General features: G+C 37.8%; 47 protein-coding genes, 1 other RNA gene and 4 pseudogenes (1 of these 52 running past the window's edge). 8 read left to right on the top strand and 44 right to left on the bottom strand.

All coding sequences use genetic code 11. From position 1 onward, the window contains the following. The 12 genes and pseudogenes from N9I19_RS08450 to nirB (N9I19_RS08395) all read right to left on the bottom strand — a co-directional run. Positions 1–186 carry the 5' portion of a TAXI family TRAP transporter solute-binding subunit gene (locus tag N9I19_RS08450; protein WP_317777505.1) on the bottom strand. 819 nt of this gene lie to the left of the window's left edge, so the window shows 186 of its 1,005 coding nt (coding positions 1–186); the start codon lies at positions 184–186; the stop codon falls past the left edge of the window. A 162-nt stretch (positions 187–348) separates the two neighbouring features. Beyond that, positions 349–1,725 carry a sigma-54-dependent transcriptional regulator gene (locus tag N9I19_RS08445; protein WP_317777504.1) on the bottom strand — a complete coding sequence of 459 codons (1,377 nt, stop codon included), beginning with the start codon at positions 1,723–1,725 and terminating at the stop codon, positions 349–351. Positions 1,726–1,749: 24 nt separating this feature from the next. After that, positions 1,750–3,759 (bottom strand): transporter substrate-binding domain-containing protein, encoded by a 2,010-nt coding sequence (locus N9I19_RS08440; RefSeq protein ID WP_317777503.1) that lies wholly within the window; start codon positions 3,757–3,759, stop codon positions 1,750–1,752. Between the two features lie 954 nt (positions 3,760–4,713). Next, positions 4,714–5,307, bottom strand: coding sequence for a YdeI/OmpD-associated family protein (locus N9I19_RS08435; RefSeq protein WP_317777502.1), 594 nt, complete (start codon positions 5,305–5,307; stop codon positions 4,714–4,716). Between the two features lie 81 nt (positions 5,308–5,388). Continuing rightward, positions 5,389–5,781, bottom strand: a complete 393-nt coding sequence (locus tag N9I19_RS08430) for an SRPBCC family protein (RefSeq protein ID WP_284472065.1) — start codon at positions 5,779–5,781, stop codon at positions 5,389–5,391. Between the two features lie 93 nt (positions 5,782–5,874). Then, positions 5,875–6,192, bottom strand: a pseudogene (locus N9I19_RS08425) (ArsR/SmtB family transcription factor); the annotation flags it as partial. A 781-nt stretch (positions 6,193–6,973) separates the two neighbouring features. After that, positions 6,974–7,435 (bottom strand): hypothetical protein, encoded by a 462-nt coding sequence (locus N9I19_RS08420; protein ID WP_317777501.1) that lies wholly within the window; start codon positions 7,433–7,435, stop codon positions 6,974–6,976. A gap of 305 nt (positions 7,436–7,740) precedes the next feature. Next, the gene (locus N9I19_RS08415; RefSeq protein WP_317777500.1) at positions 7,741–8,061 is read right to left on the bottom strand and encodes a hypothetical protein; all 321 of its coding nucleotides are present in this window, start codon (positions 8,059–8,061) and stop codon (positions 7,741–7,743) included. A 475-nt stretch (positions 8,062–8,536) separates the two neighbouring features. Next, positions 8,537–8,962, bottom strand: coding sequence for an OsmC family protein (locus N9I19_RS08410; protein WP_317777499.1), 426 nt, complete (start codon positions 8,960–8,962; stop codon positions 8,537–8,539). A gap of 246 nt (positions 8,963–9,208) precedes the next feature. Further along, a complete protein-coding gene (locus N9I19_RS08405; protein WP_317777497.1) occupies positions 9,209–10,825 on the bottom strand; it encodes a family 14 glycosylhydrolase in 1,617 nt (538 codons plus the stop codon). 214 nt (positions 10,826–11,039) lie between these two features. After that, entirely contained in the window at positions 11,040–11,357 is a 318-nt protein-coding gene (nirD, locus tag N9I19_RS08400; protein WP_098372390.1) for a nitrite reductase small subunit NirD, read from the bottom strand. A 17-nt stretch (positions 11,358–11,374) separates the two neighbouring features. Continuing rightward, positions 11,375–13,789, bottom strand: a complete 2,415-nt coding sequence (gene nirB / locus N9I19_RS08395) for a nitrite reductase large subunit NirB (RefSeq protein ID WP_317777496.1) — start codon at positions 13,787–13,789, stop codon at positions 11,375–11,377. A 195-nt stretch (positions 13,790–13,984) separates the two neighbouring features. Between nirB (N9I19_RS08395) and N9I19_RS08390 the strand changes: the two genes are divergently transcribed. After that, on the top strand, positions 13,985–14,320 hold the full coding sequence (locus N9I19_RS08390) for a MerR family transcriptional regulator (RefSeq protein ID WP_309476950.1): 336 nt from the start codon (positions 13,985–13,987) through the stop codon (positions 14,318–14,320). Positions 14,321–14,501: 181 nt separating this feature from the next. Here N9I19_RS08390 and cobA read toward each other — a convergent pair whose 3' ends face one another. From cobA to N9I19_RS08370, 4 genes are all read right to left on the bottom strand, one after another. Then, complete coding sequence (cobA, locus tag N9I19_RS08385; RefSeq protein ID WP_317777495.1) at positions 14,502–15,272, bottom strand: uroporphyrinogen-III C-methyltransferase; 771 nt, start codon at positions 15,270–15,272, stop codon at positions 14,502–14,504. Between the two features lie 119 nt (positions 15,273–15,391). Continuing rightward, positions 15,392–17,542, bottom strand: a complete 2,151-nt coding sequence (nasC, locus tag N9I19_RS08380) for an assimilatory nitrate reductase catalytic subunit NasC (protein ID WP_317777493.1) — start codon at positions 17,540–17,542, stop codon at positions 15,392–15,394. A 100-nt stretch (positions 17,543–17,642) separates the two neighbouring features. Next, on the bottom strand, positions 17,643–19,964 hold the full coding sequence (gene nirB, locus N9I19_RS08375; RefSeq protein ID WP_317777492.1) for a nitrite reductase large subunit NirB: 2,322 nt from the start codon (positions 19,962–19,964) through the stop codon (positions 17,643–17,645). 55 nt (positions 19,965–20,019) lie between these two features. Beyond that, positions 20,020–21,225 (bottom strand): nitrate/nitrite transporter, encoded by a 1,206-nt coding sequence (locus N9I19_RS08370; RefSeq protein WP_317777491.1) that lies wholly within the window; start codon positions 21,223–21,225, stop codon positions 20,020–20,022. Between the two features lie 717 nt (positions 21,226–21,942). On the opposite strand from N9I19_RS08370, the gene N9I19_RS08365 reads away from it, so the two are divergent. Continuing rightward, a complete protein-coding gene (locus tag N9I19_RS08365) occupies positions 21,943–22,485 on the top strand; it encodes a ribonuclease H-like YkuK family protein (RefSeq protein ID WP_089362260.1) in 543 nt (180 codons plus the stop codon). Positions 22,486–22,699: 214 nt separating this feature from the next. Here the strand turns inward: N9I19_RS08365 and ssrS are convergent. The 5 genes from ssrS to N9I19_RS08340 form a co-directional block, all read right to left on the bottom strand. Then, positions 22,700–22,886, bottom strand: a non-coding RNA gene (ssrS, locus tag N9I19_RS08360) — 6S RNA. A gap of 224 nt (positions 22,887–23,110) precedes the next feature. Then, a complete protein-coding gene (locus N9I19_RS08355) occupies positions 23,111–24,397 on the bottom strand; it encodes a UDP-N-acetylmuramoyl-L-alanyl-D-glutamate--2,6-diaminopimelate ligase (RefSeq protein WP_317777490.1) in 1,287 nt (428 codons plus the stop codon). 386 nt (positions 24,398–24,783) lie between these two features. After that, entirely contained in the window at positions 24,784–26,037 is a 1,254-nt protein-coding gene (locus N9I19_RS08350; protein ID WP_317777489.1) for an MFS transporter, read from the bottom strand. 454 nt (positions 26,038–26,491) lie between these two features. Then, positions 26,492–27,373, bottom strand: a complete 882-nt coding sequence (locus tag N9I19_RS08345) for a mechanosensitive ion channel family protein (RefSeq protein ID WP_317777488.1) — start codon at positions 27,371–27,373, stop codon at positions 26,492–26,494. Between the two features lie 21 nt (positions 27,374–27,394). After that, complete coding sequence (locus N9I19_RS08340) at positions 27,395–27,787, bottom strand: sporulation protein (RefSeq protein WP_317777487.1); 393 nt, start codon at positions 27,785–27,787, stop codon at positions 27,395–27,397. Positions 27,788–28,450: 663 nt separating this feature from the next. On the opposite strand from N9I19_RS08340, the gene N9I19_RS08335 reads away from it, so the two are divergent. Continuing rightward, positions 28,451–28,984 (top strand): IseA DL-endopeptidase inhibitor family protein, encoded by a 534-nt coding sequence (locus tag N9I19_RS08335; RefSeq protein ID WP_317777486.1) that lies wholly within the window; start codon positions 28,451–28,453, stop codon positions 28,982–28,984. 178 nt (positions 28,985–29,162) lie between these two features. Here the strand turns inward: N9I19_RS08335 and N9I19_RS08330 are convergent, their stop codons facing one another. The 4 genes from N9I19_RS08330 to N9I19_RS08315 all read right to left on the bottom strand — a co-directional run bounded on the left by N9I19_RS08330 (position 29,163) and on the right by N9I19_RS08315 (position 32,144). Next, a complete protein-coding gene (locus tag N9I19_RS08330) occupies positions 29,163–30,152 on the bottom strand; it encodes a hypothetical protein (RefSeq protein ID WP_317777485.1) in 990 nt (329 codons plus the stop codon). Then, positions 30,139–30,486: a PadR family transcriptional regulator gene (locus N9I19_RS08325; protein ID WP_061463248.1), complete on the bottom strand. Its 348-nt coding sequence runs from the start codon at positions 30,484–30,486 to the stop codon at positions 30,139–30,141. Before N9I19_RS08325 ends, N9I19_RS08330 begins: the two co-directional genes overlap by 14 nt. A gap of 254 nt (positions 30,487–30,740) precedes the next feature. Continuing rightward, a complete protein-coding gene (locus N9I19_RS08320; protein ID WP_411730418.1) occupies positions 30,741–30,992 on the bottom strand; it encodes a GntT/GntP/DsdX family permease in 252 nt (83 codons plus the stop codon). 6 nt (positions 30,993–30,998) lie between these two features. After that, entirely contained in the window at positions 30,999–32,144 is a 1,146-nt protein-coding gene (locus N9I19_RS08315) for a glycerate kinase (RefSeq protein WP_317777484.1), read from the bottom strand. A 132-nt stretch (positions 32,145–32,276) separates the two neighbouring features. On the opposite strand from N9I19_RS08315, the pseudogene N9I19_RS08310 reads away from it, so the two are divergent. Further along, positions 32,277–32,415, top strand: a pseudogene (locus tag N9I19_RS08310) (IS1595 family transposase); the annotation flags it as partial. Between the two features lie 979 nt (positions 32,416–33,394). On the opposite strand, the gene N9I19_RS08300 reads toward N9I19_RS08310, so the two are convergent. Next, complete coding sequence (locus N9I19_RS08300) at positions 33,395–33,988, bottom strand: branched-chain amino acid aminotransferase (protein WP_317777483.1); 594 nt, start codon at positions 33,986–33,988, stop codon at positions 33,395–33,397. Between the two features lie 171 nt (positions 33,989–34,159). Here N9I19_RS08300 and N9I19_RS08295 point away from each other — a divergent pair, with 171 nt between their 5' ends. Continuing rightward, positions 34,160–35,278 carry an NAD(P)/FAD-dependent oxidoreductase gene (locus N9I19_RS08295; RefSeq protein ID WP_317777482.1) on the top strand — a complete coding sequence of 373 codons (1,119 nt, stop codon included), beginning with the start codon at positions 34,160–34,162 and terminating at the stop codon, positions 35,276–35,278. A 276-nt stretch (positions 35,279–35,554) separates the two neighbouring features. Here N9I19_RS08295 and N9I19_RS08290 read toward each other — a convergent pair whose 3' ends face one another. Together N9I19_RS08290 and N9I19_RS08285 are read right to left on the bottom strand one after the other, a co-directional pair. After that, entirely contained in the window at positions 35,555–36,298 is a 744-nt protein-coding gene (locus N9I19_RS08290; protein ID WP_317777481.1) for a uracil-DNA glycosylase family protein, read from the bottom strand. A gap of 245 nt (positions 36,299–36,543) precedes the next feature. Continuing rightward, complete coding sequence (locus N9I19_RS08285; protein WP_317777480.1) at positions 36,544–36,816, bottom strand: hypothetical protein; 273 nt, start codon at positions 36,814–36,816, stop codon at positions 36,544–36,546. Positions 36,817–37,121: 305 nt separating this feature from the next. On the opposite strand from N9I19_RS08285, the gene N9I19_RS08280 reads away from it, so the two are divergent. Next, entirely contained in the window at positions 37,122–37,943 is an 822-nt protein-coding gene (locus tag N9I19_RS08280) for a hypothetical protein (protein ID WP_317777479.1), read from the top strand. 224 nt (positions 37,944–38,167) lie between these two features. Here N9I19_RS08280 and glaH read toward each other — a convergent pair whose 3' ends face one another. From glaH to fmdA, 6 genes are all read right to left on the bottom strand, one after another. Then, positions 38,168–39,106, bottom strand: a complete 939-nt coding sequence (glaH, locus tag N9I19_RS08275; RefSeq protein WP_089362271.1) for a glutarate dioxygenase GlaH — start codon at positions 39,104–39,106, stop codon at positions 38,168–38,170. A gap of 327 nt (positions 39,107–39,433) precedes the next feature. Then, the gene (locus N9I19_RS08270) at positions 39,434–39,775 is read right to left on the bottom strand and encodes a DUF3870 domain-containing protein (protein ID WP_061463257.1); all 342 of its coding nucleotides are present in this window, start codon (positions 39,773–39,775) and stop codon (positions 39,434–39,436) included. A gap of 29 nt (positions 39,776–39,804) precedes the next feature. Continuing rightward, positions 39,805–41,022: an L-2-hydroxyglutarate oxidase gene (gene lhgO / locus N9I19_RS08265; protein WP_317777478.1), complete on the bottom strand. Its 1,218-nt coding sequence runs from the start codon at positions 41,020–41,022 to the stop codon at positions 39,805–39,807. A gap of 14 nt (positions 41,023–41,036) precedes the next feature. Continuing rightward, a complete protein-coding gene (locus tag N9I19_RS08260; protein WP_317777477.1) occupies positions 41,037–41,711 on the bottom strand; it encodes a GntR family transcriptional regulator in 675 nt (224 codons plus the stop codon). Between the two features lie 545 nt (positions 41,712–42,256). Further along, positions 42,257–42,529, bottom strand: coding sequence for a zinc ribbon domain-containing protein (locus tag N9I19_RS08255; protein ID WP_061463260.1), 273 nt, complete (start codon positions 42,527–42,529; stop codon positions 42,257–42,259). Between the two features lie 28 nt (positions 42,530–42,557). Then, entirely contained in the window at positions 42,558–43,736 is a 1,179-nt protein-coding gene (gene fmdA / locus N9I19_RS08250; protein WP_317777476.1) for a formamidase, read from the bottom strand. A 1,084-nt stretch (positions 43,737–44,820) separates the two neighbouring features. Between fmdA and N9I19_RS08245 the strand changes: the two genes are divergently transcribed. Beyond that, positions 44,821–45,573 (top strand): alpha/beta fold hydrolase, encoded by a 753-nt coding sequence (locus N9I19_RS08245; protein WP_317777475.1) that lies wholly within the window; start codon positions 44,821–44,823, stop codon positions 45,571–45,573. A gap of 7 nt (positions 45,574–45,580) precedes the next feature. Beyond that, positions 45,581–46,165, top strand: coding sequence for a TetR/AcrR family transcriptional regulator (locus N9I19_RS08240; protein WP_317777474.1), 585 nt, complete (start codon positions 45,581–45,583; stop codon positions 46,163–46,165). Between the two features lie 634 nt (positions 46,166–46,799). Here the strand turns inward: N9I19_RS08240 and N9I19_RS08235 are convergent. The 10 genes and pseudogenes from N9I19_RS08235 to N9I19_RS08190 form a co-directional block, all read right to left on the bottom strand. Beyond that, a complete protein-coding gene (locus N9I19_RS08235) occupies positions 46,800–47,372 on the bottom strand; it encodes a site-specific integrase (RefSeq protein ID WP_250211804.1) in 573 nt (190 codons plus the stop codon). Between the two features lie 489 nt (positions 47,373–47,861). Next, positions 47,862–48,833 (bottom strand): UV DNA damage repair endonuclease UvsE, encoded by a 972-nt coding sequence (gene uvsE / locus N9I19_RS08230; RefSeq protein ID WP_317777473.1) that lies wholly within the window; start codon positions 48,831–48,833, stop codon positions 47,862–47,864. Between the two features lie 183 nt (positions 48,834–49,016). Further along, positions 49,017–49,658 carry a trans-sulfuration enzyme family protein gene (locus N9I19_RS08225; protein WP_317777472.1) on the bottom strand — a complete coding sequence of 214 codons (642 nt, stop codon included), beginning with the start codon at positions 49,656–49,658 and terminating at the stop codon, positions 49,017–49,019. After that, positions 49,588–50,193 (bottom strand): PLP-dependent transferase, encoded by a 606-nt coding sequence (locus N9I19_RS08220; RefSeq protein ID WP_317777471.1) that lies wholly within the window; start codon positions 50,191–50,193, stop codon positions 49,588–49,590. Before N9I19_RS08220 ends, N9I19_RS08225 begins: the two co-directional genes overlap by 71 nt. 1,048 nt (positions 50,194–51,241) lie before the next feature. Then, positions 51,242–51,745 (bottom strand): PCYCGC motif-containing (lipo)protein, encoded by a 504-nt coding sequence (locus tag N9I19_RS08215; protein ID WP_317777470.1) that lies wholly within the window; start codon positions 51,743–51,745, stop codon positions 51,242–51,244. A 154-nt stretch (positions 51,746–51,899) separates the two neighbouring features. Further along, a complete protein-coding gene (locus N9I19_RS08210; protein WP_289320364.1) occupies positions 51,900–52,058 on the bottom strand; it encodes a hypothetical protein in 159 nt (52 codons plus the stop codon). A 124-nt stretch (positions 52,059–52,182) separates the two neighbouring features. Beyond that, positions 52,183–52,392 (bottom strand): hypothetical protein, encoded by a 210-nt coding sequence (locus N9I19_RS08205; protein WP_317777469.1) that lies wholly within the window; start codon positions 52,390–52,392, stop codon positions 52,183–52,185. Beyond that, positions 52,379–52,607, bottom strand: a pseudogene (locus tag N9I19_RS08200) (hypothetical protein); the annotation flags it as partial. The pseudogene N9I19_RS08200 and the gene N9I19_RS08205, both read right to left, overlap by 14 nt. 299 nt (positions 52,608–52,906) lie before the next feature. Further along, positions 52,907–54,898 (bottom strand): annotated as a pseudogene (gene pulA, locus N9I19_RS08195) (type I pullulanase); the annotation flags it as partial. A gap of 311 nt (positions 54,899–55,209) precedes the next feature. After that, positions 55,210–57,339, bottom strand: a complete 2,130-nt coding sequence (locus N9I19_RS08190; RefSeq protein WP_317777468.1) for an ATP-dependent Clp protease ATP-binding subunit — start codon at positions 57,337–57,339, stop codon at positions 55,210–55,212. Positions 57,340–57,671 lie beyond the last annotated feature (332 nt).

Raw genomic sequence — 57,671 nt, 5'->3', positions numbered from 1 at the left:
AACCCCTGACATATCTCCGGTTGCAATGATTAGGAGCCTATTTTTTAAATCCTGTCCTTCAGAAACTAATTGCCTCTGGATCAAGGTAGCAGGTTTTGAAATTTCCTGCTGCTCATTCATAAAAGAACATCCTGCCATGAAACAAAATAACACAGCGACTTTTATAAAGAGTGCTCCATTTTTCATAGTGGCCCTCCTTTCTTAATGAAAATAGATGCAAGTACTATGCCAAGCCGATTAATTGCTCTAAAACGCAAAGTTTGCCGATTTAGAGCATGATTCACCATCATAAACCGGCATTTTTTGCCGGGTACCCAGAAAAAAATGCCGGTTTAGACTATTAGCCTTTTATTCTTCTTTTGAAATGAGCTTGATTTTATCACGAAGGCTTCTTTCAGAAATCTTTAGGATTTGGGCTGTTTTTTGCCGATGGTTTTTACAATATTGAAGAGTGGCCGTTATGACTTTTTCCTCTATTTCTTTCATGGATATGCCAATCGGGATTCTGAAACTGTTAAAATCATCGTCAATGCCATTCGGCTGGAGAATGAACTTCTGTTCTTGAACATATTGTGGCAAGTCGGTATCTTCCATTCTTTTCGAGTTTGATAGGGCAACAGCATATTCTATAATATTACCAAGCTCACGGACATTCCCTGGGTAATGATAATCCAGCAAAATCCGACGTGCGGTTGCCGAGAAAGCCTTGTCTTCCCGGTTCATATCGGTAGAGTGCTTTTTTATAAAATAATCCATAAGGATGGGTAAATCTTCTTTTCTATCCCTTAACGGCGGCATCGAAATGGGAATGACATTTAACCTGAAATATAAATCCTCCCTAAATTTACCTTCCATTACCATTTGCTCCAGGTTTTTATTGGCTGCACTTATAATACGGACATCCAGGGATATTTTTGTATTGGAACCTAGAGGCGTCACCTCTCGTTCCTGCAACACCCGTAATAATTTGACTTGAAGAGGAAGGGGCATTTCACTAATCTCATCCAGAAAAAGGATGCCTTCATTAGCAGCAACGAATTTCCCTTCCTTCCTCTGAGTTGCACCGGAAAAAGCGCCTTTTTCATAACCGAACAATTCAGATTCCAGCAGCATCTCAGGAATTGCAGCACAATTGACAATCTGCATGGGTTTGTTTTTCCTTCTTCCCAGAGTATGGATGTTTCGGGCTACAAGCTCTTTTCCAGTTCCACTTTCACCTGTGATAAGAACACTTGAATCAATATCTTTCACTCTTTCGATCATTGAAAAAATACGCTGCATCGCTTTGCTATTACCAAGGAAGTTCCCAAATCCCTTTTGCATCTCTAATTCTTCGTGTAATGTCTCCAATTTATTAGACATCTGTTTGAATTCGGCTGCCCTCATCAAGAGCAAAGAAAGTTCTTCTATATTAATGGGCTTTTCAATATAGTAGTAGGCCCCTTTTTTTATGGCATCGATGGAAGTTTCAATAGATGAATAGGCAGTCATCATGATGACTGTTACGTTAGGTGCTATTTGTTTGATTTTCTGCAGGACATCAAGTCCACTTTTATTTCCTATCCTCAAATCAAGTAACACAATATCAAAAGGCTGATCGTCGATCTTCCGAAGACCCTCATCCGGGTCCGTAGTTGTCACTACTTGATAAGAATCTTCCAATGCAAAGCTAAGAGCGGTGCAAATAGCAGGTTCATCGTCAATCACCAATACATGCATTTTCATATTACTCCTCCTTATTCCAGGCTTTTATTCGATATATAAAGGTAGTAAAATGGTGAATTTCGTTCCTGAATTAGGATAACTTTTCACATGGATATCTCCGTTATTTTCTTTAATTAACCTATACGATAACGTAAGTCCCAAACCGACGCCCTTTTCTTTATTTGTGAAAAAAGGCTCGAAAATATGGTTCAGTTCCTCCTGTTTCATCCCCTTTCCTGTATCGGATATGGCAATCCGCCCTGTTTTTTCGTTTTCCTTATCAATGGTGACTTTAATGGTCTTTTCCTTTGTTTCTTCAACGGCATGAATCGAATTCAACACCAAGTTAAGAAGTACCTGTTGAATTTGTTGTAAATCTATATAAAAAATAAGGTCCTCCTCAATCGTTTGCTCGAAATTTATTTGGTTTTTTTCCATTGTCACCTTATGAAAAGCAAGTAATGATATAAGGTCATTAGCGTGGCAATTTGTAATATTTGGCGGTCGCGGACGAGCATATTCAATTAAATCGGTAACAATCGCATTCAGCCGGTTTACTTCAGTAGGCAAGTGTTCCATTAGAACTTGTCGGAATTGAGGATTATCATATTTACTCGGTAGTAAATCAATGAATGCTTTAATCGATGTTAAAGGATTCCTGATTTCATGTGCGACACCTGCAACTAGTTGGCCAAGAGCGTGCAGTTTTTCTTGTGTGACCAATTTTTTCTCCAATGTTTTCTTTTCCGTCTCATCATTCATGGAAAGTAAGTATCCAGTTTGTATTTCTTCAGAATTGAACATCTTATGCATCGAATATGAAATGACCTTCTGTTCATTTTCTTCGTTTATTACCAAGATCCGAAAAGAACCCGAACGATTTTTCTTATTTTGTTCTTGATGGGAAGCTTCGAAATTTTCCATTAATTGCGAATGATTCGAAAAATTCAGAATCATTTCCTTGGAAATGTTTAGAATGTCCGATGCCTTTGCATTGCAGCTGGTAATCATGAAATCGAGATCGAATGTTATGATGCCAGTATTGATATTGTTTAAGATTTGTTCTTTGAACGCTTTGCCATTAGCGATGTTTTGCCGTTGTTTCTCTAAATCCTTATTTAATAAATGTAATTTCAACGTCTGGTTATGAACGGATATTTTCAGCTTTTGATTCCATATGTAAATAACTAGAAGGATAAGGGCTACTACAGTTAAGATTATGATTAGCCAAAATATGAATTGCTCCAACCTGGCAATTTTTTGATTGGACTGTGGCATGATCCATTTATCAATTATCCCGTTGATATTTCGGTTCGCTTTAAGTTCTGTGAGTGTATTGTCCATCATGAAAAGAAGCGTTTGATTCCCTTTTTTTACTGCAATCGTATAATCCGCGGGTTCAATGACTTCATCGAGAATGATGTAATTCTTTTCCTGGCGGAACTTTTTCAAATAGAAGTCTGCAGTCCATTTGTTTCCAATGAACACATCTGCACGATTGTTCAATAATGTTAAAATACCCGAGTATTGATTTGAAACGGTCGTTAAGTTTGTATTCCTCATATTGAGAAATGTACTGATTACAGGTGTGTTATAGTCAAGGACAACATGTGAATCACGTAAATCCGTTAACGTATGAATATCCTGTTTCCTTTTACTAGGGATAATAATTGATTGGGACATGGTAAAATAAGATTGAGTGAAATCAAGTTGATTATCTTTTTCAGTATTATAGGTACTTCCAACAATTGCATCAATTGTTCCGTTCATTAAGGCTTTTTCCGCTTCTTGCATCCCCATCGGAATATATTCGAAATCAACCCCATTATATTTTGCTATTTCCTCCATTAAATCAATATTGATCCCTGTCAGCTCACCAGCTTCATTTTCAAATGAAAATGGAGGAAGGGCACTTTCTTCAGCAATTTTAAAAGTTCTTTGTTCAGCAAAAACAGCGGGAGACCATAATGTTTGAACAAAGAATACAAAACAAAATATACATAGTTTAAACAGCCGCTTTTTAATTAAGAACCCTCCTTTTATGTCGATATTCATGCAGTCACTAATCCTCGGCTAAAAAACATCCTGATAATAATACTTCTCCAATTAGGACTTGAACCCTTTAAAATGTAAAAGATTCTTAGTATAATCTGACACAATCCAACAATTACCTACAAAATGGTGTGTTTCTGAATTTTATCCTGTCCTAACCTAGCTAAGGTGTTTAGCAAAATTAAAGTAGAAGAAGAGCCAGTTTGCTAAAAAGATCCAGATAATTTCAAAAAATCCGCTCCCTTTCCGCCGACTGTCTGCCAAGCCTCATCAAAGCAAGCGTCTGTGGGGTCTCTTCTAGCCAGTTATTCGGCAGGAGTGTCGCAAATTTCTTCATTCTAATGAGGGTTTCATCTTAAAAACATCAAGGATAACCAAGTTTTCTTTAAAATCATGGTTTGTAATTAGACCCTTCGGAGCATCCAGACATTGACAAAATTATGTTAAAGTATTTTCAATTTAAAGACTTATTAACATTTGCCGTAATGCTCCAAGATGATAAGCCAAGTGGGCAATGATCACATTTACATTTGTCAGCCATTCTCCTAAATAGAAATTTCAGAATTAAAAGCCCAATTTCTCAGTATTAAAATTGAGAAATTGGGCTTTTTTGTTACTCCATATAAGCGCCCTATAATGGAATAACACATTATTTTTATTAGGTGGTTTTGTTGAAGGTCATTTCTTAAACCTTATTCAAGATAAGCACCCGTTAGTTCAAGAAAAGCGTACTTTTCAGCAAAAGCCAAAGGACACACTTTTGTGCGCAGTATTTTTCTTTTGTTAGGTGGAATGTGTAAAACTGTTACACGGTAGTTTGCTTTCACTCTACGGATCACTTTTTGTTTTTTCCCTTATTTGATTGAGTGGTTACCTGCGAACCAAAAAGGAGTTCGAATTAACGCAAAGTAAGTTAATATCTTAGGACTTGATTAATTTATTTTCTCATCGAATATACTAATCCTTTAATCCCTTTCCATCGAGAATTTGCTGCATATATTTTTCAACCCTTGATACTCGAGTTTTGGATTGTTTGGGTTGTGAAAAATAAAGAATGTATGCTCTTTGCCGTCCCAGGGTCAATGCTTCAAAAGCAGTTTTCAAGGCAGGGATTTCATCGAATTTATTTTGAAGTTCTTCAGGAATTATGAATTCTGTATTACTTTTAAAATTCACTTCCAAACCGGCTTTTTCAACTTCAATGGCTTCATGAATATAGGCTTTCAAGATGGTTTCCATTGCAACTATTTCTTGAACATTGGTGAACCGAATCTGGCGCGCCCCCTGTACATTCTCCGTTTGTTGGATTAGAATTCCATGGGTATCCTTTAACAAGGCACCTTTGTGAAACAAAAGCGCACAATATTCTTTAAATCCATGTATTAAAACTATGTTTTTTTTCTCAAACGTGTAACAAGGATGCATCCATTTAAATTCTTCGGTCAGCTCACAGTCAAGAACGATATTCCTCAACATCTCATATTCTTCCTGCCACTTTTTAGCTTTACTTAAAATTTCATCAACCTTAGGATTCATTCTACTATTTGTCATCACGGAACACTTCTCTTTCCGAGCAGTTTGCTTTTTCCTATACGTTAGCTAAATACTAAAAACAGGTTCAGAGGTTCGGTCTTACATTGCCTCTAACAATTTTTTTAGTTGTTCGCCCATTTTCGCCCAACCATATTTCGCACCATTGAACGCTTGATCTTCTTTTTCGAATCCTGTTTGTTCAAGATTTAAATAGGTTGTTCCATCCTCGTGCTTTAATGTCCATGTGACTGTAGTGTTTATTCCACCACCTACCCAAGTGTAAGATAACTTATAAGGCTCCTCCACTTCAAGAACTTCGGAATCGATAATTAAATTCCACTGTTCATTCCGAAACTGAAATTTATGTCCGACGACAGGTTTTAAATCATTAGCCATTACCCATTTAGCAAGCGTATTTGCATCCGTTAAGGCGAGCCATACCTTCTCGATTGGGCTCTTAAAATTAAAATCTTGTGATACTGTTAAACTCATTTTTTGTTCCTCCTCCAATATTTGGTTTAAAAGTAATATTCTTTCACTCCAGAATTTTTTGTAAAACGATACCCAATCCTCAATTTCTCTCAATGGGGCAGCATTCAGCCGATAACGCGTTTCCCTGCCGACCTTTCTGCTGATCACGAGACCAGCCTCTTTAAGGATTGCCAAATGCTTTGAAACCGCAGTACGACCCATTTCAAAATGAACGGTTAACTCATTGAGTGGCAATTCTTCCACGTCCGCCAACAAACGTAGCAATTTGCGTCTTGTTGGATCAGCGATGCCTACATAAATATCACGCTCTTGATTTTTCTCGTTCAAAATCACCCCCCCTTTAATTGGACACCATTTGGTGTCTTCATTATATGACACCAAATGGTGTCCTGTCAATTTTATTATTGCCATCACGGTATTCGTTTTATTCTCCTATCATCAAGTCTATAGGTTCCTTCTTTATTATTTGTTCAATAGATTAAGCTTCAAACTTATTAAATCCTTTTACAACTAAATTTCCCTGTTAGTTAAATTAACTTTTTGACACAAATGACCAATATTGTTGGTTGCTTTTTTCGAAAATTGGATATGCCCGTGTTTCAGCAAATTCAGAACGGCAGCTAAAAAACTTCGTGATCTTGGAATTGAAGAACGATATATCTTCATTGATAAGCCAAAGTGGAAAAGATTTTAACCAGCCTCTATATCAAGAGATGCTCTTGATCATTCACGATTTGATAGTAGGAAATCTAGAGGTATGGGTAATGCTGGAAAATTAATAGAGGCCCAATTATAAAAATTCTGCTTTCATATGTGGCTGAGCAAGAACGTAGAAAAAATAAGCAAACGATAGGCTGAAGGAATTGAAGTGGAAAAGAATAACGGCGTGAGATTTTGGACGACGTAAGTTGAAATTAATAATGACTTCATTCAAGTATATGATAATGGAATCAACGATTAGATTTTACAAACCCTAAAAAAGTTCCAGTTTGTTTTCAGGAATCCGCTCCCTTTCCTCCGACTGGCTGCCAAGCCTCATCAAAGCAAGCGACTGTGGGTTACGAAAGGTACGAGACTCGTGCGGGAAAAACGAGAACCCCGCCCACAGGCGCAAAGAGCGCCGCGGGCGGACCGTCCGCGGCAAGCGAATGCCTGAAGAGGAAATCATTTTACAAACCCTCAATATCTTAAATTATTTTTTTATTTCAAGGCTTTTTAACATTTGCCTTAACGCTCCAAGATGATAAGCCGAGTGGGCAATGGTCGCGTTTACATTTGTCAGCCATTTTACTAAATCGATTGTTTCGATTTCAGCGAAAAGAGTTACATATTCTTTTTGTAATCCCTCCCTGATTTCCGCCCATTTCACCTCATCAACATGAGTAATGGTCCAACTTGCGTCCCAATCTTTTTCAAAGTCTGTGCCACTGATCATTGTTCGGATCACCCATAAATAATACCGTATGTGGTCAGAATGAGCAGCAATGGTTGATCCGTTTATGGACCGTGAAGCGTCTTCTGCTGTTAAACCATCGAGTGTCCCGAAAACCCCTGTATTCGGTTTTGAATCAGTATAATAGCTTCCTTCATTTCCAGGTCCCTCAAACGTTTCTTTCAAAAGCGTTTTTATCGAACTTGCCAACGTCTCGCTCATTTCAATTCCTCCCAAATGTTTTAATCGACTTCATTACTTTATAATACACTAAGAAAAATCAATAATCGTTTATTTTTTGTTAAATTAATCCAAAAAAATCGGGAGTTTAAAGAATTACTCGATCACCTGGCATAAGGTAAGGGTTTTCTTAACTTTCGAGTACAGTTAACAACCTTATATGGTATTGACGCTGCTCTTAACGTGAAAAAAATAAAAACACCTTAAAAAGACCATTCCTTAAATAAACAGGAACGGCCTTAATTATTTATTTGAAAATATGATTCAGTCTGAAATGTTAAAAGTTTTTAATAGCTTTTCAAACGCTCCTCCAGAGACACAATTCTAAACTTTAACTCTTGATTCGTGTCTAAGCCTCCTATTACAATTTGATTATCTTCCGTAATGGTGACATATCTGAAGGTTTCATCACCCTGGATCTTTATTTTTGTCTCCAATGTCGTTTCCATTTTTGCAAAAACTTGATCTGTGTATTTTAGCGGAAGTAGATCATCTAATCCCTCATCGGGGCTACCAAGCCACTTAAACATGAAATCCTTCAATGAATATTGTTCAATCATCGATAAATGATCTTTAAAAATTAATTTGTCAATTGTTATCTCTTTCAACTTAACCACTCCTCAATTGTATATAAAGTTTATATGGATAAACTCCTAACATCAAGGGCATTCCAATGACAAACGATTACATTTTGATTACTTGCTGACTAAATAAACCCATCCATACCAATAAACGGTACAAGACAATGGCAGGTGAGCTTTTTTGAAATACAAATTAGGAATGAATTTGTTCACTTGTGTAGATATTTAATGGCCTGGAGAAATACGCCTTTCATAAATATTCAGAGGAAATACTTCCTGCGGTTTTCAAGCGGGGCACAAATTTTAGATGACTTTATGCAACATTTTATTTATATTTTTTGACCTCTTTACGAAAATCTGGAACCAAGATTCATTCTGTTAATCAGGATGTTCATTCCAGCCTCAAAAACAGCCCCCATTTCTTTAAGGAAATGAAGGCTGTTTTTCTTAAATGATAAATGTAAAAACAACTTTCTTGTAAATGATAGCCCTTAAATTAACATTATAATTCTTGGTTTCCTTTAGCGCCATTTATCGAATAGCTCATTTTTATGTTGGCATTTAATGAGTGATATACTGAACAGTACGTATTTTTCGATAGTTGAATCGCACGGACCACTTTATCTTCAGGCAGATCACCCTCCAATAAATAGTGGATATGAAAATCGGTAAACCGCTTAGGGTGGTTTTCTGATCGTTCCCCTTCTATCTCTATTTGAAAGGCCTTTGTTTCAAATCGCATTTTTTTTAAAATCATTACAATATCAATACCTGTGCACCCGGCAAGAGAATGCAAAAGTAACTCTGTGGGTCTTGCTCCACTATTTTTTCCTCCTACGTCTTCGGCAGCATCCATCTTTATTTCATGTCCCGACGGAGTTGTGCCAGAAAAGGCCATTTCCCCTGTCCATGCAATCCTTGACTTCATTTAATTCAATTCCTCCCTTTCTTGATGTTTTTTTCTAAATAGGCCACATGTCTATTTAATGTAAGTACAGGTCATTTAAGTCTTAAAATAATATTTCCCCAATATCGCGGTCAGTACGTATATTAAAAGTACTTGGCTTCAGGATTGTATTTTGACCTTAATTTGTGATGAACTTTCAATAATATTATTTCCAAAAGACTTGCTCAGTTAATCATACTGATTTAACCTATAGCCCTATATATCCATCTACCATGAAGTTTTATAGTTTCCTTTTCCATTTAATGGTGTTTTATAATTATTATTTTCCCCTTTTTGCCAAATAATATTGCCATTTTCATCTTTCATGACGAACTTGAATTCATAGAGTCGATCTGCTGCTAAACGGAATGTTCCACTCCAGCTCCCTTCTGTGTTTTGCGTGAGTTTATATTCGTAATCTTCAACATTCCATCTGCCGATTTCCCCTCTACCCCCTATTAAGTAAACTCCCTGTGTGACAGGTACATTTTCAACTGTGAATGTAACTGGAATCGACTTGCCTTCCAATTTATCCTTCATCATCCTGAGCTCATTTGTGGGATTTCCTTCATCGTCGAATAAATAGGACATCCTCAGCAAGGTAAATCCCTCAAAACCATGGTTAAAAACCATTTCTGCTATATTGTCAAATCCCCATTCATTATTGATCAGCGGGAGTGCGTTTTCTCCGTTTAAAGAAATTCCTTTTTCATTAGCTAAAGAGGCAATATGTGTCACCAACGTTTTAGGAGCGCTATATGATGGTGCAGTATGTGCGTCTTGGTCTCCCATTTCCAAACAGGTGAACGTGAGGGCCATATTCGATTTCTTAAATTGATTCAATAATTGGGAGTAGTTATAGTACCCGGCACTATACTCTGCTGAATGCGGTAGTACTGGATCATTCATTTTCCAATGGACTCCTGAGATTTTAGCTCCAATTGGCACGCCAAAGACTTTATCAAAATGTTTATGGGCAAATTTAGAGATTTTTGCAAGATGTTTTTCGAGTGCTCCTTGATACCATTGCATAAAGTCGTATCCAAATTGTGTATCGATTGCTCCGCCCTTGGTGAAAAATTCATCCCCGTTTCCAGGTGGCTGAATCTCATTCCAGTTTTTATATGTTTCACCCCAGGCAGCATTTAATTTTTTTATCGTTGAATATTTTTCTCTCAAGGTAAGTCTGAAATCCCGTTTCGCTCCTTCTGTATAAACTTGAAGCTGTCCCCTTTCAGGATAATCCCAGCCATCAGCATTTTGATAGGAGGGATATCTTAGTTCCCCAGCTGGTCCTGCACTTAGATATATTTTAGCTATTAGGTCCTTCTTATCAGCAAAGTTCTCTGCAAAGGATTTATACAATTCGTTGTACTGTTCTGCTGTACCTTCCCACCAAGGAGCAAGTACTTCCTTATTCCAGAAACCACTTTCACTCTTGAATGCCATGTTATCTAGAGTGTCCTTATTCCAGAGCCAACTCGGGATGGGATAGTTACAATCATCCCCCACATTACCGCCGCATTGATGTGTAGACAGAATGGGCACCCATTTTAAACCGGATGCTTCCACTGTTTCCGCATATTTTTTATAATAGGACCAATCAAACTGATTATCTTTTTTACTCTCGACTAACCCCCACCAGATATCTGTCGTTATTGCATATACTCCATTTTCCTTCAACTGAGTTAACTGTGCTTCAAATGCCTCCCAATCTGTTATTTCACCCAATGGGGCCATTACATAAAGCTTGTAATCTGGTTTTACTTCTGCTAATCCAGGTGAAGTACTTAAAGGAACAAAATACAGCATAAAGGTAAAAACGCCAACAGATAATTTGTTCATAAAAACGCCAACCTTTCCCCTATTTATTCATAAAAATCCCTGGTTGAGATCGCTTACATCCATCGTTAAATAAAGTCACTCCTTTACTAGAAATTATATTTGTTTTGGTAATATTTATCAATTTAATTCGTCGGGGGAATATGTTCATAGCTCCTCAAAGAAAAAATGGATAGTCCCATAAGAGACTATCCAGAGCAGCGGGTTATCTACATTTTTATAAAACGATATAAACATTACCATCTTCTATTTCTACATTGAATGTCTTTACGCAACCATTATCAGGTTTTTGGACTTCTCCATTCTTGACACTGATTTTCCAGTCATGCATCGGGCAAAAGACGTGATCACCACTCACAATGCCTTCCACCAGAACACCACCTTTATGTGGGCAACGATTTTCAATAGCTCGGAATTCACCATTTGCTAAATGAAAAAGAGCAATTTCATGAGAGCCTATGGTTACTGTTTTCCCTAGGTTTTTTGGCATCTCATTTACTGTTGAAACCTTTATTTTTTGAAGAGTCTTCCCCATGTAAGCTTCCCCCATATTCATTTATTTGATATAGCTGGAATTTTCACTTTTTGAAATAAACCGGTTTGGATCGCATTGCTCTCAATGATTTCTTTCCACGGTTCTTGCAATACCGAAATGGCCTCATCTAAACGTTGATTAAGCTCAATCCTTTTTTGCTTATCACCAATAATCGTCTTAATGGTATCGAACCCTACACGCTCAACCCAGACAGACGTTCTTTCTAAATAATTGGCAGTCTCCCGATAATGTTGGAGGTATGCACCTGCGATTTCAATTACCTCATCACTTGTTTTCACTTTGCACAATAATTCAGCAGCTCTTAAATGGGTTCCGCCGTTGCCGCCAATATAAATTTCCCATGCACCGTCCACGCCGACAACACCAAAGTCTTTGATACCGGATTCAGCACAATTACGAGGACATGCCGACACGGCCATCTTAACCTTATGCGGTGTGCCTACACGTTCAAATTTCTTCTCCAGGGCAATGCCAAGCCCAATTGAATCTTGGGTGCCAAAGCGGCAAAAGTTTTCCCCTACGCATGTTTTCACAGTTCGAAGGGTTTTTCCATAAGCATATCCGGAAGGCATATCCAGGTCGGCCCATACACTTGGAAGGTCTTCTTTTTCAACGCCGAACATATCAATTCTTTGCCCGCCTGTAACCTTAAGTAACTTAACATTATACTTATCGGCAACATTTGCTATTTTCCGTAATTGATCGGGATTAGTGACGCCCCCATACATTCTTGGCACAACAGAAAATGTACCATCCTTTTGAATATTTGCATGTAGTCTTTCATTGACATAGCGGGATTCTTTTTCGTCCTCATATTCAACAGGATGAATCATGCCTAAGTAATAGTTCAGTGCCGGTTTACACTTCGAGCATCCATCACTTGTATTCCAGCCGAGAACATTCATGACTTCTCGAGTATGGGTTAGGTTTTTTTCGCGTATTTCAGCAACAACTTCATCTCTGGATAAAGTGGTGCACGTGCATATGGATTCCTTCTGGTTTGACTCACTGAAATCAGCGCCCAATGTCAGCTCGAGAATATCACCGACTAACGGCTTACATCCCCCGCAGGATCTCGAAGCATTTGTGCAGCCTTTTACTTCCTCAATACTTGTTAACCCTTGAGTTTCAATAGCCGTCACAATATCACCCTTCGTTACACCATTACAACCACAGACGATTTCTTCATGTGACATCGAAGTGGCAAGACTGCTGGGAGCTCCACTCGTTCCAACTTTTAGATATTCGGAAACGTCGGCATTTTTATTGATCATGCTCAATAGGTTATTGCTTTCCTTTGTATCCCCGAATAATACCGCACCAGAAATTTTCCCATTTCGAATCATTACTTTTTTGTAAGTACCATTCCATTCATTAAATTCTTTGATTGATTTAGCTTGGTCATCCTCGAAAATTTCCCCAGCCGAAAATACATCAACACCAGATACTTTTAACTTAGTAGACAGCACTGAACCCTCGTAAGCTTTGCCTTCCAGCCCGCAAATCTTTTTGGCTAATACTTTGCCTTGTTCATAAAGGGGAGCGACCAAACCATACACCACCTCACGGTGTTCCGCACATTCACCGACCGAATAAATATTCGGGATTCCTGTCTTCATATAATCGTCCACGATAATTCCACGATTGACAGGGAGGCCGCAATCATTGGCCAATTGAACATTGGGCTTAATCCCAACTGCCATGACCACTAAATCGGCGCTGATCTCCTCCCCATCACTAAAGCGTAATCCTTTAACATCAAACTCACCTAAAACCTCCTGTGTTTGTTTCCCAAGATAAAATTTCATTCCCTGGCTTTCAAGTTCCCTTTGCAGCATTTTTCCTGCTGTTGGGTCCAACTGCCTATCCATCAAATATTCCGAAAGGTGAATAACATCTACCTGCATACCTAGATTTAAAAGCCCCCTGGCCGCTTCAAGACCCAGTAATCCTCCGCCAATGACTGCTGCCTTTTTATAGCTTTTTGAATATTCAATCATTTTTTCGCAATCTTCAATATTTCGAAAGGCTGTCACTCCTTTTTTATCAGCACCTTTTATCGGTAGAATGAAAGGGATTGACCCGGTAGCTAAAATTAATTGATCATATTCGACTGCTCGATTTGTGTCTGAGTATATGATTTGCTTTGCGGAGTCGATGTTCGTGACCGTTTCACCTGAAAAAAGTGTAATATTATTCTCTTTGTACCAGTTCCAATCATTTATTGTAATATCATCAATCGTCGTAGCCCCTTGCAATACATTCGATAATTGGATTCGATCATAATTCGGATGTGGCTCACTTCCGAAGACAGTCATCTCAAACCTTTCTGGTTGAATTTTCAAAATTTCTTCTATACATCTTACTCCAGCCATACCATTCCCAATGAGTGCCAATTTTTGCTTAGCCATGTTTTGTCCTCCAATAAGATTTTTTTGAAAGGAATATGTGTTTGATTATAGGTGAGGTCACTATTTATAACAACAAGTGTGTTATATAATCTTACATGATTTTTGAAAATCAATAATTAATGTTAGTTTTTATTACAAATATTCAGAAAATTAGGATATAATATCCTTATTGATCTAGCTTAAACCCAAAATGAGGTGATTTTCATCGTCCAGCAAAAAGAATCTTATATTGACAGAAAAGTAATTTCCATCGGAGTGGTCAGAGAATTAACCGGACTATCAGATAGACAAATTCGGTATTATGAAGAAAGAAAACTCGTTTTCCCCGAAAGGTCTAAGGGTGGTAACCGTAAATACTCTTTTTCCGACGTCAAGGCACTAGTGGAAATCGCTGATAAAATAGAGGATGGAGTGCAAACCAATGAAATTAGACAGGAAAAATTAAAAGAGAACAGAAAAATTGAACAGGAAAAAATGCGAAAAAAAATGCTGCAGGGCCAATTAAATGCTCACTTTGGCCTACGTAATTGATTTTCGCTAAAATCCGGAACTATTAATTCAATGTCCATATTTCAGTCTTCGATAATATTTTCATCTTGCACTTTTAAAATAACTGTTAACATTGTTAAACTGGACATGATGACTATCATGTCCAGTTTTCCATTTTCACATTTTCATTACAATAAAGTTTTCTAACTTAATCATTCCTCTTCTAAGCGAACTCCTTATCTTTTGTCTTCTCTGAAAACCATGATAATTTCTCAGATAAATTCACCACTTCTCCTATTAAAATCATGGCGGGATTGGCAACCTGCTCTCTTGTAACAATCGCCACTATTGAATCGATTGTTCCTGTAAAAGTTCGTTGAAAACCTGTCGTTCCTTGTTCAATGACAGCAACAGCAGTTTCAGCCTTCTTTCCGCAGGAACGTAGTTGTTTACAGATATATGGCAGGTTTTTAATACCCATATAAATAGCAATGGTATCAACACCATGTGCCAAATGATGCCAGTTGATGTTATCGGGCTTGCCGGTCACGCCGTGTCCTGTGACAATTGCGAAGGAACTCCCCCATTCCCTGTGAGTCACGGGAATTCCAGCATAAGCTGGCGCAGCGATTCCGGATGTGATTCCAGGAACAATATCAAACTGAATTCCGTGCTTAACCAGCACTTCTGCTTCCTCGCCCCCTCGTCCAAAGATGAAAGGATCTCCCCCTTTTAGACGAACGATCGTTTTTCCTTCTATTGATTTACTAATTAACAATTGATGAATGTCCTCTTGAGAGACACAATGTTTACCAGGTGCTTTACCGCAATAAATGTATTCAGCTTCAGGTTTACCATATAAAAGCAATTCACGATTAACCAATCGATCATACAAGATGACATCCGCTTCCGCTAGGCATTTGGTTGCCTTGACAGTAATTAAGTCCGGATCACCTGGTCCAGCACCAACAATATAGACCCTACCTTTTTTCATCCTTTTTCCCCTTTTGTTGTTAGTCATGTAAAATCCATTTGATATGGAATGCTATGTGGTTAGGCTTAACCCTTATTGAACCTAAAAAAAGTTATGATGAAAGGGAGGAAAACCTCCCTTTAATTAGACGTTATCTCTACTATAGGATGTACTTTTACAGCACTGACTTTAAAGCCAGGCATTTTGCATGTGGGATCTAATTCCTGTGAAACGAGTCGATTGACATTTTGTGATTCTGCCCAATGAAAAGGAACGAATATAGTATCATGGCGAATGGTTGCTGACCATTTGCTTCTTACAACAATACTTCCGCGCCTTGATTCAGTTTTCACCAAAGTATTGTCTGGAATATGATATTTCTTGGCTGTTTCCGGATGTATTTCCATATATGATTCAAAATTTCTGGCGGATAATGATGAGCTTTTTCTCGTCTGTACTCCTGTTAAATAATGTGACATGATTCTTCCTGTTGTTAAATAAAGTGGGAAATCCGTACATGGCTGTTCTTTTGGAACAAGAGGCACATTATTAACCACAACCATGGCTGCCTTTCCATCCGGGTGGGCAAAAGACGTTTCGAATAACCTTTTTGTTCCTTTATGGTCAATGGTTGGACATGGCCACAAAATGCCTCCTTCTTTTCTTAATCGATCATATGTTATACCATAATAATCAGCGGTTCCCCCGCGGCTTGCCACTCTTAATTCTTCGAAAATCTCATTTGCAGATTGAAAGGGAAAATACTCCCCTTTTCCCAGAGCTTTTGCTATATCACAAATGATTTGCCAATCATGCTTCACTTCCCCAGGCGATGAAAAACTTGCTTCCCGCAACGTTATCCGTCCTTCTAAATTTGTCATCGTTCCTTCATCCTCTAAATAAGACGAAGTAGGTAAAATCAAATCAGCCATTCTAGCAGTTTCAGAAATGAACATATCCACTGCGACAAGAAACTTTAATTTTCCCAAAGCCTTTTTGACAAAGTTAGCATTGGGATTTGAAACAATTGGATTGGAACACATTAAAAACATGCCGGTAATTTCACCTTCATTTATCTTCTCTATCATTTCGTATGCTGAGACACCTTTACGTGGCAAATAAGCCTCATCGATTCCCCATATTCTTGCAATATGTAATCTGTGTTCCTCATTTTCAATCATGCGATATCCCGGGAGCTGGTCTGCCTTTTGGCCATGCTCTCTTGCTCCCTGCCCATTCCCCTGTCCAGTAATAGCTCCATAGCCCGAATTCATTTTTCCGATTTTCCCTGTAACAATAAGAATATTAAGAAAATTACGAACGGCGGCTGAACCATCAGTTTGCTGCTCAATGCCCCTTGCTGTAAAAATCATTCCTGATTTTTCTTTCCCGAACATTACAGCCGCTTTTTGAATTTGGTCGCTAGGAACCCCTGTCATTTCAGCAATTTCCTCTAACTGTAAAGATGTAACATACTCTTTAACTTCGTTATAGCCATTTGCACGTTCCCGGATAAATGCTTCATCAATAAAATCCTCTTCAATGATTACTTTCAATAAACCGTTTGCCAAGGCGGCATCCATCCCTGGTTTTACTTTTAGATGTAAGTCGGCCATTTTCGTTGTTGTTGTTTCTCGTGGATCTACAGCAATGATATATGCACCATTTTGTTTCGCTTTCTCAAAGTATGGCATGATTGTCGGCTGACATTCAGCAATATTCGTGCCTGCCAAGATAATGCACTTTGTGAACGGAACCTCTGATAAGCTGTTGGTTAGGCCTCTGTCCAGACCAAACGTTTGGTTTGCTGCCGAAGCAGCTGCAGACATGCACAAACGGCCATTATAATCTATATACTTTGTTTTTAATGCTACTCTGGCAAATTTGCCAAGCAAATATGCTTCTTCATTTGAAATGGATGCACTCCCATAAACAGATAATGCATTTACACCATCTTCTGCTTGAATCTTAGTGAAATTCTCCTTAATGTGGTTTAATGCTTCCTCCCATGTTATTCGAACAAATTCACCATTTTTTTTAAATAAAGGGTATTTAATTCGATCTTTATGTAGAGCATGTTGGTGTGCATTCATTCCTTTAATACATAAACGCCCCTCTGAGGTTGGATTATCTTTTCCAATCGTCATATACTTTTTTCTTGTCACTATTTTTTGTTCCAACAGCTGCATCTTACATTGCATGCTGCAAAATGGACATTGTGTATCATAGCGTTTCTCTGATTGGACCTCTTGTTGCTTCGTTCGGAAATACTTTAATAATAATTCGGTCAAGGCTCCTCACCCTTTACTCATGGATTTCTATAGATAACAATCAACCGTTAGTTTTAGACGTGCATCAAAAGGTACTTACGGACTTCGTTCCTTCTCTGACCTAAGCCATTTCCAATCGTTGAGATAGTTGCTGACTAAGTTCATTATCAAACAATACTTCTCTAACATGAATTAAACCCACTCGTTCAATCCAGTGCCAAGTCCGTTCTAAATAATTGGCTGTTTCCCGATAATATTGAATAAAGCCGATGATGATTTCAATTGCTTCTTCATTTGTCCCAGCTACACATAACAGTTCACCGGCACGTACAGTACGCCCGCTGCTTCCGCCCACATATATTTCCCAGCCCCTGTCAATGCCCATAACACCTATATCTTTCGTTGTTGATCCTGCACCGTTATGCATACAAGCAGAAATGCCTATCTTTATCCGGTAAGGTGTTGATACATGCTCCAATCTTTTTTCCAAATCTACAGCAAGTAAAAGGGATTGCTTTTTATCACAAGAACAAACATGTTCACCGATACATGTTTTGACGTTTTGAACGGTGTTACCATATTTCGAACTTAACGGCATGTCTAAATCAGCCCACACACCTGGGAGATCTTCTTTTTTCACACCCATTAATTGAATTCTTTGTTCACTTGTTACCGCCACCTGGGATATATCATATTTATCTGCAACATTTGCAATTTTTCGCAAGTCTTTCGCATTCGTCATCCCACCGTACATTTGCGGGATAACAGAGTATCGGTTATCACTTTGAACTGTTGCATTCTTCTGCTCGTTTATGAAAAGAGTTTGCTGTCTGATCTCGTACTCTGGATGAATCATCCCTAAATAATAGCTCAGGGCTGGCCGGCATGTTGAACAACCTCTTGTATTTTCCCATCCAAGAACATCCATCGCTTCTTGGATGGATGTTAAATCTTGGAGCTGCATTTTATACACGACTTCATCTTCCGTTAATGTCGTACATGAACACATTGCAGTTTGTTCATTAGCCTGATCGGAAAGATTACCTTGAATATATGCCAAAAGCTCGGTCACTGCAGGCTTACATCCACCGCAAGAACCTGAAGCCTTTGTGCATTGTTTAACTTGTTCCACGGTTGTTAATCCCTTATTTTGAACCGCTCCAATGATTGCCCCCTTTGAAACAGCATTACAATTGCAAATGATTTCATGATTTGCCATAGAAGCGATTAATCCCTCAGCCGTACTAGGTGATTGGAACAGTACATGCTTTTCTTCTGACGTTATTTCTTGCCGCTTTAAAATCATATCGAGTAATCGTGAACTGACGTTTGTATTTCCATACAGAACAGCACCTATGATTTTTCTTCCTTGAAAAACCACCTTTTTATACACACCATCTAATTCATCAAAAGTTGTGATTGATTTCGTTGTTTCATCACCAAGGAAATCCCCAACAGAGAATAATTCAACTCCTGATATTTTCAACTGGGTGGAAAGGACCGAACCTTGGTATCCGGTGCATTTCATCTCACAAATATGCTTTGCCAGCACTTCACCTTGTTCATATAGGGGTTTCACCAGTCCATAAACAATTCCGTGATGTTCAACACATTCACCAACCGCATAAATATTTGGGATGCTGGTTTCTAAATAGTCGTTAACAATAATGGCACGATTTGTATCAATTCCGCTGTCTTTGGCCAACTGAATATTCGGTCTGACTCCCGCAGCCATAACGACTAAATCTGCTTCCACCTCCGTTCCATCTTTAAAACGGACGCGCTCTACACGCTCGTTACCGATTATCTCCTGTGTTTCCTTTTTTAAAAGAAAGTTCATTCCCTGGTTTTCCAACTCTTTTTGAAGCAAAAGTGATGCCGTTGAATCAAGCTGCCTTTCCATTAAATGGTCAGCAATATGAACGACATTCACTTCCATACCAAGGTTTAAAAGCCCTCTCGCTGCTTCTAAACCTAATAAACCGCCTCCGATGACGACTGCTTTTTTATGCTTGCGCGAAGTTTCAATCATCTTTTGGCAATCTTCAATCGTCCGAAATGCTATGACTCCTTCTTTATCAACACCGGTAACAGGAAGAATAAATGGGATAGAACCCGTGGCAATTATCAGCTTATCGTAGTAAACTTCCCGTTCTTTGTCTGTTTTTATCTTCCGAGACTCTTTATCGATTTTCACAACCGTTTCCCCTGTAAAGAATTGGATACTATTCTTCGTATACCAGCCCTTATCATTTATCACAATATCTTCAAACGAAGTGTTGCCTTGAAGCACAGTCGACAATAAGATTCGGTTATAGTTAACGTGTGGTTCGCTACCGAAAATAGTAATCTCAAATGCAGTCGGATCCTTACTTATAATTGACTCAATGCAGCGTAATCCCGCCATACCGTTACCTACTAAAACCAGTTTTTGTTTATACATTTTATCCCCCCCGAACAAGTACTGTAACAAGCCAATATAACCAGTAAACAAAGATCTAGATCTTAACTGAATCTTTTCCGAATACCCACGTTTTTTTCCATGAAAGCTGAGCTAGGCCCAGGATAAGCAAAGCCACGATTCCAACTGCGGAAAATACTAAAAATCCAGTAGCATATGTCCCAGTTATCTGTTTCAACGTACCTAGTATGTTTGGAACCAAGAATCCGCCAACACCCCCGGCAGCTCCAACAATTCCTGTGATAAAACCAATTTCTTTAGAGAATCGCTGTGGAACTAATTGAAAAACAGCCCCGTTGCCCATACCAAGGAATAGCATTCCCATGAACAGTAGGATCGTAACGACAGTAAGAGAATAAAGAAAACTAATCCCAAACATACATATTGTGAGTCCAACGAATAAAAACATAAGCAGTTTAACTCCACCTATTTTATCGGCAATAAATCCTCCGACAGGACGAAAGAAACTTCCGGCGATGACACATAATGTAACAAATTCCCCTGCCCTTATTCGTGTTAACCCATACTCATCAACAAAAAAGATGCTTAAAAAGCTAGTAAACCCGACAAAGCCCCCAAATGTCACACTGTAAAGAATACAGAAATACCAAGTGTCCGTTATTTTAAATACGTTGAAATATTCCTTGAGCGGTTTTGCAGGCGGTTGAGATGGTGCGTCTTTTGCGATTAAAATATAAATGACGAACACTATGGTTAAAGGAATCAAAGCTAATCCCATAACATTATGCCAGCCGAGAGATTCTGCAATACGCGGTCCAAACAATGTCGCAAAAAGAGTTCCGCTGTTACCGGCTCCCGCAATGCCCATCGCAAGACCCTGCAAATGCGGGGGATACCAACGACTAGCCATAGGAAGTGCTGCAGCAAAACTTGCACCTGCCACTCCGAGCAAAATCCCAATTAAATAGAGCTCGGCTAAACTATCTCCGAATAACCATCCCCAAAAAAGCGGAATCATCGTAACTAGCATCCCGCCGATTGCTGTTTTCCGCGGGCCGATGCGATCAGTCAAAAAACCAAGGACGATTCGAAAAAACGAACCTCCCAAAATCGGAATAGCTACAATCAAGCCTTTTTCAGCTGGGGAAAGTCCGAAATCCTTTGTAATATAGACACCAAGTGCACCTAATAATACCCAAATCATAAAACTGATATCAAAATAAAGGAATGAAGCTAATAATGACGGAGCATGACCGCTTTTTTTCAATTCAGATATTTTCATTTTTCATCTCTCCAATATTTTATTAGTTGAATATTCGTTTATTTTACTCTTATAAAAGCAAGATTTCTTTGTTTATGTAAGAAAACATCACACACTTTTTTTGTAAGTTATTAAATGTGAATACTTTAAAGGAGTTATTGGTCAAAATTTAATAATTTCATTTCCTTTTTCTTGTATAAAATGAATGATATTGTGGTTTCTTAGGTGATGTAAAGTTTAACTTTTGAGTTATGGAAGGGGATATACCAAAGCCAGTAAGCTTTTTCGTAATATTCTCCATACAAAAAAAGAGAAGCCTAATGCTTTAGCTTCACTTCCAGACTGTAGACCATGATTGAGTTTGTTTACAGTTTTATTTTTCCGTTAATTTCCATTCCGGGCACTCGTTTTCCGCGGGAGGTCCGCCCCCGGCGCCATTGCGCCTGCGAGGTCTCCCTTTGACGCGCTTTTCTAAGCAGGAGTCTCGAACACCCGCTCCAATCAACTTTGTTTTAACATTATGCTAGAACTCCTTATGCCTAAAGTCCTTTTTGTAGAATTAAAACTGAAGGTGATATCTATTCAGCGAGATCAACTTTAAATAATGACTGCATTTTCTAAAGGGTGCGGGCTCTTCCCACCGCACGAAACGAGGACCTCCTTCATAAGATGTGTTATGAGCGGCATGTAGTAATTTAATAATCAGATTATAGCCGGGGAAAGGTTGGGTGCAATAATATGAGGCAATATCCAATTCATAATAATCCATTTCAAAATCTTCAGGAAAAAGACATGTCTTTTGAAGAGGTATTCGTTCATATTGTAGAATTCATGAAATTAAATCCTTCCGGTGACTATCGATTAATGGTCGGTACAGATTCGCAAGTACATAAAAAACATACAGTGTTCATTACAGGCATCGTGATACGTCAGGTCGGGAATGGTGTATGGGGCTGTATTAGAAAAGTGATGATTCCTAGAAGGATGATGCAATTACATGAACGTATTTCCCATGAATTGTCGTTAACTGAGGAGATCGTATCCATGTTTACGGAAGAAAGAAAAAATCAGTTAATCGATATTGTCCTGCCTGCTGTATATCAAGGGGCAACGTTCATCATGGAAGGGCATATTGATATCGGGATTGGAAAGCGGAACAAAACCAGTGAGTTTGTTAAAGAAATGGTAGCCAGGATGGAATCCATGGGAGTGGAACCTAAAATTAAACCCAATGCCTTCGTTGCTTCAAGCTATGCCAACCGGTATACAAAGCAAGAGTAAATGCCTCCAAAACATGCAAGAAGGCTAAACTGTGAGCAAGAGCTTTTTTCAAAGTAGGTAAGATGGATGATAATAAATTATATTAGAACAATATAAGTTGGAAATTTACTGTTCTTTTTTTTAAGCTAAAAGTTGTACATATATACCTCTCGTACGTTGCTCTGAATAACGCAAAAAAACCGGCCTCAGACGAGACCGGTTTTAACGTTTAAAGATAGAAGCCGTCATTGCCGTATTCAGTAAGAAAGTTTTAAACCACCACTCCTCAAAGTGGGTGTTTGCAGAAAAAATCCTGTTGTCCAAGTCAGTGACGAGGCATAACATTCCTGTTTCAATATAAAACTCCCTATTACAGCTTAAAGGTTAAAACTTAAATATCATTACGAACAGTACAGCTTGTATTGTTATAATACCTGAATTCCTCATAAGTTACAATGTTAAAAATCACCATATAAATCGCCTATGAATAAAACTATTGATCAAAATAACTGATAATATCGACTTGGTCTTTATTTTGTAGATATAATACCGTTTCTTTGTCAGAAATTGTAGGCAGTCCGAAATGTTGTTCATACCTCTCGATTCCTTTTCCTGTAATGATAATCCAATCCCCTTCCTTTCCTGCTTAGATCGCCTCTTGTATAGCAAAGGTCCTATCTGGAATAACCTTCACATTTCCAGTAGTGTAATCACTTTGTAGCTTATTGAGTGACGATTCCATTACCTCGATTCCCTCCGAATTCAGATCATCCATCGTCAAAATCGATACATCACTATGTTGCAATGATACCTTAACCATTTCTGGCCTTTTAGTTTTATCACGACCGCCTTGAAAACCAAAGATATGATAAATCTTTTCCGCCCCGGATTCTTTGGCTGTTTTAAGCATGTGATGAATGGCATCAGCAGTATGGGCATAATCGATGACTATTGTCGGTCCAGTTTCTTTCTTATATATTTCAAACCTTCCTGGCACACCTGAAAATTGTTTTAGTGAAGTGAGAATTTCCTCTTTTTTTAATGGAAACATCTTTGCTACGGAATACGCTGCAGCTGCATTATATAAATTATGAAGTCCAGGTAAAGGTAATTCAATTTTCACAAAGTCATGATTCTCATTCAATACAATAAAGGGGTTCATAGCGGTATTATAATTGGTGATTTTTAAATCAGAGCGATTGGATTTTCCAAATACATAGGTACTGATACTCTTCTTTCGCAAGTATTCTTGAAGTTTTCCACCCCAGAAATCATCCCCGTTGATTATCGCAATACCATTATGTTTCAATTTTTCGAAAAGCAGTAATTTGACCAGAAAATAATCCTCCATCGTTCCGTGGAAGTCGAGATGGTCATGATATAAATTCGTGAAGACACAGAAATCAAATTCAATTCCTTCTAAACGGTATTGAGCTAATCCATGCGAAGACACTTCCATTATGACAACCATGTCCTTACTAGCGGCCAGTAAGGAATTTAATTCCATGGTACCTGGAGTCGTATTACGGGAATCAACTTTGTTTCCATTGATAATATGATGAATCGTACCAATGACTGAACAGGTTACCCCATTCTTTTCAAGTATTTGTTGAAGCATAAAGCTAGTTGTGGTTTTTCCATTCGTACCTGTAATCCCTATCATTATTTTTTGATTGCTGGGATCTCCATAAAACCTTTTCGCGATTACACCTAATGCCTTTCTGCTGTTCTCCACTCGTAGATAAGGAACATCCAATCCCTTTATGTCGCGATCGCCAATCACAACCGAAGCGCCTTGACGAATTGCATCTTTAATGTAATTGTGGCCATCCTCCTTATATCCGTTAACGGCAACAAAAAGGTATCCATTTTTTATTTCTTTTGAGTTATCGGCGACACCTGTAATGGATATATCTTCAACGTCCTTCGGCAAATTTCAGTTTATTGCTTCATATATTACGTCTTTAAGGATCATTAACTTTTCTCCTTTTTCAATTAAGCTATTCACCCTATATTTTGTATAATCATAATTAACAACATGCCATTATTAGTATTAACAAGTACTCTAAAAATAATTGTTAATATATAATTTGTTTGTTGGTAAAAAAATGTTTTCAGGTTGAGTCCGCCAAAATAGATTAAAGCCATTACTAAAAGCCCGTACATTATGAATAAAAAAAAGCAGCATGAATTGGCTGCTTTTCTTTAAAATCAATATGGATATAACTGGTATATGTTCATGTTAAATTGAGATTTTCTCCTCGTTTTCCCCAACCAAGTCAATCACTAAGTTTACTATTCTTTTTTCATTACCTACACCTACGATTGAATTTCCTGGGGTTTTGTTTCGGCCTTTTGATTGTACAATGGCAAAATGAAAAACATCCCTAGTATAAAAAAGAAAGCCGCGGTTTCAAATATGGAAACGAGTGAAAATTGCTCTTTCAACACGCCAGCAGCACTCATAGTCAAAACCATGGAGCCAGTGAACAATGGGCTTAAGATTCCATTGACTCTTCCAATGAACTCGCCTTCGGTCCTCTGTAATATCAATGTATTAATCCCAATTTGAATACAAGGCAGCATCAGTCCATTAAAGAACTCGGCAGTAAGTGTAATCCAAAGGTTTGTTGACAGCCCCATTACCGCTATTCCAATGGCATTCACAAGCATTCCAAATGCTAATAATCTCTGAGGTGCCACCTTTTTGGCAAAAATCATCACTCCTGCTCCGCCTAAAATCATACCAATCCCATTCAACATAAATAACCATTGAAGATTTTCCTTAGGCAGACCCAGTTGTTCGGTAACAAGGAATATCGAGAGCGGCTGAATGAAACCCAGTCCGAGCCCGGCTGCCAGAAAACATAAACCAAGAAGACTCAGTTCTTTTTTTCGCAACACGTAGCTCACTCCGCTTTTCATTTCCTGCCACAATGTTGTTTTGGCCTTTTGTTCATCAAGTTTGCGATCTTTTGGAAGGAAAGCTAGTGCACCAGCTGAAAATAAAAACGCGAGGCCAGTTATAGCAATCGAGATATTGATCCCGAATGATTGGAAGGCAAATGTACCGAGAATCGGACCTAAAACCATAAATACTGCGAAAACTGTCTGATAAACTGACATCCCTGTTTGAATTTGACTTTCTGGCAAATGCATTTTAAATAGCTTCATGCCTGATGGCTGAGAAAATTGAGAAAGTATCGCCGAAATCAAAGTTGCAAAAAACACCATTTTCCAACTTCCGAAGATAAGCGTGATAAGCACAGCAAATACGGATATTGCACTTAAAATATCACACCAAACCATCGTTTTTTTCGGACTCCAGCGGTCAGCGAACGTCCCTCCAATAAATGAAAAAATAAAAATGGGTGCGAATTCCGCTACTGAAATCATTGAAATGGCAAAGGCATCCCCATTTGTCTTTTCCATGACGAATAACAAAACTGCAAAATTCCGCACCCATATCCCTATTTGTAAAAACAAGCCTGAAAAGATGATGGCCCGAAATACACGATTTGTAAATAAGTTAGGTTCCTTATTACTCAATGTTACAGATGAGTTTTTTTCCAATATAAAAACCTCCTGTGAAATATCTGGACAGGAGGCAGTACAATACAAATTTAAAAAGGCATAATATCCCTAATTGAAGGAACACAATGATCTTTGTTTGTATTTTAATGTACAGACTAATCCTATCCAGAAAAAAAGATCGTATTTAAAACGCATTTTTTCTTAAAGAATAGGATTAAATGATCATTGTTTAACCGTTCCCCTTCCATTTTATGCTAAAATCATAATAATCCATTTAATCTGAAAAATCAAGATAAAAATTCAATGATAATCCTTTTTTGGATCAGACTTGTTCATTTTCTTTTTCAAAAAGAACTTCCTTTAAAAGAAAACCCTTTTATATCGTAAGTTTTCAGGGTTATTGCTGATTGATGCTTCTGCACTTTGTTCCACTTTGCCACAATTTTTTTCATGACCTTTTCCCGGAATAGCTCGTGCAAGTGTATGCTTCTTATCAGTTCTCTAGCATACGTTCATGATTCGGATTCGCCTGTACAAGTAAATGGGAAGATGGCATAAGAATTTGATGCTCATGTAAAGCAGCCATCATCTCAAACCTGACACTTCTTGCTGTTTCAAAGTAATGTTCAGGTTTTACAAGCCCCACTATGCATAGTTCATATCCCACATATTTAAGATTCGGATTTAAATCCGTAATGCCTATGTATCTAAAATCCTCTTCGGGTGTACCATCCTCTAGCCTTAGAAGGCTTTCACCATACTTATCATTACAGATAATACATATATCCTCCAACAGCCGTTTTACCTTTTCAGGATTTTCCTGGTAACTTACTGTAATGCGTTCAATGATTCGCATTCTACCTTTATTGAAATTTTGAATCGTCCTGATTTCACTGTGTGGGATGGTCAGCAATTTTCCTGACCATTCTCTGATCTGCATGAACCTGATACCGATTTCCTCTACGGTTCCGGAACTTGTCCCATTGAATGTCACAAAATTCCCTACACGAAATTCATTATCTGAAAGCCTTACAAATCCCAATAAAATATCCTTAAGCATTTGCTGAGCGGCAAATCCGATAACGATTCCCACGATCCCCGCTCCTGCTAAAATTCCTTTTATATCAATGAACTGCCCAATCAGATAAATGAGGAAAATCAAAACTATGCCGTACCTGAGACTGGAACGAGTAACCCCCTGTATCGTTTTTTCCACTTCTTCCTCAAAAAAATCAGATCTTTTAAAGAACCATTCGACCATTTTATTCAAAATATAATATACCGCCAATAACAGTAAAGTTAATATAAACAGCCTCATTAATAAGAATTCCTTCAAATAATCTAAAGCACGCTCAGTAAAATTCAAGATTTCCATGTTCACACCTCTATTTCAACTTTATTCAGAATCGATTAAGATCCAATCATCATCCTTTCCTATTATCCCTTCATCCAATATAAGTCTTGTTTTAAGGCGATAGGAAACCCCTCGCTTATAAGGCTCCTTCAATATAGGAAGACTAAAGTTAAAAGGAATTTCATTGCTTTCCCCTGAATTTATCTCCCTTGTAGACAAAATGGTGCTCGTTTTAAGGATCTCTTCCATTCCCGTAGAATGAGTATCCATGATCAAATCACATTCAATCCTTCTTATTCTTTGCGCAAGGGTACCACCCTTAATCAAAAAATATCCATTTATGCATTCACCGGATTTATACGTATTTTTCGGAAGGATTAAATCTATTTGTGCAGAACCTATCCCTAAAAGTAACAAAGATTTTCTAAGTATCAAAGAATACACTCCATTTATATTTATTTGTTTTTCTATTAAAACCTACATGTTTATACATTTCCTTAAGGGGACTACAAAAAAACCTTTACCACTTTGGTAAAGGTTTACTAAAACAAAATAGACCTTTACCAATAGGTAAGGTCTGGCTAACAACAATATGCTGCCAACAACACCGAGAGCAAAGAGCTCCGTAATGACGACATTGTTGTAAAAGCTACTCCCCTTTGGAGAATGTATTCAAGTATATAATTTATAATACGGTAGAATTAGAAAGTTTGTCAAACCTTTATATTTTATTTTTTTCGGGTTCTGCCTGGGTAATTCGAGTTCTTTGTACATATATTGGTAATAATAAAAATATAATGAATTAAATTGTCCTGTAATTGCAAAAGAATTAACTGCTAGGTTTTAAATAGGCCAGTTGGTGGAATATGAAGTATGTAACAGCCAGTGTCCTTCTATTTACAACTCGGTGAACGCTCCTTTCTAAAAGAATAAAGTGAACAAACTATGTATATTTAATAAAATCTATAATTATATTTAAAAATTAACAAGATTTCTCTTTTACTTTCGCCGATCGTGTTGTAATATAAATGTAACAATTGTAATATTAATTAAACTTTCGTTACATAAGTATCCTATTAGGGATTGGGGAGATAAAATATGAAAAAATTTTCAGGTGTGCTATTATCCATTATCATTTTATTTTTCACATTAAGTGGTCAGGTTACCGCAAAAACGACATCACAGAATTTGTCAGACGCATATGCATTAAAGATAGCCGATAATGCCAGCAAACATTTTTGGAATGCTTTACATGGGTACAAAACCCGATCATGTTCACAAAAAACTTTCAATTATAAAGGGACAGAGTTTTCATACATTTGCCAAGAGTTTAATACAAAAGATAAATTGACTGCCTACCTGGCAGAGACATTTACTAATAATGCAGTTGAAAAAGGACTGACTAAATATAATTACATTACCTATAAAGGGAAATTAGCACGTCCAGTCGGAGATGGCTTTAGCATGTTAGAGTGGAAAAAAGCCAAAATTAAATTGGTCTATCAAAAACAAAACGTTAGGTCATACAATTTAACTGTACCTACAGTCGACGGTGAGTCAGTAAAAAGAACGGTTACCTTTTATAAGTCCGGTTCCGCTTGGAAAGTCAATCAGTTCGATGCAGTTCAATAAAACATTGGTTTAAATGTAACGCCTCATATGCTGTATAGTTAGTTAAAAACTATATGTCATATGAGGTGTTTTTTTGTTGTCCCTTGTATCTTGAGAAATAATCTTTCAGACTTGTATCAGCTCACCTTTCACTTCACAAAATATTTAAACAAAAAAAACACAGCTAAGATGCTGTGCCTTAACGGATTTTTGCCTTACGGAAGCCTTGATAGGTATCGTAGGCGGCAAAAATGATGAAGATGAGTATGAGACCCCAGTATATCGAGCTTTTCCATTCATCGATTGAGAATAGTGTTCTTTGGTATGCAAGGAATTCCGGGTTCAATAAATCAGGATTACTGATGATGATGATGAAAGTCAGAGTGTACAACAGCTGGTATATGGCATGAAATAAAGCTAATTTCAGGGTCCATCGTCTTAAAAATAATTTATAAATCGCCAAGAGCACTCCAATGATGACGACGCATGATACCAGCAGCCAATAGGAATTCAATACTTCTTGATTGAAAGAAGGTGTCACGAAAATGAGACTGCCATTTCTTTTTTCATAGACTCCTAAGAGGTTTGCTGCATTGAAATAAAGGGCCGCGAAGACAGAAAGACCTAACAAACTCGCAAAAATCTCGATCATAGGAACCGCTTTTTTCTTTGAAATGTTCGGCATAACTTTTAGGTTTTCCGGTGTCCATGGTTTCAAGTCTTTTGTTAAAGGCGACTGGTCTTTTGAAGTATCCATGCGTTCTAAAATGGCAAATGAAAGCGTTAACCAGAAAAACACTTGGATACCTGTACTGATGATACCGGTAATCCCTTTCCCGATTATTATTAAAATTGCGTCCACAACCGTATTCCCCATATCCCGAAAAGGATTATCCCCTACTAATCCGATCAGTGAAATGACTGCAGCTATTGGTAAAATCATTTTCAACAGACAGATATAAGCATCAAAATAACGCGGTCCAATCAAATGCATCGGCCGATCGCGATAACGACTTGCCAGTATAACCGGATCTCCTAATTTTAAAAGGACGGCTTTCACGTCTTGCTCCGTATGATCCACCGGAAGCATATCTTCGATTGTAGATTGAAGCTCAAGCGCAATATCCCCCCGGTTTTTTTCTGGCAGCCTGCGGGTCACTTCCTGAATATAAAGTTCAATCAGCTCCATCTTCTCCCTCTCCTTTTAATAATATATAAAGCTCTTGAGAAGTTTTTTCCCATTCTTCCTTTAACTGAATGAATATTTCTCCCCCATAATCGCTTAAAGAATAGTACTTGCGCGGTCTACTTTCAGAAGTATCCCAGCTGCTTGTGACCAATTCTTGTTTTTCCAGGCGGCGAAGCAAAGGATATAAAGTACTTTGATCAATGGTAATTCCAGACTTCTCTAAACGCTGGACAAGCGAGTACCCATACTGCGGAGTTTTGAGCTGACTTAAGACAGCTAACGTCAAAGTGCCCCTGCGCAGCTCAGTGGTTAATGAATTCAGTAAAGTGCTCATCCAATCACCCCTTCTCTATACTATGTGACGTACACCATACCTTATACTATGCATCATACACTATTTTAGTTCTTACACCAATATGAAAATGAAAATATATTTTATTTAACGCATAAAAAAGAGAAGCGTTTCACGCCTCTCCATTTTCCCAATATTAATATTACACAAGAATGACCCATAATATCATCGTCGTGATAATCGTGACTACCACTTGTATTAAGGTTTAGGACCGACAATCCTCAATACGACTTCGGTCATTCGTAAAGCGGCCCCACCATTTCCAAAATGGTTCCGATTATTGAACCGAAAACGATTACAAGTCCAATGCTCGTCATCAGTCCGCCAATACCGCCGTTAATATTCTCAAGTATCTGATCCAGAGGCATTCCAGAAGTAAAACCCACAAATAAAGTGCCTAATAGTAGCGATAAGAACGGATGCAACTTGAATTTAGTTGTCGCAAAAACAATTAAGAACACGCCAATGGCCAAAACAATAAATAACACATATGATTACCACCTATTTTTACTCGCTGCCAAAAAAGTCCGCATTACTTGTTCAGCTGCTAGTTCCAAAAATTCAGCCCCTCTTTCCATAGCTTCCTTTAAAGGCATAGGAGCGTTCACCAGACTATGGACACTAGTTATTCCATGGTCATATAAAGCTTCAATACCTGTTCCGATTGATCCAGCCAAGACAAATACGGGAATATCATGCTTCTTCGCTTCTTGTGCAACTCCCATTGGTGTTTTACCTGAAGCTGTTTGGTAATCGATTTTGCCCTCACCGGTAAAGACACAATCAGCATCGTACAGTTTTTCACCCAGTTTCGTATATTCCATAACAATATCGACGCCCCTTTTTGTTTCCGCATGGAAAAAGGCCTGAAATGCACTTCCAATTCCACCAGCAGCACCAGCTCCAGCTTTATCATGCAAGTGAATGCCTGTCTTGATTTCCACCAAATCAGCCCATGTTGATAAAGCTTTATCAAGCATTTCAATCATGGCAGGGGTGGCCCCTTTTTGGGGTCCGAATACACTTGATGCCCCATCCGGTCCGACTAACGGATTTAGAACATCCGAAGCAATCAAAAACTCGGAATCTGCAATTCTTGGATCAAAAGCCTCCGTATTTATTTCAGATACACGCGATAATTCGGCACCCCCTAATCCCAAAGGACTCCCCTCATCATCAAACACTTTCATTCCCAAAGCCTGAAGCATTCCAACTCCGGCATCATTGGTAGCGCTTCCGCCAATCGCTAAAATGAACTTTCGACATCCATCATTCAATGCTTTTTGAATGAGCTCCCCTGTCCCGTATGTAGTTGTTATCAATGGGTTCAACTCATCTGGATCGATTAGACATAAACCGGATGCACTGGCCATTTCAATCACACATGTTTCCTGATCACCCAAAATTCCATATGCTGCCTGTACGTCTTCAAGTAAAGGCCCTTTAACGGTCACTTCAACTTTTCGCCCATTTGTAGCTGCCACAAGACTATCCATCGTACCTTCACCGCCATCCGCTGCAGGAACCAATTCAGTCTCGGCATCCGGCAGCGCCTTCCTGACCCCTCGCTCGATTGCTTCCGAAGCTTCTAATGCTGACAAACTCCCTTTATAGGAATCTGGTGCAATAACAATTTTCATGCTCAGGTCCCCTTTGAATTTTTTTATATTAGGTTAATTATAATCTTCGAAAATATTTTAATCATCGTTCAATCTATACGAAAATTAGTATGACATATTTATATTTTTTTAGCTATTCTGCCAAAGGGCTGCTGGATAATTCGGTTCAATGGCGTGGCGACAAAATTCCTAGACCATTATTTGAGTTGGTTTCAATTCCATGATTGCATCAGGCATCGAAATGATATATGCGTCGGTAAGCAAAATGATTGTTGATAGCTGCCTGCTCTAAACAGAAGCAACCTATGACAAACTTAATTTAATACAATTCTCCAAATGGTTGATAGAGGCAGGATTATTGATGCAACATTAATATTAGGGAGCTCAATATGAAAAAGATGATTTCGCTCGAATTCATCCAAATCTTTTATCTAGTAAGGTCACAGGTATTGGCTACAAGCTGTTGGTAAAGAAATTACATTTGAATTACTAGATGACAGCACTTCTCTGTAAGCAAAAGTTTTTCATGCTTAAGATCAAATGGTGAAATCTCTGATTTTGGTTTGTTTGGTGAGGTAACCATTTTTAACTCTTCCTTGATAAGTTGCTCTATACTTTATGAATCCTCTGACTTACTTCGTCCATAATAAAAGCGACATCTAATAATCCTTCAATTATCTGTTTTCTCACCTTTTCGTCAGATTGTGCAGGCTTAAAGACAAGCTAAACATTTGGAAATTCAGCCTTGAACTCTTAATGAATTTGTTAGTAATCGATAGGTACACTGGCTCTCCTGTGCTCCTATTGTAAGTGTACCAGTTAGTTCTTCTTCTCCATTTGCCCCCATAATTGCTTTTTGACTTAGTCTGATCATCTTGTCAGCATATTATTTAAACTGGTGACTGCCCATGATTCAGCAGTTTAACTATATCTTTAATTTTATTGGAATGGACTTTGAGGGATATATTATTCGAAAAGGAAACAAACCCGAGGCCGTCCTTCGAGACAAAGCTGTTTCTCAAATTCATAATAAGTTAAGATTCTAACCGAAGCAAATGAACTCAAAACATAAATGGGCTGCGTTCCACATCGAGTGCAGACCCTATTTTTTCCACTGTGAAATAAAGTGTTAAGCTATATCATTAAAATTAATTTGCTGAATTCTTTAAAGTTCACCTAATCTAAGGGCCTTAAACCAATGTCTAGAGGTATGGAAATAAAGCTCTAAACTTAAAAAACCGCCATCAAATTGATGGCGGTACCTCGTTTTTTTACATATCTTCCTCGATCGTTTCAACAAGGATAAAAAGAAAATGATAGATTAAATTAAAAGTTTCTTCTAATGATAGGTCTTCTCGAAACCCATTTACATTATCCAAGGCAAAATTCACATCCCATAGACCATCGCCCTGGTTAAACATCAAGCTGAATGATCCAATGCCTTCTTGAAGTTCCTTTGTTAAATACGTTTTTAAAGCTTCTCCCATTTTTTTCTGGAATTTCAATCCGAACATCGCGTTATAAGTACCGAAAACATCATCCATTTCCAATGAAAGTGCCTCAACACCGATTAATCCGAACCATTTGGATTCAAAGTAAAGGAATTCTTCTTTATTATTTTTCAAATACTCGATCGATTGTGATAAAAATGAAGAGTTCTCTTCAGAAATCAATTCTTCACTCTCTTTATTACTGCGCTCGATATATGCATCTGTAAATCTGGATGTATTTTCTTTTTCCACTATAGTGATATCATCAGCGATTAATTTATGCTTTTCAACATAATCCCTTTCTTCTTTAAACAACTCAACTTTGTTTTCGATTATGGATTTTGATATGTATGATTCCATTTGTTTTTTTAACATGTTATGTCCTCCTAGTATCTTTTCAAGCTTTCGCAATTTCAATCATAGCATATTCACTGCAGATAAAATAACTTTGAGAATTAAATTACAATATCGGTAGTGGCAATCGTTTCGTGTCTTCGATATAGTAATGGTAGGTGTTATACATACGAGAGAAATGGGATGTTAAATATGCAAAAAATCATTGTAGTTGGAGCGGGGATTTTAGGAGCTTCCACTGCCTATCAGCTGGCTAAAAATGGGGCTGAAGTGATCATTATCGACCGCCAAGATGAAGGACAGGCAACATCTGCAGCTGCAGGAATCGTATGCCCATGGATATCCCAAAGGCGCAATCAAGCTTGGTATCTCCTTGCTAAAAATGGAGCGGCTTTTTATCCCGGGTTAATTGAAGAACTTGAACGGGATGGGGAAACTGAGACTGGTTATGCCCAAGTTGGGGCCATAAGTTTACATACAGATAAAGAAAAACTGATTGCCATGAAGAACCGAGCAGCAAAACGGAAAGAAGATGCACCGGAGATCGGGACGATCACATTCCTTACTCCAGAGGAAACAAGTGCCTTATTCCCGCCACTTTCCAGTGAATATGCAGCAGTGCACGTTAGTGGTGCAGCTCGGGTCGATGGTCGTGCGCTACGTGATTCCTTATTGCGGGCATCACAAAAAAACGGTGCGAAACTAATGTACGGTGAGGCTATACTTAAATATAATGGTGCACAAGTGACAGGTGTAATGGTTGAAGATGAATTCATACCTGCAGATAAAACGATTGTTTGTGCTGGAGCATGGGCACCAGAATTACTGAAACCTTTGGGTGTGAATTTTCAAGTCAGCTTCCAAAAGGCCCAAATCATTCATCTGAAAATACCAAATGCAAATACGAATAACTGGCCTGTGGTCATGCCTCCAAGTGATCAATATCTTTTGGCTTTCGATAATAATAAAATCGTCGCTGGGGCGACTCATGAAAATACGGAAGTTTTCGATAACCGAATGACCGCAGGAGGATTGCAGGAAGTTTTCAATAAAGCATTAAATACCGCTCCCGGCTTGACAGACAGTACTTTTGTTGAAGCGAGGGTGGGCTTTCGTCCATTCACACCTGGATTCCTTCCGGTTATTGGTCCTTTGCCAGATTGGGAAGGAATAATCGTTGCCAATGGTCTTGGAGCATCTGGTTTAACAATGGGCCCCTATATTGGCTCCCAATTGGCAAACCTCGCACTTGACAGAAAATTGGATATCGATTTAGAAAATTATGATGTAAGAGGTGCGATTTTAATATAAATTTTATGCCTACACTCAACTGACCCTGGAACTTGCCTAGGTCAGTTTTTTTAAAAACAGTTCCTTTCATTTGCAATAAACATCGTTGTTACAGTATGGTTTTTCTCTAAAGGAAATTGTTGAAGCCACAAATAACCATCATCACCAATACATACATTTTTACCGAGTATTTACTGTAAAAGGTGGTAGTTACTTTAATTGTATTCAATACAGTTATATATCCATTGAACTTTTCTGTATCAAGATAGGACAGAGTGCATTACCTTTTTATCTCAGTTATTTCGAAAAATAATGATGTAACATCATTTGCATTTGCTCTTTATTTTCTGCAAATTGCTTATGTCGATGACCATTTCCTCCAGATGGATGAGGAAACCCTAGAAGTATGTTGTTTGAATTCAAATAATCTTGACCCGCTAAATAGTTTAATACCTTGGAAACATTAACGCCTAAAGGAATAATGAGCGGGCGATCGATGGCACCTATTTCGGTAGCAAAGCCTTCCATTATATTTTTTTTAAGCAACTCGGTCTTTAATATGTTCGGAGTTGTTCCGTTGTAATTTTTCCCGTTATAAAAGACAGGATAGGTTAAAACAGAGGTGGTATGAACGATGTGACTAGCTTCTTTAAAAAGGTCCAGAGTGGACGATATGCCTAAGTATATGTGTAACCCAAGCTCATCTAACATTTGAATCAAATTTTTTCTCATCGATCCTTCAAAGCTGGAATTCTTTTTTACTTCGTGTAGGATCTCTTCATCGCTATGTATGTCCTCTAAGTTAATTAGGGTAGAATACGATTTTTTCATTTGATGTAAACCAGGAGTGATTCCGACAATTACCACCTTGGCCAGTTCATTTACATATTCGAAAGGTGCGTAATAAATTTCGAGTTTTTTCTTTTCATCTCTTTCAAGCAAAAATTGCTCGCTTTGTATCATTTCATCTGTATAGGCAGCAGGTAAAGCATTAATTAAGTCCTTAAAGTGCGTAAAATTAGAAAAATTAGCGATCCCCATAAAAATACTATCTCCTTTTTTCATGAATTTTAATTCATATTATATCTCTCTTTGTTTAACTAACATACCTAACAACACCCTTTAGCAGAGTATTTTTAAAAGCATATTTTTGATGATGTTCAATTATTGTTGTTTTTTCCTTTGCGGATGATTATTCCTCAATATCCATTTATAGGAAGTACTTTGAACTGACAAATGCTACTTCTTACGTTCCTCTACAACCTTAATAGTCGTTATGGACCCTGTTAAAAGGATAAGATATGTAAAGTAAAAGAAATAATTAAAAATAGAGCAATAGAGATGCCCGCTTTAATCCAAATTATTTTATTGCTTATTCCAGCTTTTTTTTCTAAGTAATTTATGTAACCGGCAGTAAATAAAAAACCAGCATAGGCAATGATGTATCCTTCAAAATCATCCATTACAACTTGATACTTCAAAGCACCTACTCCGACTAGAACTATACCAATAGTTCCAAAAAACATATTTAAATACAAACGATTTCTTAATTTATCCATTTTTTCTCACCATAAAAATAGTTTAAAAGTTCATTAATTTAACCACCTTCCAATCTTGAACTACCTTTCCTAAAAATTCAAGTGAAACCATTGTGAGTTTAATAATGTTAATAACAGCCACCGTAAAAGAATTTTACGATAAAAGAGCAACTTGCTATGGCGGAAGTCATTTTTTATTTTAGAATTGTTCAATAATTTTTGTTGCTTTTTAGGAGAACTATACTATCTGATAGTAATAATTGTAAAATTTTAGTGTGTAGGCTATCCTTAAATTATCTCAAGGCACAAAATTAGAGGAGAAAAGTATGAGTTATCTTGGAAAGTACTTGAAAATGCCGCCAACCTTTGAAATGCTCCAGAATTTAGAGGAGGTTATTGAAAAAGAAGGATACTCATTAGGTGATTTAAGCCTTTGTTTACAAGTAGACTTCTCACATTATGAAATGACTCCCTACGATGTCATTCCGTTTGCAAATATAGGTTGTGACGGCATTCATTATGGCTTCCTAACCGATTTTGGAATGGTATCTGATTTGGAGAATGCGTTTATTGTATGTATCAGTCCAATGGATTTTGATGCACCTATAAAAATTGTAGCAAGGAATATAAGGGAGTTTGTTAGCTTAGTTTGTACGATGAAAGATGCCACTACAATTTCTAACATTAATTTAATTAAAGAAGAGGAACAGTATATTAGTTTGTTCAAAGAACTAAAAAAAGAAGTAGATGAGGAAAATGAAGAACAAGCAAACTATGTAGTAGAAAAGATAAGATCCACAATTGGATGCAAAATAATAGAGAATGTATATCATTATGTGGAAAAAGAAGTAATGACAGCAAGAGAGCAACAAACAATATTATCGACTCTTGATGGTATAGGCATAGTATCTTTAGGCAGCATGAATAGGAAACATATCAAATACAAACTTGAAAAAGATATGGAGATTACCTTGGAAGACGTGAAATCTTTTTTTAATTCAGAAACAACGGAAAGCAAACTGGCTTTCATAAGAGATGCTCAATTTACTTACTTAATTTCAGACAAGATAGCGTTAAAAGAATGGATCATTAATGAAATGGTTAAATTAGGTTTGAATGATGAAGCAGGAAGATTAATGAAAATATAGAATAGATTAAACTTTACACAAACTGGTAGCGTTAGTTCAAGATGAACAACTAGAGAAACAATTGTTTAAGGACCTCTTTTTTCACTTCAAATTAAAAACATTAATCTTTAACAAAACCTTGCAAAAAAAAAGATAAATTGCTTTCCAACCAAAGAGTGGAAAAGAATTTATCTTTAAATGGTATTTGGGGATGGAGAAAAAACATTTGGGTTTACAAAATGAAACTATTGATTAAATCTTCCGCGCTGACGTAGTAATTCACGGTTCAGGTTCGGATCTTTTTCAAATGCAGCGCGGCCGTGAAGCCAAAAAATATTGTTGACGACAACTAAATCTCCAACAGGCAGTTCCAGTTCAACTACACTTTCATCGTTTTCTAATGAATTTGAAAAATCCCGTAAGTATTTTGCTTGTTCAATTGATTCAGGATAAACAAATTGATCGATAAAACATACACCAGGTTTGTTATTATGATTGAAGAAAGTCAATCTTTCAATCTCCTGATCAATGTTCTTGCTTTTTGGAGCCTTATACGTGAATTTTTGACTTGATAATGGATGATTAACGTACATATCAAGCTCTTTCCAATCGTCTAGGTGCAATAACCGTGATTCGCCACCGCGGGCATTTTGTTCGATCATCTTCATCATTAGTAACCAGTCCGTTGGTTCATCTACAAAAGTTCCGTCTGTATGAAGTGTAAATAAACGATAGGCTTGACGTAAATATGAATCGCTGCTATCCGTGTCTTGAACACTAAAACGTGCATAATATTTTCCTGACATCGCATCATGGTTAGGTGTTCCAAGCAAGTATGAAATGGCCGTTGCAAAAATGACATATTCATCTGTATTTTCAGTGACACCTTCCAAGCCGAGGGTGAACCCCCCGGAATCCCGATCATGAACGATGTTCCTAAGCACTTCACCAAAATCTTCTCCTACTTGATCCAATAGATATGATGCAACGATGAGTCTTGCGTATGGTGTATATTCCAGATGTTGAACAGACTGATTATCCTTCAATGCCGTTTCTAAAAATGCGGCAATTGCTTCTTTAGAAATTTCAATATGATACAATCGGCTGGTTTGAGGGTGGACTTTCACCTCATATTTTTCTGTTTTCCTTTCAAACTTAACTCTCTTTTTTTCTGCAATGCTCATGAATAATTCCTCCTGTTATTTGTTATATGGATGAAAAAATTAACAGGAAATATAAAAAGCCAGTCGCACATGATCCCCAAATAAAATAGGAGTCCAACTGTACAACTGGCTTATATTCACTTCACTGCTCTATGCAAATAGAGTCACAGCGAATATGCAGTTATGTATGATTTATTTTTCCTGTTTCCAATCATTAAGATCTTTACACGATTCTGAAATGGTAATTTCCAAAAGGTGTTAATGTCATAATATTGGCTTAATTCCATTTAAACGTTTTTCAGTAAAATTGTCAATGGTTTTTACAAATTATTCTGATAAATTATATTACTAACTTGGTAGTTTCGTTTTTTCTCCTGCTTTAATTTGCTGAAAATGGATATCCAGGTCCTTTAAGGCAGCAATCAATGCATTAGCCGCTTTCCCCCGATAATAAGTTTGAATCGATTCTATCGCGTCATCAACACCATCATTTAGACTGGTCCCTTTTAACAAACGCCCAATGAATTCCCGGCCATGTTCTGTTGCCAATGTACAAGAAGCTTCCAGGACAACCCCATATTTAGCATCGATTTCTGCAGTGATGGTCAATGTTTCAAAGACACTTTTCGCTGCCATTCCTTGAGGTAAACGTGCATGACCTGCAATGAAAATTGTTTTACCATTGAACATGAGGCTTCTTCCTCTCTCTTTAACGAATTTTATTTTGTCAATACAGCTTCCAATAAGTGTGATTGTTCCGGAATTCGGTTAACAACCTCTTTTCCAATTTCAATTGAGGCTGTTGCAGCAGGTGACGGTGCATTACATACATGAATGGTCCGTTTCCCCATTATAATATGAAAATCATCCACCATATTACCATCATCCTGTAACGCCTGGGCCCGCACTCCAGAAGGTGCAGGGATTAAATCATCTTCTTGAATTTCCGGAATTAATTCCTGTAGGCTTTTCGTAAATTGCTTTTTACTAAAAGAGCGGACATACTCATCCATCCCTTCCTTCATGAATTTACTAGCCAGCTTCCAAAAACCTTTATAGCTTAAAACTTCAGTTAAATCTTTCGCATTGAAGTCGGTTTTTTTATAACCTTCCCGCTTGAAACTTAGTACAGCATTTGGTCCAGCATCTACTTCCCCGCTAATCATCCGTGTGAAATGAACCCCTAAAAATGGGAATTTCGGGTTAGGTACCGGATAAATTAAATGATTGACAAGGAAGCGCTTTTCGGGCTTCAGTTTAAAATACTCACCGCGAAACGGGACAATTTTCATATCAGTTTTATACCCCGCAGCTGCTGCGATACGGTCACTGTGCAACCCTGCGCAATTAATGACTATCCTTGCCTTTATGGTACCATTGTTCGTTTCGATGATGACATCATCAAAATTCTCGTCAATCTTCTCCACCTTTGTATTCAGCTTGATTTCACCGCCGTTGCCCCGGATGATATCCGCCATCTTTTCACTTACCTGACGATAATTGACGATGCCTGCTTGCGGGACGCGTATCGCACCAAGTCCATTGACATGTGGTTCGATTTCCTTTAACTCGCCCACACCGATTCGTTGTATAGCTAGCTCATTTTGCAAACCGCGTGAATATAAATCATCCAAAAGGGGCAACTCTTCTGGCTTTGTTGCAACAATGACCTTTCCGCAAATATCATGTTCAATTCCATGCATCCGGCAGAATTCCGTCATTGATTTGCTTCCTTGACGGGCAAACCGTGCCTTGAAACTGCCTGGTTTATAATAAATTCCTGAATGGATGACGCCGCTGTTATGCCCCGTTTGATGATCTGCAACAACGGCCTCTTTTTCAATGACTACCACTTTAGCATTAGGAAAACGCTGATAAAGTGCCATTCCCGTCGATAAACCTACTATTCCCCCACCAACAATTGCAAAATCATACACAATTAACACCCCTTTTATCGATGATTTTTAGTATTCAGCAACTCCATATACGTAATTAAATTATTCTTAGTTCGTAAAATGTGAAACTCTACTGCTGCCCTTAGTTCTGCAGGATCCCCTCTTAGTGCCGCTTCATATATCATCCGGTGTTCCCTTTGCGTTTCTGGGTAATAATCAATCAGCAAATTCGGCGCAATGGGTGAGATACCGAGTGTCTCTACCATTTTTTGAACCCTTGGCCATGGACACCCTTTGCGGAGGGTTTCATGGAAAGCCGCATTTAAAAGGATATAATGCTCATTGGTTTCATCAGATAACTGAATTCCTTCCATTTCAATCAAAATACCTTTTAATTTTTCCTTATCCTCCTTTGTTAAATAAGGAAGCGATTTTTCCACGGCAAGGCCTTCAAGCAGGGACCTGGTATGATAAATTTCTTCAATATCATCCCGGGTAATAGGTGTGACGACTGCTCCTTTATGAGGAACCATTTCCACCAAGCCTTCCATTTGAAGCTGTGTAAGGGCTTCTCGAATGGGCATTCTGCTAACTTCCAGGCGATCGGCCCACTCCTCTTGGATGAGTCGCTCCCCCTTTTTCAACGTCCCATTCAAAATCGCATTCCTGAGGCTTTTGGTTACATTTTTAACGATGGTTGATTTATCTCGATCGGAATTAACATTATCCAATTAAGCGTCCACCTTTCAATATTGGATACAATTTTAACTATATCAACTATATAAAGCGATTACAACACTAAAAATTAAATATATTGTATCCAATTTAAAAAACACTGGATACAATATATTAGGTAAACATCTAATTCACATCTGATTATAATTTGTGGCACCTGTTTATATTTAACTATTTAAACAAGATGCCAAACTGGATATCAGAGCCCCTCACCCTCTTTAATTATGTTCGTGATTTTAAAGGATTATTTAATTGGTTACGTTTCAGAAGGATTAGTTTCTTGTTCCTCTATTAAAGAAATTCAACCAGAAGTACTGGAACAGCTTGAATTAGTAGATGCTAGTAACTATTTTAAGTATTGACCACCGAAGCAGAATTAAGTAAGCATGAATCGTATTTTCATCGCAATGTGATACAAAAAATCGCGGTAAAATCTTAGATGTTACCTTTTATCCCTTTAAATAGAAACCAAAAGCACAAAAAGGAATTTGATCTTCCTTTTTGTGCTTTTTTAAGTGTTTATAGGAGAAATCGTCTTTGCTTACTGCCCAACTTGCCATGGACGACTGACTTGTGGTTTCCTTTTACTTTGTTTTGGCCCTAATTCTTCTTTTGTCATTCTACGAGGCTCCATCCCCCGTTCAATACGGGTGCGTATTTCCTTCGAATTAGAAAACAAATTGGGTGGTTGGTAGACACGGGAAGCCCCTTGATGGCAGCCCGGACATTGCGCTGTTCCTTTATTGCCTGCCATTGACTTAAAGAATAGTGTGAACTCACCGCATTGACTGCAGTTAAAGGTGTAACTAGGCAAGGAAAGTCCCCCTTCATCCATCTATTTATTACTTCGGATTAATATCTTTATCAAATATTTGGGTCGGAATGGCCACGGTACAACACGCATTAGGGATGTCGACGATTCCATTTATCCGGCCTTCAATAGGCGCTGTACCTAATATCATATATGCCTGCTCTCCTGTATAACCGAGTGTTTTCAAATATTCGATTGCATTCAGGCAAGCTCGGCGGTAAGCAATATTTGCATCCAAATAATGTTGCTTTCCTGTAAACTCATCTACTGAAATGCCTTCAAACACTAAATAATCGGAATAATTTGGTTCAACCGGACCAGGTTTGAAGACAGGATTGTCTTTAATTTTATATTTCTCCATACCTCCCTTAATCACGTCGACACGAAGATCAATCCATCCCGCCATTTCAATCCCGCCGCAGAATGTAATTTCGCCATCCCCTTGTGAAAAATGGAGGTCACCTACCGAAAGTTTTGCTCCGTCCACAAATACTGGGAAGAAAATTCTTGAACCTTTTGATAAATTTTTAATGTCACAGTTTCCTCCATTTTCCCTTGGAGGCACGGTTCTCGCTCCCTCTTTGACCACCCGATCAAATTCTGCTCCTTTTAACGTGCCTAGCACTGCATGCTCTGCTTGAGGAGAAGTTGCTAGTTCAGGTACACGGTCGGGATCTGTCATCTTCAATTCATTTTCTCGTTTATTCCACTCTTGCAGAAGCTCCATTGAAGGCGCCACACCAATTAATCCAGGGTGGATAAGCCCGGCAAACTTAACACCTGGCACATGCCTTGAAGTCGTATAAATTCCTTCAAAGTCCCAGATAGATTTCGCTGCTTCCGGATAATGTTCTGTTAAAAAACTTCCTCCATTTTCTTTGGCGAAAATTCCATTAAAACCCCATTCAGACTCAGCAAACGCACCGATATCCAAAATATCAACAACTAATAAATCACCCGGTTCCACTCCATTTACATAAACCGGTCCGCTTAATACATGAACTCGCGGCAAAATAACATCCCTAATGTCACGAGGATCGTCATTGTTGCTAATTTGTCCATCCGTCCAATCTTTACACTCCATACGAAACGATTGGCCCAGCTCTACTGAAAAAGCAGCGGGAATATCCGGATGCCAACGATTATGCCCCGGGTGTGCTTGTTGCTCCATCGGTTTACTAAGATCCAGTTTAAACAAAGTTTTAGGCATGTTACTCCTCCTTCAATCTATTAATCTATGAGGTTAAACTATGTATGCGTTTTCATAATAGTATTTTTAACAAATATAGTCAAATTATTAATATTATAACAGTTGGGTTTGATGAACTTAATCTTGATGAAGTGAGTAAAGTAATATTAAGAATCAATAGAACAACTACCTGTTTTTAATATTTAGTTGAGTTGATCGTTTTTACTTAGCTTTTAAAGGTGCACGCTCCATTTTGTTCTTTGTTATTAATTCATATGAGATTAGAACAACCTATTGATTCAATAGATAAATAGGTTTATTTTAAAATCCCCCTATTTATTCCCGTTGAGCAAAGGTAAATTTTTTAACTAATAACTTGAAAAATCCTGAATAATATTATAAAAAAGGCATTCCTCAACAGAATGCCTTTTTATAATATTGAATTTCCCCTGAGATTCTTCCTCCAAAATAAGGATTTTACACGAAATTTAGTTTTAAAAGACAGAGCATCCTCTCCTTCTTATACTTTGATAAATATTATTCAACATTGGCGTTGATTGCCAGAGTTCATTAAAAAAAGAAAAACCTTTCTTTAGTTGAAGATTGTCTACAGTCTGGAACCCTATAATTATATGCTTTTTATGGATAGTAGAATAAATCAGGAATAGTAGTTACCATAATTATATTATGGTAACTACTTAATGAGGCCTGTTTATTCATTACTGAGATCAGCTAATTCATTAGTTGTTCAACAAGACTTAATGACATGGTTCTTGCTCTGGACCGCAAAGTAAATATGGAGACTAATAAAATACTCCTTATTCGTTTATTTCTTTCAGTTTTCATCGATTTATTGCCTTATATAGAGAACCTTGAGATATTCCGGTTGCTGAGACTGTCTCTTTAACAGAATGTTCTATACTGTCGATTCAGTAATCAATCGTTACAAAAATACTGATTTTTGATAATGGTTTATAATAACATGGCAGTTATGTTATTCAGAGAACGGGCGATTTTGCGAAATTAAATTGCATTTTCTATTGACTAAATGTTCATTCAATAATAAAATAATACTGAAAATTCAGTAAAAATCGGAGGGGGTGTATTGGATTTATATTTCGAGATTACTGGTAATGGTCATCCTGTTGTTCTTATTCATAATGGTGGTGCTGATTTAAGGCATTGGACATTTTTGGCATCACTTTTATCTAAGGATTACAAAGTGATTGCTTTTGATGGTCGTGGTGCCGGTAAATCACCATCCCCAATAAAACATGCAAACTATGTTGACGATGTATTGGCATTAATGGATTACCTGGAACTTAATCAGGCAACGCTTATAGGCCATTCCATGGGCGGACAGATTGCAACCGATTTCGCTCTTAATTACCCTGAAAGAGTATCGAAACTTGTATTAATCGCTCCTTCTTTAACAGGTTTTCCTTATTCAAAGGAGTTTGAACAATATCATGACAAGATATTAGAAAGTGCCCCGAATATAGATAAGATGTTGGATCTTGCCCTTCATTCACCAACTTACCAGGTTGTTATCGATAGTCCGCACAAAGATCTCACTGTTCAAATGCTCAGGCATCATTTCGGGCGCATGCTTAGGTGGCCCGCTGATTTCTGCATGAAATGGCCTCAGCCGCCAGCAATGGAACGATTAGAAGAATTGAACCCCGAAACTTTATTTTTTATCGGCAAAAAAGACTTGGCAGACAATTTTCGAGTTGCCGATTATTTCCGTAAGGTTCCAAACATCCGTTTCATCGAACTAGAGGATGCCGATCATATGCTGCCCCTCACCCATTCTGAATTTTTATATCAAGAATTCACTGCCTTTATGGAGGATTGAAGTTAAAATGCCACGTACACCCGAAGAGAATGACCGTATTCGCCAAGCATCCAAAGAAAAAATTCGTGCTGCAGCCATGGAGTTATTTATGAAACAAGGATTTTACGCTACTTCTATAAGCGATATAGCCAAGAAGGCGGGTATTTCTAAAGGGTTACTCTATAACTATTACAAAGGAAAAGAAGAACTGCTTTCTGAAATGGTCGAGGCCAGAATCAGGGAAGTGGTTAAAGTCATGGAAGAAGCAGTCATCTTGGAGACACCAAATGAGCAGCTTAAATATATAGTCAATGGTGCCATTGATAATATCCATAAAAACCCGGAAGTCCATCGCTTCTATCTACACCTACAAACACAGCCAGAGGCTGATGAAGAGTTGATTAAATACACTCATCTCCTTATCGGGGAAAACACTAGACAGTTTGAGTTTCAATGCAAAATATTTGAAATAATGGGAGAAAAGGAGCCAAGGAAACGATCGTTATATTTTTCATCTGTGCTCCAAGGTATTATGTTGATGATATCTACCTATCCACAGAAGTTTCCGATAGAAGAAATAAAGAAGCAGATTATAAGGGAGTTTTGTAACTAGTCTATCGTTTAAAAGCCGCTTATCTTGAATAAAGTTTAAACAAGGATCCTTCAACAACTGGGCGCTTTTCTGGAGTGAAAAATTGCGCTCTTTTCACAGCTAAGTGTTCATTACAAATAACCAGCTAATATCTTGACCCGATATTGGCTGGTTATTCTCGATCAAAATGATAAAAACTATGACACTTTCTCTCACCCCAAGTATCAGTTACAATTTTCCCATTTGTTATTGTGTCATAAAATAATTTATTTTCCAAGTTCTTATTCCAATTGTATACAAAGTCCTTCACTTCCGCACGAAAAACAGCGTCCAATTTCATTACTTGATCCAAACTCTTGTAATTTTCAAAACTCTCAGTGAAGTTTTTTTCCTTGTAAAAGGCGTATCCAACTCCTTTTTACATCATCTAAATGGAAAAGTGTTTGGATTATGCCCCCCACTCCGCTAGATGTGGAACGGAGAAGCTCTTCCTCTTTCATCTCTCATCTCTCATCTCTCCGATTAAAGACCAGTCTTCTTTAACCATCCAGTTATATCGAAATAATGTTTTCGCTGGAATACCTCCCTATTATAGGAATGTGGTAACCAATAACAAACTGAGTAATACTGGTCGGCTATAAATCGGCCCGGTCAGTTAATAATAGAAATCCATTAATGTTTCGTCCATTAAATCTTGTGTAAGACCTATGTATATCATCGTATCTTTTGGATTGGAGTGATTTAGGATTTGCTGCAGTAATGCGATATCCTTGAATTTTTGGTAATGCAAATAACCGAAAGTTTTTCTTAAGGTATGTGTACCTACATCCGGAATGTCTGCCATTTCAGCTGCTTTGTTCAAGACCCGGTAGGCTTGTACCCTAGTGATCGGTCCATTCCCTTTTCGACTTGGAAATAAATATTGTTCATTATTCAGGTTCATTTTCCGGACATACTTCTTTACTTCCTTACGAAGTTGAGGATTGACGATGAACCGTTTAATTTTATCTGTCTTTTGCTCCACAATGACTATATGCGTGCCTTCTAGGATATCTTTCACTCGCAATTGTAAAAGATCCCCTATACGCAAACCGATATTTATCCCAATTGAAAACATCATATAATCCCTGTAGCTGCAATATTTTAATAGTGACTTTTTCATCTTTTCTATGTGATCGAGCCGGCGTATCGGCTGGACATTCTTGATTCTTTGAGAGGTCGCTTGCATGAATGACTCATTCCCCTTTCCCCTTCTTTCATTGTACGTGAACAGGCGAAAAAAAGGCAAGTTTTTTTAATTTCAATACCCTTATAAACCTTGATTTAACGCGATTTCGAATGTATCAATAGGGGTCCTTTGTTACATTCGGAATATTCTTGCGAAATCACCCAATAAGCCCTTAAAATCTGCTAACGTCCTTTAAACGTCTGTATAGACCCATATAGCGTTTTTAAGACAGTTTTGATTAATGACTCTATGGAATTAAAACAACGGCTTTAAAAACTAAATATGAAGCTCGTTTTTTTGTCTTTTTTAATATTTTTGTAAGTTAATGTATACTTTTGAATATTTCTATCATTTAATCATATTGTTCATTTTTATAAAATCAATTCGATTGACCATAACTATGTTATGTAAACAATGTCTTCAATTATTATTTATTACATTTGATAAAGAGAATCTTATGCACCCTCTTTATCAAATAACCTCAATTTATTAATGAATATAAAAACTGGCTCCATCAATGATCTCTATATCTTTGTAAACTTGCAGCTGATCCATCAACTGGAAAAGTGCTCCATCCTTTTGTTTTGCTTCAATCATACAATCCAATTGTGGTAAACTCCCCTTAATTTGTTGCAAAAAATCCATGAAGATTCCTGTATCCACAAAGTCAGCATGTGCTCGAAATTCTTTATCGGACCTTGGACTTGAAATATGCATTTTAGGAGGTAGTTTGGAATTACTCCAGGTATTTAATATTCGGTCCCAATGGTCTTTCCAATTTTCACTTGGTAACCGATGTGCGAGGTAATGGTGATAATCAAAAACTATAGGAATCCCCAATTTCTCACATAAGTAAAGTGTTTCCGTCAAAGTAAAGGTAGTATCATCATTCTCTAGAATGACCATTCTTTGAATCGATTCAGGAATCAACCCCCAATTATGAATAAACTGCTCCAAAGCCTGTACATGTTCGCCATAACCGCCGCCAACATGCAGAACACAGCGATGCTCAGGGTTAATCCCCATTTTCTCCAATAAAGTATAATGCATCCTTAATGTTCTTAATGATGTCTTCAGTATATCTATATTTGAACTATTCAAGATGACGTAATGATCTGGGTGAAAATCTATCCTTATTTTTGGATGATTTGTAATAAATGATTTTAATTTAGCAAGTTCTTCCAAAATAGGATCTATGTAATCCCACTCTGGGATTTCTGGATGATTGGCTAAAGGTATGAGTTTAGAAGAAAGTCTAAAGAATTGAATATTATTAGCTTCGTTATGTATCAGTAAACGCCAACAATTATGAAGATTGGAAATCGAAATGCGTTCAAGTTTCCTTATCGCCGCATCTTTGTCCTTAATTTTCGAAAACTGAGCAAAAGTCATCGTTTGCGATGGTGAACAGTTTTGCACATGAGTACTCATGGCTACATAACCTAGGCGGATTAATGTCAAATGGATATCTCCTTTACATTTTTTTGTTTATTGGAAGTATCCCATTAAATCATTAATAAATCCATATGGGAAAAAATCCATCTCTAACAGCAATTATAAACAAATGCCAGTTATTACTTAAGTAATTCCCCATTCCAGTGTCAAAAGGATGATACATTTCAGGTTATCCTGCAAACAGAGATTTCATAAATCTAGTGCTTGTTCAAGATCTGCGACTAATTTTTCTGTTGGTTCCATTCCTACAGAGAGACGAATTAACCCAGGGCTTACATGTTCCTTGATTAGATTGTCAGCATTGTTACCTAAGTTGGGAGACATAATAAGACTCTCGAAAGAACCCCAGGACACTCCAATTTTAAATATCCTTACTTTGTTTATCACTGTCTTTACTGCTTCATAATTTGCACTTTTAAGTTCGAAAGTCAATAAACCCGAGAAGCCAGTTAGCTGTTGATTATTTATTTCTGTATTACGCGGCGAGCGAAGTCCAGGGTAATTTACCCTTGATACAGCTGGATGGGAAGAAAGGAAACCTGCGATTTGCTTAGCGTTTTCTTGATGTACTTTCATACGTAATGGCAATGTTTGCAATCCCCGCAACAATAGTGAGGCTTCGCGCGGCCCCATCGTTCCACCAAACAATAAATACTCCTTATTAAAAAGATCCTTCATTACTTCACCACTAGTAATTAATGCACCGCCTAACAAGTCACTATGTCCTCCTAAGTATTTAGATGCGGAATGAACTACAATATCAATCCCATAAGTTAAAGGCTTTTGAAAGAGGGGGGGTGGCCCATGTATTATCAATGATCGTACGAACACCACAAGACCTTGCCATATCACCAATAACCTTAAGATCGACAAGTTGGAGATTCAAATCTGTCGGATTTTCCAGGTATATTAATTTTGTATTTGGCATGATAGCTCTCTCGATATCTTTCTTTACAGTCGAGTAAACAACTGAATGGTTAATCTCAAACTTCTGCAAATAAGTTAACAGATCCATTGTGGATTTATATATATTACTTATACATAACACATGGTCTCCGGCTTTTACACTGTTGAATATTGCTGCAGTAATCGCAGCCATTCCTGAAGCAAAACATTTACACTGCTCCTCCTGCTCCAATGCGGCTAATTTTTTTTCGGCGATTTCAACAGTTGGGTTAGTCCCTCGTGTATATACATAATGATTTTGTTGATCATTTTCTGCTTTGACAAGCTCTTCATGTGTGGGGTAGACAAATAAAGAATTCCCGAATATTGGAGGAATGATCGCTCCACCAAACAGTTCGGACCCCGTATCAAAGTGCATACAAATTTCTTGATCACTAAAGAAGTTCTCAGGATTCTGCATGGTTTCCTCCTTCTATTTACCTTATTATGAGTAGTTTTAAAAGTGATTACCCTTTTAGGATCAAATCAAGCCCCCTGCTTTATCCAATTCTTTGATTTCTATAATATAAGAAGTTAATTGTATAGTGGCAATCCGGTTCACTTTAATGGATATTTGTATTTCGCGGTCCATATTAACGGGTATAGGAATGTAGGTAGGTGTGGGCTGCAAATGAACATCTTTTGGCGGTAATGGTTTTACACCTTCAATAAGAATAAAACAAATCTCTCCTGTCTACTCCATATCCGTATATCCATTCACTCTCATCTGGGATATTAAAGTATGTCCCTATTCTATAAAATTTATCCGTACTTAATTTTATAAAACAGGTTCATGATTCACAACCACTCTATTTTTTCATACACCCATCCACTCGTTCTGAATGTGTTACTTGCACAATAAAAGAACATTTCCTTTCCCCTTTAAAAACTTGACCCTTAAGTCGTTTCTCTGCTCTTTCTTACTACTATCACAAATACCATCTTTAAAATAGAAAATGCTCTGGTGATTCAGCCCCAGAGCATTTTTTACAATGATAAATATATATTAACATTTTCTGTTAATGCCTTTTTACACGAACGTTCGTAAAGTGTTTTCTACCATTTATATTGCATTATAATAATACGTGGAATAATATGGTTGCGTTCCCTAATTTATTGAAACATCGTAAAAGAAATGTTAGTAATTAAGATCTTCGATAATCGGGCGCTTTTCCGGTGTAACGATAAAAGTCCAATTTCTCAATTTTTATGCTGAGAAATTGGACTTTTTAATATTCAAAATAACTCTGTAGTGACACCCCGGGTATCATATATCACTGCCAGCGTTACTGTTTTATCATTTTTTTCAATTCATTACCTTATAACTGTAGGTTTTCCCCAAGTTGCCGTCCAGAACATGTGTATTTTTCCTGACTTTGAACTGAACTGCACCATTTTTTATTTAAGATGTCTGTCTGGTTCTTAATCACTTTTATACTAGAAAACACTTATTTTCACCTTTCAAATCCTTAAACAACAGGGGTTGGTGTCGGTTTGGCATATCCACTTTTGTATTTTTCATCCACTTTATTCCGGATATCTTTAATGCTCATACCTTCATTCCAATCTAAAATGGATTGTGCAGCTATTTCTAAGCAAACTCCACATCTTGTCCCGTGGTCATCCCAAACCACTTCCCCATTTTTCTTATTCTCATGGATAAAACAATCGTAATTGTTTTTATGGTTCGCTGATTCCCCGCAACCACAGTAACAAGGTATTTTTTCTAGTAAATCTTTATTTTGAGCAACAGCTAAATAGATCGTCTTCATTTCTTCTGGTTTTTCAGATAAGAAATCCGGTGCTATGTCTTTACTGCCTGTCTCTTCCTGAAGGTCACCGGATACTGTATGTGCTGGATGTCCTTCATGACTGCTTTCTTTTTGAACAACACTTTCTCCTTCACTCGAACAGCCTGAAAGTAATAAAGAACAACAGATCCCAAAAGTCATGGTCATTAATTTAGTCTTCATTTATACACTCCTTGAATATTTTTGATACTTCCATTTTATGTTATGGGATGCACTTTCTACAAGATAATTCACAAAAGGTACATAAATCTCCTTTAATAGATATGATAAGGACTCATAAAAATAATAAAAAGGTTTTCAATTTATTTGCTTCTGTTTATTTCTTCTCGACAAAGTAAGCGGAATGGCTACGAGCGAAACTCCGGCTGTAATCCAAATCCCAGCTGGTCTTTCGTTTATTTTCGTTCCTTACTGGATCGTAGGACATTCTGGAAATCGGCCGTTCTATGTCCACTGTTTCATTTGCTTTATACAATTGCTGATTCTCTGGTAATTGGGTGTTTCTTTCTAAATTGCTTGTATCTTCTCCTAAGGAAAGTCATCGCTTGTTTTAATTCTTGGTCATTCAAGGAACGATGTCAAGTATGAGAAGGAGATTTTTAAGCGTATTTGCCGTTTCGGGAGTATCTGCTGTCCTGGCAAGAATGTTCAGCACTTTGTCCCCTTTCTTCTAACCATTGGTAAAATCCCACGGCCTGCATGCCTTTCATCACTTTAAACGATTCTTTAATCACTTCTTTATATTCCAAAAGGGTACTCTCGATATCCTTGAGTTCTGTATAGCAATGCCTGTTAAAATCCTGCTTCACCTTCCATTCCTTTTTCCATCATTGCATTACACGGGCTAACTGTGGAACAGTGCCCACATGATACACATGAGGATTCATTGATTGGAACATTATTATCCAAAATGACACGTGGGCATTTTGCTTCAATCAAGTCAATGTTTCAGTGGCCTGTCAGCTTGGCATGCTTCAACACTACGGCCGCAAAGGATGCATTGATACGGATTATATCGATAGAATAGTTCCTAAACTAGGATGATAACATGAAGCTTACTGTTACCATTTGTAATATCGTTCGGTTACCGTCCAGTCTGGCCTCGGCACCTTTGATTTTTATATGTATTTTATCTGAGAAAAATAATCGCTCCCTTATAAAAAATGATATAATCCAGTTTATAATTTTCTACCCCGACATTTTTTTCTCAAACGTGAGAGTACATAATGGAGGATTTAATTCCGCCAATAGATTTCATATCAAATAATGATCTAAAACGAAGTGAGAAACAGCATTCTCTCACTTCGACTTTAGTTCAATTGATTACAAGTTTATTTTCAATACAAACGAACTTAAAGCTGCAACGGTTGCCTGACTCCCTTTAATCCTTTCTATACCTCCCAGGCCTGCCTGCTGTCCATTCACTAAAACGGACCATTCTCCTTCATGGGGTAGTGTAATGCTTATCGCGTCCCAATTTGCGTTATGAATCACTGCAATTTTGTAATCCTTATGTTTTAGAGTGAAGGCAACTGCATTTGGTGGAGCATCGATGAATTGTAAATGCTCCTCAATTTCTTCCGGTGTGCTTAACCTAAATACAGAATGGTTTTTCCTGAGCGAAATCAGCCCTTTCATATACTCCACTTCTCGATCTAACTCCGCTCTTCTTTTCCAATCCAACCTATTAATCCAATCAGAAGATTGATAGCTATTTTCATCCCCACCCTTTGTACGCATAAATTCTTGTCCAGCATGGATCATTGGAATTCCTTGTGCCAGTAAGACAATTGCTGAAGCCAGTTTATGCATCTGTTTACGTGTTTGTTCTGTCGCATCAGGATTTGTGATGAGAAGCTTATCCCATAAAGTATAATTATCATGTGCTTCAACATAATTGATCACTTGATCTGGTTTTTTGTATGTGGCGATATTCTCATCATATTTCAAACCACCAGCGATGCCCTTTTTTATAATATCTTCCATACCTGGTTTGCCATTAATGAACCCTTTATCATGTTCATTCATCACAAATCCTTTTAAACCATCGCGGATAGCATCATTAAAATGAGCGATGCCAGGCATTTTAAAAGCATTCTTTTGATTTGCTTTCTGCTCTTGGGCCAAGGGGGTGTTCATATCCCAGCCTTCGCCTAAAACAATAAGGGTCGGATCAATTTCTGCCAGCGCCTTTTTCACTTCATTCATCGTTTCCACATCATGGATTCCCATTAGATCGAAACGAAAACCATCAAGGTTAAATTCTTTCGCCCAATAGGTTACGGATTCAACGATGAATTTCCGCATCATTTTATGTTCAGACGCGGTATCATTTCCTACACCAGTACCATTTGATAAGGTACCGTCACCGTTATACCGAAAAAAGTAGGTGGGAACCAGTTTATTGAAATTTGAATCATCCACGGAATAAACGTGATTATATACAACATCCATGATTACTCGGAATCCGTGATCATGTAAGCCTTGGATCATTTCCTTTAACTCCCGGATCCTGACCTTTGGTTGATACGGGTCAGTCGAATAAGAGCCCTCGGGAGCGTTATAATTTTTCGGATCATATCCCCAGTTATATTGTGGTTCATTCAATTTCATTTCATTGACAGTAGCAAAATCGAATATGGGGATAAATTGCACATGGGTTACACCTAAATCTTTTATATGATCAAGACCTGTTTTCACATCCTTTGGACCTTTGGTTCCGGTTTCAATTACTCCTAAGAATTTACCTTTATGATGGATTCCACTTTCAGGATGAATCGACAAATCCCGTGTATGCAATTCATAAATGATAACGTCCTCAGCTTTGTCGAGCGGTGGTTTATCCCGTGTCCACTTTTCAGGGTCCGTGTCCGTTAAATCTATTACGACTCCCTTATTACCATTTACCGTGACTGCACGAACATAGGGATCTACGGCTTCACTCCAGACTTCTCCAACTTTCACTTTATATGTATAAATCAATTCATCCTGATCACCGGTAAGTTCAATGGTCCAGGTTCCCTTTTCCGAACGATCCATCTGAATCTCCATTCCACCTGAATCATCCCAATGTTTATAACTAACTAGTTTAGCTTCAGATGCAAGAGGTGCCCATAACCGGAATGCCGTTTTATCCTTTTGATATGAGTTCCCCAAATCTTTTCCGTCATAGTAATAAAATTCATCTAGTTCTGCCGGGTTCACTGGATTAATATTTGCAATCGGAAGGGATTCCGACTGGTTTTCGGTTTTTATATCCACGGGTTTTCGAATATTGGTATTTTCCTCTTCAAAAGAAGAAAGCGAATCTTTAATAGGTCATTCCTCCATTGAAATTCCCATATTAGAACAGGAATTTTTTATTTAAAATCAAGGGTGAATCTTACCGTATGCTATTATTTCGCAGATATTACCCTTCAAAACATCCTCACTGCAGATTATGTTGAAGATTCAGAAATCAATCAGCGGATTTTACAGTTCAAATTACCAAATGCTCCAAGTGATTCAAGTTCCGGACTGGACCTTTGCTATCCTTTTGAATGGCCATTATAAAAAGTAAAACCTGAAAAAGATAAAAAAATGCCTCCATAACAGTTTTACGGTCTTGGAGGCATTTCTAGTACTCTTTATGGTGTTTTAATAATTTTCACAGAAGTACCTTCCACAATTGCAGTGAAGTTCTTAACTTCAGGCTGCTCAAAGATAAAATCAGTGATGCCGTCTTCGAGCTGTTCTTGAAGAACACGGCGGAGCGGTCTCGCTCCGAAAGTTGGATGATATCCAAGTTCAATTAGCCTTTGTTTCGCTTCATGAGTTACATCTAAAGACAAACCATTTGCTGCAAGTGTTTCATCAAGTTCTTGAATCATGATATCAACGATTTGAAGAAGATCTTCTTTCTTTAAAGCTGAGAATTCAATGATACTATCAAAACGGTTCAGGAATTCCGGTTTGAAGAAACTGCCTAATGATTGGAGGATTGATGCTTCTTCTACAGCTGTACTTGTACCGAATCCCATTACTTTTTGTTTTTCACCGACTCCAGCGTTACTCGTCATGATAATCACTGTATCTTTAAAAGCTACTGTCCTGCCTTGACTGTCCGTTAACCGGCCATCTTCCATGATTTGAAGGAACATATGCATTACATCTGGATGAGCCTTTTCGATTTCATCCAATAAAATAATACTGTAAGGTTTGCGGCGAACTTTTTCAGTCAATTGTCCCGCTTCCTCGTGTCCTACGTATCCAGGAGGAGAACCGATTAATTTAGAAACACTATGTTTCTCCATGAATTCACTCATGTCAAGACGGATCATCGCTTCCTTGTCCCCGAATAATTCCTCAGCTAGAGTTTTCGCCAATTCGGTTTTACCGACACCTGTTGGACCAACAAAAAGGAAAGATCCGGTTGGACGTTTTTGGGATTTTAGCCCGGCACGACTTCTTCGGACGGCCTTAGAAACCTTTTTGACAGCCTCTTCCTGCCCGATGACCTTTTTCATAAGTTCCTCTTGAAGATTGACCATTCTTTCTTGCTCATCTTCTTGCAGCTTACCTACAGGAATACCAGTCTTTTGTTCGATGATATTTTGAATGTCTTCAACGTTAACGGTTGGTTTAACTGCATTTTCTCCAGCCTGTAAAGATTTTTCCAATTTTTCTTCTTCATCACGAAGAACTGCAGCTTTTTCGTAGGCTTCTTCTTTTAAGGCCTTTTCTTTTTCTTTATAGATTTGCGCCAGGCGCTCTTTCATGTTTTCTACCTGGCCGTCTTCAATGGTCAAGTTCAACTTGGAACCTGCTTCATCCATCAAGTCGATTGCCTTGTCCGGCAAGAATCGATCTTGAATGTATCGGTTCGAGAGTTCAACAGCCGCTTTTAGTGCTTTCTCACTATATGTGACTCCATGATAAGATTCATAACTTTCTTTTAAACCCTGTAAGATGACCAATGTCTCAGCTGTTGTCGGCTCATTAACCTGTACAGGCTGAAAGCGTCTCTCAAGGGCACCATCTTTTTCAATTTTCCTATATTCAGATAAAGTGGTGGCTCCGACAAGCTGAAGTTCTCCGCGTGCAAGTGCCGGTTTTAAAATATTTCCTGCATCCATTGACCCTTCGGCTGAGCCCGCACCCACAAGTTGGTGAATTTCATCGATGAATAAAATGACATTTTTTCTTTCCTGTAATTCACTGATCAATTGCTTCATTCGTTCTTCGAATTGACCTCTAATTCCAGTATTCGAAACAAGTGACGCGACATCAAGCATATATACCAGCTTATTACGCAATTTACCAGGCACTGAACCTGAAACAATGGCTAAAGCCAGACCTTCAGCAATGGCTGTTTTACCTACTCCGGGTTCACCAATTAAAACTGGATTATTTTTATTACGTCTATTAAGGACTTCGATGACACGTTTTATTTCTTCATTTCTTCCGATAACCGGATCAATCAGTCCTGCTCGAGCAACATCGGTCAGATTGCGGCCATACTCTTCAAGCAATCCTCCGCCATCATTGTGTTCAACGGGATCCGGTTTAGGAACTTCATTATAATTAAATGGATTGAATGAATTTAGGGATCCGTTATATTGGAAATGCCCTGTATCCATTCCCCCCATTGCTGCTCCAAGTTTACTTCGCTCTTCTTTATAACAAGTGGAGCACAGTTTAACTTCATGCTCCTGACCATTCATATTAAGATGTACTTGAATATTAGCTTGGTTTACATGGCATTTTTCACAAAGCATGTAGTACTCCTCCTTTAGCATTAATATTGGTAATTTCACAAAAAACTTTGACCTTCTTTGACTTTCTGTTTTTATTATACATTGACCTTCTTTGACTTTCAAGATTTTTGTCTGGGAATTTTTTTGAAATAAATTAAAAACTCCCTCGGATTGGTTTGCTAAGCATATTAAACTATCCATTTCCAGTCAAATAAAAAGATTCTATGTTGGATTTGAGTCAATATTTTGGACACAAAAAAGTTAAATCTTAAGCTACATTTCTAATTTGGTCTTCAATGGCTTGTGGAGTTTGATATCCTAAGCTGCTGTGAATTCTTTTTCGGTTATACCAA

Origin of the sequence: Peribacillus sp. CSMR9, assembly GCF_033141925.1 — a bacterium.
Lineage (GTDB): Bacteria > Bacillota > Bacilli > Bacillales > DSM-1321 > Peribacillus > Peribacillus simplex_A.
This window is presented reverse-complemented; position numbering and strand designations above follow the sequence as displayed.

Excerpts from the sequence above, each read along its gene's own strand:
- N9I19_RS08445 (WP_317777504.1), bottom strand. The coding sequence starts at position 1,725 with ATGAAAATGCATGTATTGGTGATTGACGATGAACCTGCTATTTGCACC.
- N9I19_RS08440 (WP_317777503.1), bottom strand. The coding sequence starts at position 3,759 with ATGAATATCGACATAAAAGGAGGGTTCTTAATTAAAAAGCGGCTGTTT.
- N9I19_RS08435 (WP_317777502.1), bottom strand. The coding sequence starts at position 5,307 with ATGACAAATAGTAGAATGAATCCTAAGGTTGATGAAATTTTAAGTAAA.
- N9I19_RS08430 (WP_284472065.1), bottom strand. The coding sequence starts at position 5,781 with ATGAGTTTAACAGTATCACAAGATTTTAATTTTAAGAGCCCAATCGAG.
- N9I19_RS08420 (WP_317777501.1), bottom strand. The coding sequence starts at position 7,435 with ATGAGCGAGACGTTGGCAAGTTCGATAAAAACGCTTTTGAAAGAAACG.
- N9I19_RS08410 (WP_317777499.1), bottom strand. The coding sequence starts at position 8,962 with ATGAAGTCAAGGATTGCATGGACAGGGGAAATGGCCTTTTCTGGCACA.
- N9I19_RS08405 (WP_317777497.1), bottom strand. The coding sequence starts at position 10,825 with ATGAACAAATTATCTGTTGGCGTTTTTACCTTTATGCTGTATTTTGTT.
- nirD (WP_098372390.1), bottom strand. The coding sequence starts at position 11,357 with ATGGGGAAGACTCTTCAAAAAATAAAGGTTTCAACAGTAAATGAGATG.
- nirB (WP_317777496.1), bottom strand. The coding sequence starts at position 13,789 with ATGGCTAAGCAAAAATTGGCACTCATTGGGAATGGTATGGCTGGAGTA.
- cobA (WP_317777495.1), bottom strand. The coding sequence starts at position 15,272 with ATGAAAAAAGGTAGGGTCTATATTGTTGGTGCTGGACCAGGTGATCCG.
- nirB (WP_317777492.1), bottom strand. The coding sequence starts at position 19,964 with ATGTATAAACAAAAACTGGTTTTAGTAGGTAACGGTATGGCGGGATTA.
- N9I19_RS08370 (WP_317777491.1), bottom strand. The coding sequence starts at position 21,225 with ATGAAAATATCTGAATTGAAAAAAAGCGGTCATGCTCCGTCATTATTA.
- N9I19_RS08365 (WP_089362260.1), top strand. The coding sequence starts at position 21,943 with ATGAGGCAATATCCAATTCATAATAATCCATTTCAAAATCTTCAGGAA.
- N9I19_RS08345 (WP_317777488.1), bottom strand. The coding sequence starts at position 27,373 with ATGGAAATCTTGAATTTTACTGAGCGTGCTTTAGATTATTTGAAGGAA.
- N9I19_RS08335 (WP_317777486.1), top strand. The coding sequence starts at position 28,451 with ATGAAAAAATTTTCAGGTGTGCTATTATCCATTATCATTTTATTTTTC.
- N9I19_RS08330 (WP_317777485.1), bottom strand. The coding sequence starts at position 30,152 with ATGGAGCTGATTGAACTTTATATTCAGGAAGTGACCCGCAGGCTGCCA.
- N9I19_RS08325 (WP_061463248.1), bottom strand. The coding sequence starts at position 30,486 with ATGAGCACTTTACTGAATTCATTAACCACTGAGCTGCGCAGGGGCACT.
- N9I19_RS08315 (WP_317777484.1), bottom strand. The coding sequence starts at position 32,144 with ATGAAAATTGTTATTGCACCAGATTCCTATAAAGGGAGTTTGTCAGCA.
- N9I19_RS08300 (WP_317777483.1), bottom strand. The coding sequence starts at position 33,988 with ATGTTAAAAAAACAAATGGAATCATACATATCAAAATCCATAATCGAA.
- N9I19_RS08295 (WP_317777482.1), top strand. The coding sequence starts at position 34,160 with ATGCAAAAAATCATTGTAGTTGGAGCGGGGATTTTAGGAGCTTCCACT.
- N9I19_RS08290 (WP_317777481.1), bottom strand. The coding sequence starts at position 36,298 with ATGGGGATCGCTAATTTTTCTAATTTTACGCACTTTAAGGACTTAATT.
- N9I19_RS08285 (WP_317777480.1), bottom strand. The coding sequence starts at position 36,816 with ATGGATAAATTAAGAAATCGTTTGTATTTAAATATGTTTTTTGGAACT.
- N9I19_RS08280 (WP_317777479.1), top strand. The coding sequence starts at position 37,122 with ATGAGTTATCTTGGAAAGTACTTGAAAATGCCGCCAACCTTTGAAATG.
- glaH (WP_089362271.1), bottom strand. The coding sequence starts at position 39,106 with ATGAGCATTGCAGAAAAAAAGAGAGTTAAGTTTGAAAGGAAAACAGAA.
- N9I19_RS08270 (WP_061463257.1), bottom strand. The coding sequence starts at position 39,775 with ATGTTCAATGGTAAAACAATTTTCATTGCAGGTCATGCACGTTTACCT.
- fmdA (WP_317777476.1), bottom strand. The coding sequence starts at position 43,736 with ATGCCTAAAACTTTGTTTAAACTGGATCTTAGTAAACCGATGGAGCAA.
- N9I19_RS08240 (WP_317777474.1), top strand. The coding sequence starts at position 45,581 with ATGCCACGTACACCCGAAGAGAATGACCGTATTCGCCAAGCATCCAAA.
- N9I19_RS08235 (WP_250211804.1), bottom strand. The coding sequence starts at position 47,372 with ATGCAAGCGACCTCTCAAAGAATCAAGAATGTCCAGCCGATACGCCGG.
- N9I19_RS08220 (WP_317777471.1), bottom strand. The coding sequence starts at position 50,193 with ATGCAGAATCCTGAGAACTTCTTTAGTGATCAAGAAATTTGTATGCAC.
- N9I19_RS08215 (WP_317777470.1), bottom strand. The coding sequence starts at position 51,745 with ATGAAGACTAAATTAATGACCATGACTTTTGGGATCTGTTGTTCTTTA.
- N9I19_RS08190 (WP_317777468.1), bottom strand. The coding sequence starts at position 57,339 with ATGCTTTGTGAAAAATGCCATGTAAACCAAGCTAATATTCAAGTACAT.